Source organism: Paenibacillus sp. P13VS, from assembly GCF_015143645.1.
Taxonomy (GTDB): domain Bacteria; phylum Bacillota; class Bacilli; order Paenibacillales; family Paenibacillaceae; genus Paenibacillus; species Paenibacillus xylanilyticus_A.
In genome coordinates this window covers 1-57,671 of sequence record NZ_WYEV01000010.1, presented here as the reverse complement: position 1 = coordinate 57,671, position 57,671 = coordinate 1, and the positions used below count along the sequence as shown (strand labels likewise).

At 49.1% G+C, this 57,671-nt stretch carries 41 protein-coding genes, 1 rRNA gene and 1 riboswitch (1 of these 43 running past the window's edge); of the genes, 33 read left to right on the top strand and 9 right to left on the bottom strand.

Annotated elements, in window-relative coordinates; all coding sequences use genetic code 11:
- From GUA98_RS22495 to GUA98_RS22470, 6 genes are all read left to right on the top strand, one after another.
- Nucleotides 1-1,530, top strand: partial view of a glycoside hydrolase family 3 N-terminal domain-containing protein gene (locus GUA98_RS22495; protein ID WP_193724447.1) — the 3' portion only. It extends 783 nt beyond the left edge of the window; only the last 1,530 of its 2,313 coding nucleotides appear in the window; its start codon lies off the left edge, out of view; it ends in the stop codon at nt 1,528-1,530.
- Nucleotides 1,527-4,625: an alpha-mannosidase gene (locus GUA98_RS22490; RefSeq protein WP_193724446.1), complete on the top strand. Its 3,099-nt coding sequence runs from the start codon at nt 1,527-1,529 to the stop codon at nt 4,623-4,625. The genes GUA98_RS22495 and GUA98_RS22490 overlap by 4 nt, the downstream gene beginning before the upstream one ends.
- A gap of 227 nt (nt 4,626-4,852) precedes the next feature.
- The gene (locus tag GUA98_RS22485; protein ID WP_193724445.1) at nt 4,853-5,728 is read left to right on the top strand and encodes a sugar phosphate isomerase/epimerase family protein; all 876 of its coding nucleotides are present in this window, start codon (nt 4,853-4,855) and stop codon (nt 5,726-5,728) included.
- Nucleotides 5,729-5,740: 12 nt separating this feature from the next.
- On the top strand, nt 5,741-6,613 hold the full coding sequence (locus GUA98_RS22480; RefSeq protein WP_153976536.1) for a sugar phosphate isomerase/epimerase family protein: 873 nt from the start codon (nt 5,741-5,743) through the stop codon (nt 6,611-6,613).
- Nucleotides 6,614-6,837: 224 nt separating this feature from the next.
- Complete coding sequence (locus GUA98_RS22475; protein ID WP_095293111.1) at nt 6,838-7,074, top strand: DNA-binding protein; 237 nt, start codon at nt 6,838-6,840, stop codon at nt 7,072-7,074.
- A 234-nt stretch (nt 7,075-7,308) separates the two neighbouring features.
- Nucleotides 7,309-7,737 carry a VOC family protein gene (locus GUA98_RS22470; protein WP_193724444.1) on the top strand — a complete coding sequence of 143 codons (429 nt, stop codon included), beginning with the start codon at nt 7,309-7,311 and terminating at the stop codon, nt 7,735-7,737.
- 83 nt (nt 7,738-7,820) lie between these two features.
- Here the strand turns inward: GUA98_RS22470 and GUA98_RS22465 are convergent, their stop codons facing one another.
- Nucleotides 7,821-8,663 (bottom strand): hypothetical protein, encoded by an 843-nt coding sequence (locus GUA98_RS22465; RefSeq protein WP_415753052.1) that lies wholly within the window; start codon nt 8,661-8,663, stop codon nt 7,821-7,823.
- Between the two features lie 209 nt (nt 8,664-8,872).
- On the opposite strand from GUA98_RS22465, the gene ytxJ reads away from it, so the two are divergent.
- The 8 genes from ytxJ (at nt 8,873) to GUA98_RS22425 (ending at nt 19,319) form a co-directional block, all read left to right on the top strand.
- Nucleotides 8,873-9,412: a bacillithiol system redox-active protein YtxJ gene (ytxJ, locus tag GUA98_RS22460; protein ID WP_227779988.1), complete on the top strand. Its 540-nt coding sequence runs from the start codon at nt 8,873-8,875 to the stop codon at nt 9,410-9,412.
- A gap of 291 nt (nt 9,413-9,703) precedes the next feature.
- The gene (locus GUA98_RS30315) at nt 9,704-9,781 is read left to right on the top strand and encodes a potassium-transporting ATPase subunit F (protein WP_141236996.1); all 78 of its coding nucleotides are present in this window, start codon (nt 9,704-9,706) and stop codon (nt 9,779-9,781) included.
- Nucleotides 9,782-9,817: 36 nt separating this feature from the next.
- On the top strand, nt 9,818-11,497 hold the full coding sequence (kdpA, locus tag GUA98_RS22450) for a potassium-transporting ATPase subunit KdpA (RefSeq protein WP_193724442.1): 1,680 nt from the start codon (nt 9,818-9,820) through the stop codon (nt 11,495-11,497).
- 186 nt (nt 11,498-11,683) lie between these two features.
- Nucleotides 11,684-13,738 carry a potassium-transporting ATPase subunit KdpB gene (gene kdpB / locus GUA98_RS22445; RefSeq protein ID WP_193724503.1) on the top strand — a complete coding sequence of 685 codons (2,055 nt, stop codon included), beginning with the start codon at nt 11,684-11,686 and terminating at the stop codon, nt 13,736-13,738.
- Between the two features lie 260 nt (nt 13,739-13,998).
- Nucleotides 13,999-14,559 (top strand): potassium-transporting ATPase subunit KdpC, encoded by a 561-nt coding sequence (gene kdpC / locus GUA98_RS22440; RefSeq protein ID WP_193724441.1) that lies wholly within the window; start codon nt 13,999-14,001, stop codon nt 14,557-14,559.
- 131 nt (nt 14,560-14,690) lie between these two features.
- A complete protein-coding gene (locus tag GUA98_RS22435) occupies nt 14,691-17,030 on the top strand; it encodes a histidine kinase (protein ID WP_193724440.1) in 2,340 nt (779 codons plus the stop codon).
- 47 nt (nt 17,031-17,077) lie between these two features.
- Nucleotides 17,078-18,619 carry an ATP-binding protein gene (locus GUA98_RS22430; RefSeq protein WP_227779986.1) on the top strand — a complete coding sequence of 514 codons (1,542 nt, stop codon included), beginning with the start codon at nt 17,078-17,080 and terminating at the stop codon, nt 18,617-18,619.
- 1 nt (nt 18,620) lies between these two features.
- Nucleotides 18,621-19,319, top strand: coding sequence for a response regulator (locus GUA98_RS22425; RefSeq protein WP_193724439.1), 699 nt, complete (start codon nt 18,621-18,623; stop codon nt 19,317-19,319).
- Between the two features lie 109 nt (nt 19,320-19,428).
- On the opposite strand, the gene GUA98_RS22420 is transcribed toward GUA98_RS22425, so the two are convergent.
- Nucleotides 19,429-20,730: an alpha-glucosidase/alpha-galactosidase gene (locus tag GUA98_RS22420; RefSeq protein WP_127540513.1), complete on the bottom strand. Its 1,302-nt coding sequence runs from the start codon at nt 20,728-20,730 to the stop codon at nt 19,429-19,431.
- Nucleotides 20,731-20,925: 195 nt separating this feature from the next.
- On the opposite strand from GUA98_RS22420, the gene GUA98_RS22415 reads away from it, so the two are divergent.
- From GUA98_RS22415 to GUA98_RS22390, 6 genes are all read left to right on the top strand, one after another.
- Nucleotides 20,926-21,753, top strand: a complete 828-nt coding sequence (locus GUA98_RS22415) for an AraC family transcriptional regulator (protein ID WP_321573909.1) — start codon at nt 20,926-20,928, stop codon at nt 21,751-21,753.
- An 80-nt stretch (nt 21,754-21,833) separates the two neighbouring features.
- Nucleotides 21,834-22,024, top strand: a riboswitch (cobalamin riboswitch).
- A 164-nt stretch (nt 22,025-22,188) separates the two neighbouring features.
- Nucleotides 22,189-23,127 (top strand): nickel ABC transporter permease, encoded by a 939-nt coding sequence (gene nikB / locus GUA98_RS22410; protein ID WP_193724437.1) that lies wholly within the window; start codon nt 22,189-22,191, stop codon nt 23,125-23,127.
- Between the two features lies 1 nt (nt 23,128).
- Entirely contained in the window at nt 23,129-23,962 is an 834-nt protein-coding gene (gene nikC / locus GUA98_RS22405) for a nickel transporter permease (protein ID WP_153976543.1), read from the top strand.
- 14 nt (nt 23,963-23,976) lie between these two features.
- The gene (locus tag GUA98_RS22400) at nt 23,977-25,572 is read left to right on the top strand and encodes an ABC transporter substrate-binding protein (protein ID WP_193724436.1); all 1,596 of its coding nucleotides are present in this window, start codon (nt 23,977-23,979) and stop codon (nt 25,570-25,572) included.
- On the top strand, nt 25,572-26,369 hold the full coding sequence (locus tag GUA98_RS22395; RefSeq protein ID WP_193724435.1) for an ABC transporter ATP-binding protein: 798 nt from the start codon (nt 25,572-25,574) through the stop codon (nt 26,367-26,369). The genes GUA98_RS22400 and GUA98_RS22395 overlap by 1 nt, the downstream gene beginning before the upstream one ends.
- On the top strand, nt 26,359-27,189 hold the full coding sequence (locus tag GUA98_RS22390) for an ABC transporter ATP-binding protein (RefSeq protein ID WP_193724434.1): 831 nt from the start codon (nt 26,359-26,361) through the stop codon (nt 27,187-27,189). The genes GUA98_RS22395 and GUA98_RS22390 overlap by 11 nt, the downstream gene beginning before the upstream one ends.
- A gap of 241 nt (nt 27,190-27,430) precedes the next feature.
- Here the strand turns inward: GUA98_RS22390 and GUA98_RS22385 are convergent, their stop codons facing one another.
- From GUA98_RS22385 to GUA98_RS22370, 4 genes are all read right to left on the bottom strand, one after another.
- Nucleotides 27,431-30,334, bottom strand: a complete 2,904-nt coding sequence (locus GUA98_RS22385; protein ID WP_227779984.1) for a DUF5704 domain-containing protein — start codon at nt 30,332-30,334, stop codon at nt 27,431-27,433.
- 477 nt (nt 30,335-30,811) lie between these two features.
- Complete coding sequence (locus GUA98_RS22380; RefSeq protein WP_193724432.1) at nt 30,812-32,089, bottom strand: S-layer homology domain-containing protein; 1,278 nt, start codon at nt 32,087-32,089, stop codon at nt 30,812-30,814.
- Nucleotides 32,090-32,543: 454 nt separating this feature from the next.
- Nucleotides 32,544-33,176, bottom strand: a complete 633-nt coding sequence (gene udk / locus GUA98_RS22375) for a uridine kinase (RefSeq protein ID WP_095293127.1) — start codon at nt 33,174-33,176, stop codon at nt 32,544-32,546.
- A 192-nt stretch (nt 33,177-33,368) separates the two neighbouring features.
- Nucleotides 33,369-33,698 (bottom strand): VanZ family protein, encoded by a 330-nt coding sequence (locus tag GUA98_RS22370; RefSeq protein WP_265333654.1) that lies wholly within the window; start codon nt 33,696-33,698, stop codon nt 33,369-33,371.
- Between the two features lie 372 nt (nt 33,699-34,070).
- Between GUA98_RS22370 and GUA98_RS22365 the strand changes: the two genes are divergently transcribed.
- From GUA98_RS22365 to GUA98_RS22350, 4 genes are all read left to right on the top strand, one after another.
- Nucleotides 34,071-34,907 carry a PRD domain-containing protein gene (locus tag GUA98_RS22365; protein WP_321573908.1) on the top strand — a complete coding sequence of 279 codons (837 nt, stop codon included), beginning with the start codon at nt 34,071-34,073 and terminating at the stop codon, nt 34,905-34,907.
- 126 nt (nt 34,908-35,033) lie between these two features.
- Entirely contained in the window at nt 35,034-36,962 is a 1,929-nt protein-coding gene (locus GUA98_RS22360) for a beta-glucoside-specific PTS transporter subunit IIABC (RefSeq protein ID WP_193724429.1), read from the top strand.
- A 75-nt stretch (nt 36,963-37,037) separates the two neighbouring features.
- Nucleotides 37,038-38,495, top strand: coding sequence for a glycoside hydrolase family 1 protein (locus tag GUA98_RS22355; RefSeq protein WP_193724428.1), 1,458 nt, complete (start codon nt 37,038-37,040; stop codon nt 38,493-38,495).
- 4 nt (nt 38,496-38,499) lie between these two features.
- Nucleotides 38,500-39,450: a 2-keto-3-deoxygluconate permease gene (locus GUA98_RS22350; protein WP_193724427.1), complete on the top strand. Its 951-nt coding sequence runs from the start codon at nt 38,500-38,502 to the stop codon at nt 39,448-39,450.
- Between the two features lie 181 nt (nt 39,451-39,631).
- Here GUA98_RS22350 and GUA98_RS22345 read toward each other — a convergent pair whose 3' ends face one another.
- Together GUA98_RS22345 and GUA98_RS22340 are read right to left on the bottom strand one after the other, a co-directional pair.
- Entirely contained in the window at nt 39,632-42,658 is a 3,027-nt protein-coding gene (locus tag GUA98_RS22345; protein WP_227779982.1) for a DEAD/DEAH box helicase, read from the bottom strand.
- Nucleotides 42,655-44,418: an SWIM zinc finger family protein gene (locus GUA98_RS22340; protein WP_193724426.1), complete on the bottom strand. Its 1,764-nt coding sequence runs from the start codon at nt 44,416-44,418 to the stop codon at nt 42,655-42,657. Before GUA98_RS22340 ends, GUA98_RS22345 begins: the two co-directional genes overlap by 4 nt.
- 278 nt (nt 44,419-44,696) lie before the next feature.
- On the opposite strand from GUA98_RS22340, the gene GUA98_RS22335 reads away from it, so the two are divergent.
- Nucleotides 44,697-45,515: an endonuclease/exonuclease/phosphatase family protein gene (locus GUA98_RS22335; RefSeq protein WP_153976554.1), complete on the top strand. Its 819-nt coding sequence runs from the start codon at nt 44,697-44,699 to the stop codon at nt 45,513-45,515.
- A gap of 145 nt (nt 45,516-45,660) precedes the next feature.
- Here GUA98_RS22335 and GUA98_RS22330 read toward each other — a convergent pair whose 3' ends face one another.
- A complete protein-coding gene (locus GUA98_RS22330; protein WP_227779980.1) occupies nt 45,661-46,470 on the bottom strand; it encodes a methyl-accepting chemotaxis protein in 810 nt (269 codons plus the stop codon).
- A 393-nt stretch (nt 46,471-46,863) separates the two neighbouring features.
- On the opposite strand from GUA98_RS22330, the gene GUA98_RS22325 reads away from it, so the two are divergent.
- From GUA98_RS22325 to GUA98_RS22290, 8 genes are all read left to right on the top strand, one after another.
- Nucleotides 46,864-49,200, top strand: a complete 2,337-nt coding sequence (locus tag GUA98_RS22325; protein ID WP_193724424.1) for a glycoside hydrolase family 105 protein — start codon at nt 46,864-46,866, stop codon at nt 49,198-49,200.
- Between the two features lie 195 nt (nt 49,201-49,395).
- On the top strand, nt 49,396-50,730 hold the full coding sequence (locus tag GUA98_RS22320; RefSeq protein WP_193724423.1) for an ABC transporter substrate-binding protein: 1,335 nt from the start codon (nt 49,396-49,398) through the stop codon (nt 50,728-50,730).
- A gap of 87 nt (nt 50,731-50,817) precedes the next feature.
- A complete protein-coding gene (locus GUA98_RS22315; RefSeq protein ID WP_162010007.1) occupies nt 50,818-51,729 on the top strand; it encodes a carbohydrate ABC transporter permease in 912 nt (303 codons plus the stop codon).
- On the top strand, nt 51,726-52,574 hold the full coding sequence (locus tag GUA98_RS22310) for a carbohydrate ABC transporter permease (protein ID WP_153976559.1): 849 nt from the start codon (nt 51,726-51,728) through the stop codon (nt 52,572-52,574). Before GUA98_RS22315 ends, GUA98_RS22310 begins: the two co-directional genes overlap by 4 nt.
- 25 nt (nt 52,575-52,599) lie before the next feature.
- On the top strand, nt 52,600-54,483 hold the full coding sequence (locus GUA98_RS22305; RefSeq protein ID WP_193724422.1) for a sensor histidine kinase: 1,884 nt from the start codon (nt 52,600-52,602) through the stop codon (nt 54,481-54,483).
- Entirely contained in the window at nt 54,480-56,084 is a 1,605-nt protein-coding gene (locus GUA98_RS22300) for a response regulator (protein ID WP_193724421.1), read from the top strand. Before GUA98_RS22305 ends, GUA98_RS22300 begins: the two co-directional genes overlap by 4 nt.
- Before the next feature lie 21 nt (nt 56,085-56,105).
- Nucleotides 56,106-56,654 (top strand): GNAT family N-acetyltransferase, encoded by a 549-nt coding sequence (locus GUA98_RS22295; protein ID WP_193724420.1) that lies wholly within the window; start codon nt 56,106-56,108, stop codon nt 56,652-56,654.
- A 694-nt stretch (nt 56,655-57,348) separates the two neighbouring features.
- Nucleotides 57,349-57,671, top strand: a 16S ribosomal RNA gene (locus GUA98_RS22290); the annotation flags it as partial.

The following is a 57,671-nucleotide window of genomic DNA, read 5'->3' as shown; positions in this document are numbered from 1 at the left end:
TACAACGAGATTGATGGTGTACCGTGCACTTCCAGCACGTATCTGTTGAATGATCTCCTGCGCGAGCAGTGGGGCTTTGAGGGGTTTGTCATCACCGACTTTGGTGCCATTCAGATGCTGGTTAGCGGACACAACACAGCCGAGACCGGGGAGCAGGCTGTAGCTCAGTCCCTTCAAGCGGGTGTGGACATGGAGATGTCCGGATTCATGTATCGTAAACATCTGGCGAAGGCACTTGAGCAGGGATTGATTCGTCATCAGGATCTGGATACAGCGGTATGGCGGATTCTGGAGATGAAGTTTAGATTGGGGCTGTTCGAGCAGCCTTATGTCGACCCAGACTTTGCGGAGCGAGTGATTGGTTGCAAAGAGCATGTGGAGCTGGCAAGGAAGGCAGCCCAGGAAGGGATTGTTTTGCTCAAAAATGAGGGGAATCTCCTTCCGCTCACCAAGACGAATCCGAAGATCGCGGTACTGGGTCCGAACGCCAATCATACGTATAACCAGTTGGGAGACTACACCTCACCACAACCAAGTGGACAGATCGTTACGGTGCTGGAAGGCATACGCCGCAAGGTTGGTGCTGAGGCAGAACAAATCCTGTATGCACCCGGCTGCCGGATCAAAGGTGATTCCAGGGAGGGCTTTGCGCAAGCGCTCGCTTGTGCTGAACAGGCCGATGTCATTGTGATGGTTATGGGTGGATCAAGCGCTCGCGACTTCGGGGAAGGCACAATTGATCTGCGAACGGGTGCATCAGTTGTAACGGATAATCCATGGAATGATATGGAATGTGGTGAAGGTATCGACCGTTCATCGCTGAATCTGATGGGTGTGCAGCTGGAATTGGTGCAGGAGGTATATAAGTTGGGGAAACCCGTGGTTGTCGTATATATAAACGGGCGACCTATTGCAGAACCGTGGATCGACGAGCATGTGCATGCCATTTTGGAGGCCTGGTACCCGGGACAGGAAGGCGGTAATGCGGTGGCAGACATTCTGTTTGGAGATGTGAATCCGTCCGGGCGTCTGACGATCTCCATTCCGAAACATGTCGGACAGCTCCCTGTCGTTTACAATGCCAGACGTACGCGGGGGAAGAGATATTTGGAGATGGATCTGGAGCCGCAATATCCGTTTGGCTTCGGACTCAGCTATACCGAATTCGAGTATGACCATGTGAGAGTTGTGCCTGAAATGATCGAACCGAATGGTGAGGCTGAGGTTCAGGTGGAGGTCACGAATACAGGTAAGGTAGCTGGAGCCGAGGTTGTGCAATTCTATATAACGGACGAAGCTGCTTCCGTCACTCGGCCGGAAATGTCACTTAAGGGTTTTCGCAAGATCTATCTGGAGCCCGGACAGACCCAAACGGTTACTTTTACCGTGAATGCAGAGCACCTGGAGCTCATGGACTCCCGCTATCAGTGGGTGGTTGAGCCGGGCAAGTTCCGTCTGATGGTTGGCAGCAGCTCTAAGAAGTGGAAGGCATCCGATTTACAAGTGCGAAGTGAGGTGGGACCGGTATGATTCGGATAAGCCGATTTATAGAGGATATGTCACAGCAGCAATGGTTAGCGAAGGTGGAGCTGCCCGAATGGCAGATGGAGAAGGCCAAATATATACGGCCTGGGGAATACCAGATGGAGCAGGAAGAGGCCTCCGTCCAATCTGTAAACCCCCTTCATAGTACACATGGAACGACTTATTTTATGAGCAAGCTCATTGAAATCCCTGGCGATTGGGAGGATCATGCCATTGCTTTGACTTTTGAAGCGGGTGGTGAAGGATTGCTGAAGGTGAATGGCAAGCCGTATCACGGACTGGATCGCAATCATTGGCTGGTCCCGCTTCCCCGAAGCCGGGTTGGGGAATCACCCCTGCTGGAGATTGAGCTGTATGACCCCATTCCGGAGCCGCATGATCCACTGAATCGCCAGGCGGTCATACAGCCGCCGATTCGGGGAATACGTTCAGCCCTCGTACATATCAACCGTCCGCTGCAAAGCCTCATGTATAGCGTAACGGTGCTTGCAGAATCGCTAAAGGCGCTGCCTGAAAAAGATCTGAAGCGTATCCGGCTGGTTCGGGCCATTCACCAAGTCATGGATGAGATGTACAACGAGCCGAAGCGTTGGGAAGAGCCAGCGTGGGTGCAGGGCTTCGAACAATCACTTGCACAGTCCGTACAGGAGCAGGACCCGGAAGAAGAACGGGATGGATTCATGCATCTAGTGGGACAGTCACATATTGATATCGCCTGGCTCTGGCCAGTTCGGGAAACCGTGCGCAAGTCCAGCCGTACCTTCTCCACGATGTGTACCTTAATGGACGAACATCCGGGGTTCGTGTATTCACAGAGCCAGCCTCAGCTATACGCCTTCGTGAAGGAGCATTATCCGGATCTGTACGAACGGGTGAAGGCTCGCATTGCCGAGGGTCGATGGGAACTTGTCGGTGGCATGTGGGTAGAACCGGACTTGAATATCCCGAGCGGAGAGTCCCTGGTGCGACAGATCCTGTACGGACAGAACTTCTACCAGGAGGAGTTTGGCAAGCGCTCAAGCATCGAATGGCTGCCGGACACTTTTGGCTACTGTGCGTCCCTGCCGCAAATACTTCAGCTTGCGAATGTTTCCTATTTTATGACCACCAAGCTCAACTGGAATGACACCAATGCGTTTCCTTACGACCTGTTCGACTGGGTAGGCATAGATGGTACCTCAGTGCTGGCGTATCTCAATCACGGGGTGAATGAGCATACGCGTCCCAAGGATGTGGATGAACACTGGCAATCCTATAAACAGAAGGATCTGCATCCGGAGCAGATGCTGCTCTATGGACATGGAGACGGTGGGGGCGGGGTTACACATGAGATGGTTGAGTTCGCGGAGCGTGCCCAGTTCATGGTGGGTCAGCCAATCAGCACATTCAGCACGGCTCAGGCCTTTTTTGAAGAGATTTCAGCCAGCAATCCAGCATTACCGAAATGGCATGGCGACCTGTATCTGGAACTGCATCGCGGAACATATACGACGCATGCGCGAAATAAACGCAGCAATCGCAAGGCTGAGGTGCTGTATCGGGATGCAGAAATCTGGGGGCAGTTTGCAGGGACTGAAGCAGAGCAGATCAAGAGCAACCTGGACGACGGATGGAAACTGATGATGCTGAATCAGTTCCATGATATTATCCCTGGCACATCCATTCCGGAAGCTTACGTTACGTCTGCAGAAGAGTACACGAGGGTGTTTGAGCTGGGCACGTCAGCTCTGAATAATTCACTCGGCAGCCTTGCAGAGCGCATTGTAACGGATGGATGGGAAGGCATACCGTATGTCATATTTAACAGTTTGGGCTGGGAGCGAGGAGAAGTGGTGACCCTTAGCGGGGGTGCTGAACTCAGCGACATGGCAGCCTTTGACCAGAACGGTAATCAGATGGATTGTGATCTGGTGGAAAAGGAAGACGTACGAACCTTGTCTGTCGTTATCCCATCCATCCCTGCGTTTGGTTATACGACGATATGGCTTCGCCCAGACAAGCATTCTGCTCCGGCTGCATGGATGGAGGACTCTTTCCCTTCCAGTTGGGAGACCCCATTTTATATGGTTGAATTCAACGAGATCGGCGAGATTACCAGATGGTACGACAAATCTGTGGGTCGGGAGTGGTTGAAGCCAGGCGACAAAGCTAATGAGCTGCAATTTTTCCACGACAAGCCAACTTACTGGGATGCATGGGACATTGATCCGAGGTTCGAATCTCAGCCTGCAGGCAAGGTTCAGCTAATTTCGAAGGAGATTGTACAGCGGGGCGCAGCCAAGGATGTACTACGGTTTCGCTGGAAGTTGAATGAATCAGACATCAGCCAGGATATCGTATTTTATCGTCATCAGCGCCGGGTGGATTTCCAGACAAAGGTCAGCTGGAATGAGAGTCATAAGCTGCTCAAGGTAGCCTTTCCAGTGGATCTGGTGGCTGCGAAAGCAACGTATGAAATCCCGTTTGGTGCGCTGGAACGGCCGACACATAACAACACCAGCTGGGAACAGGCACAGTTTGAGGTCTGCGGGCATCGCTGGGCGGATATCTCTGAGGGCAATAGCGGAGTAAGTCTGCTGAATGACTGCAAATATGGATACGACATCAAGGATCGGACCATTCGCCTGTCTCTGCTGCGTGCTCCGAAGTGGCCGGATGAACATGCCGATCAGGGCGAACATGAATTTACGTATTCAGTATTGCCCCACCAGGGCGATTGGCGGGAAGCTGGGGTCGTACGTCAAGCGATGGAGCTGAATCATCCGGTTCAGGCCGTTGCCGCAGGCAGACATGCGGGCGTCCTACCTGCGGAGCACGCCTGGATTGATTACCAGAGCAAGCATGTCATCCTGGATACGGTGAAGGCCTCGGAAGATGGTACGGGAACGATACTTCGTTTCTATGAATCGTCAGGGGGCCGGGAGAGGGTACAGGCCCAGTGGAAAGAACAGAATGTAGAGGTGTCAATTGTTAACCTGTTGGAGGATGAAATACATCCGCTTGCTTCTCAGAAAGGCGCATTCGAGCTAACATTTAGACCTTATGAGATCAAATCGGTGAAACTTAGTCCTGTTGATTAAGGATTAGCCAGGCATTGCCTAGACAGACCGCTTGGAACCTACTCGGTAAATGACGTAAAAGGATATAAAAAGGTGCTGGATTGATATGTGACGGCGACTCATACTTTAGTTATGATGAGGAAGAGTCGATGAAGAGTCACTTCTCTATCTTGGACGTCCAAAGTCATCTGAATATCGGCTCGGACAGTATCCTGTTTTGAAAATACCAATTCACGGGAGGGCATGACATGACATTAACGAACAAGATCGGTGTAATCGTGGATAGCTTCGGCGTAGGAGTGCGTGAAGGGTTGAAAAAGGCCAAGGATGTGGGTGCTGAAGGGGTGCAAATCTATGCAGTCAAGGGAGAGATGGATCCGGAAAATCTGTCTCCCGCAGCACGCAAGGAGCTAAAAAGCTACATTGATTCCCTCGGTCTTGAAATTTCAGCTCTGGTCGGCGACCTGGGCGGTCACGGATTTCAGGTGAAGGAAGATAACCTATGGAAAGTCGAGAAGTCCAAGCGCATCGTGGACCTGGCTCTTGATCTGGGTACCAATATTGTGACAACCCACATTGGCATTGTCCCGCATGACCCTGCCTCAGAGGTATACGCTACGCTGCACGCAGCATGTGAAGAGCTTGGTCAGTATGCCAAAAGTGCAGGAGCGTACTTTGCAATTGAGACAGGACCGGAGACGGCAGCTGATTTGAAAGGATTCCTGGATACCCTCTCAACGAACGGGGTTTCGGTCAATTTTGACCCGGCCAACATGGTGATGGTGACGGGGGATGACCCGGCTCAGGGTGTGCGTCTGCTGAAGGACTACATCGTACATACCCATGTGAAGGATGGCGTACGCCTGAAGGAAGTCGACCCAAGGGATGTATACGGTGCAGTGGGGTATGCGCCAATGGATCATGAGAAAATTGCCGAAATGGTATCCTCAGGTACCTTTTTCCGCGAGGTGCCGCTCGGAGAGGGTGGAGTAGATTTTGACAGCTATTTCGCTGCTCTTCAGGAGATTGGTTATACAGGGTACCTGACGATTGAGCGCGAAGTCGGCGATCAGCCTGAACAGGATATCCGCAAGGCGGTCGGATTTATCAAACAATACCGGTAGGGAGCTGAGAAGATGAAGGTGGGCCTGAGTACGTATAGCTTGTTGAACGATTTGAAGTCGGGCGAGATGACAGTTCTGGACGTGATCGACTGGATTGCGGCAAATGGCGGCGAGCATATGGAAATGGTCCCGTACGGCTACACGGTGGAAGATAACCCGGAGCTGGCTGATGCGATTCGGGAGCGTGCCGCTTCTGCAGGCATAGAGCTGTCCAATTATTCGATGCCAGCCAATTTTGTGCAGGAGACGGAAGAGGCTTTTGAGGAAGAAATGGCCCGGGTCAAAAGGCATGTCGATGTCGTGCACCGAATGGGTGTCAAACATATGCGTCATGACGTGACGGCCTTTACCTTGCCGAAAGAAAACATGACCATTGCCTGGTTTGAGCAGCATCTGCCGCTCATGGTTCGGGGAAGCCAGATTATCGCAGACTATGCCGCACAGTTCGGCATTACAACGACGATTGAGAACCACGGCTTCAGTGTGCAGGCGAGTGATCGTGTGCAGCGAGTGCTGCAGGCTGTGGACCGCCCTAATTTTAAAACGACGTTGGATATCGGCAACTTCATGTGTGTGGATGAGAATCCGATAATTGGTGTGATGAAGAATTTGCCTTACGCCTCCCTGGTTCATTTCAAGGACTTTTATTTCCGTCCATTTGATGAACATCCGGGTGGCGGTGATTGGTTCACCACAACTCATGGCAATTTTCTGCGCGGAGCCATTGTGGGGCATGGAGATATCCCGATCCGGAAAATTGTGAAACTGATCAAGGATTTTGGTTACGATGGCAACATTACGGTGGAATTCGAAGGCATGGAAGAGTGTAAGTCCGCCTCCCGGATTGCGATGGACAACCTGCGCCGATTTTGGGAAGAAGCATAAGGCAATCATTCGGTTATATATTTCGGGCCACTTTACTTTAAAGTGGCTTTTTTGGCTGTTTCATACGATTGTATTTGTGCCGACTGATCTGCGAGTGTACTCTCGGTAAAGCTAACATATATTGGTTTTGTGCAAGGATCAAGTGACGAAGATCACAAGTGTGGTATACTGAATCTATTCAGCCTGGAAATATACTGGCTATGGATAGGAGAGATCACTGATCTATGCAGGTATTTGAGGACTGGAATCAGAAAGTGAAGAAGACATTTAACGCCACCAACCCCGAGGTTGTATTGACCGTTTCTGAAGCAGGCACGCTGCTTGGTTTATCAAAAGACCAAATGAAACTGTATGTGGATAAAAACAAGTTAACCAAGGTGCCCATTATGCGAAGCGTGCATCGGTATTTGTTGCTGGAGAGCGAAATTGCCGACATCGTCAAGAAGAACAAATCCATATAGTCCTTATATCAGCCATCTTACCGACACGAGTTCGGTAGGTGGTTGTTTTTTATTTCAATAAATGGAGTATATGCCCCTTATCTCAGGAGAGTCCGGGGATAAGATCGGACCGGTTAGGGTATTGCTTTAAAAGAAGGAAATACCTGCTTGTCAAAGGACAACCTGTCCTATATACTCATGTCGCAAGCGGCAGGAATGGTTGTCAAAACATGAGCTTAAGGAGATGAAGAACGCATGGCGATTAGTTTGAATGTGTATCTTGTCACGGATGGAAACGGGAAGGAAGCAGTCGCTTTCTACAAAGAGGTTTTTAACGCAGAAGTGTTGGCAATTCAGACATTTGGTGAAGGTCCGTCAAGTCCGGATCATCCGATTCCGCCAGAAGCCAAGGATCGCATCATGCATGCTTCTCTACAGATCGGGGGCTCTTTGCTCATGCTGTCGGATACGTTCCCGGGCATGCCTCATGTCATTGGTAACAACATCAGTGTTACCGTGAATACGGATACTGCAGATGAAGCCAAGCACATTTTTAACAAGCTCGAAGAAGGCGGAGAGGTGAAAATGCCAATCCAGGAGACATTCTGGAGCCCGGCATACGGCATGGTTACCGACAAGTACGGCGTTCAGTTCCAAATTAGCTGTACACCCAGCCAAGCATAACCATTTGTCTTCGCTCTATTCATAAAAAAAGCAAAGACCTCCACTGCCTGATTTTCATCACGCGAGCTGGAGGTCTTTTTGGCTTAGACTTGCTTTTGAATCTTGGAAGGATTGTTGATCTTATAGGGCACCGGATTTCGAGTGAGCTTCTTCTTAATGATCTTTGCTTCAAAAGTAAGGACATCCCCGACTTCAAGCTCCTGCTTCTTCATCGTGGCACTATGGCTGGACCAGGCTTCACCAAGTTCCACGTGGTCAGGCTCGGTGATGGCCACGCCTTCATAAACGATGACTTCATCATCATTGTCGGAGAAATGGTTCGGAACCGTTGTAAATTCCTTCACGACTGCCGTCATTTTCACTTTGCCTTCAGGCAGGTCAATCTTGACCGATTTCGCCTTGCTTGCCGCCTTCGCCTTCGGTTTCGCTTCACTGCTTGTCCCACCTTGTGGGCCAACATATTCCTCTACGAGTCCGTCCGGGTCACCTTTCAGTCCGGAATGGCTTTCCCCGGCATCGATGTCCATGTCATTCAGATCCGATGGAATGCCGTCTGAATCGGATATGGGATCCACGGCGACTGAAGCAGTAACAGCATATGCTGTGTCCTCTGTCCGGGAATCGTTCAATGGCTCACTCGCCTTATCTGTTTCTGCTGCCGTCACGGGTCTTACATTGTAGCTCGACGCTTGCATCTCTTTCAGATAAGAGGGATGAATGCAGTGTTTCTGTTCATTATCCAGTTGGATGACGGCTGCCATATGATCCACATAACCAATGATGGTACAGGGGGTGTTCAGTCCGTTTCCTTTATAGTAGAACGTTTTGAGCTTGGTTGCTTTACCGGAAAGCAGGCCCCACTCCTGGCACTTTTCAATGAGTTCCTCATCGTTGTCCAGGGGGATATAATGCTGAGGCTCTATCATAAAAGCATATGTCATCTCGTGATTCCGCCTTTCCATTGTTTCTCCATTCATCGTTTCCAATTTACAATCAGTGTATCACAAGTATATACCCGGAGATGCATTTTATAAAAGTCGATCCAAGGCATGCCTATGGTATAATTTGAGGAGAATACAGGACAGAAAATTGTTATAGAACCTTATTATACATATCCTCTGAAAGGATGGTCACCATGGAGAAAAAAGTGAATCCCCAGGCTCTATGGCTTGGGTTAGGCCTAGCACTCGGAGTGAGTATTGGTACGGCAACGGATCAGCTCGCGCTCGGCATTGCTTTTGGCGTGGCCCTTGGCGTTGTGATTGGATCAGTGGTAAGCAAACGGGTGATTGCCGGTACGGAAGATATGTTGCAGGAGCATGTCCGTGAACTCCGCAGACAGGAAGACTGGGAAGCGGCACTTCAATCTTCGGAGGATCATCCCGTACTCATCCTGAAGCACAGCACCACCTGCCCGATCAGCGCGAGAGCGTACCGCGAGTTTATGGCCTTTGTGGGCTCCAACGCGTCCGATCCCAAACAGAAGATGGACTATCATATCGTCAAAGTCATCGAGAATCGCCCGCTCTCCCGCCGGATTGCGGAGGAAACAGAGGTACATCATGAATCGCCACAGGTGCTGCTCCTGGATCAAGGAAAGGTCATCAAGCACACATCCCACGGCAAAATCACGAAGAAGAGACTGCTGCAATGGGCACAGAATCCGTTTGGATAAAGATCAAATTACCGATAGACCCGTTTTCTTTCAGCCCAATGGCGAAGAAACGGGTCTATTTTTACGTTTTTTTTACACCCTGGCTGGGATTTCTTTACCCCCTTTTTACAGCGTTCAGGTATAAGATTTTACACGTAGCAGGATGAAAGAACGGTAGAGAGAGGGAGGAAGGGCATATGGTGAGTGATGCTGCAATGATCGGATTGGTTGTGCTGCTGTTCGTAGTGTTCTGGGGTTTCATTAAGTTCTGCGAGAGAGCCTAGGGCTATAGCCAGAGAGGGGAAGGTGCATATGACCGTTATAGGAATAATTGTGCTGGCACTGATGGTCTATCTGGGCTATGTGCTCGTGAAGCCGGAGAAGTTCTGAATCATTTGGATCGCAGATTAGGGAGGAACTAAGGATATGGGTAGCGGTTTATTACAAGTGGCGGTCACGCTGCTGATCATCATCCTGCTGGTGAAACCGGTGGGTAGTTATCTGGTCAAGGTATTCGATGGCAAGCGGACAGGACTGGACCGGATCTTCGGTGGACCTGAACGACTGCTCTATCAATTAATGGGGGTTCAGGAGAATGAGTCGATGGGCTGGAAAAAATACCTTTCAGCCGTGCTCATTTCCAACTTCGTCATGTTGATTTTGATGTTTCTGGTGCTGCGGCTGCAGCAGTTTCTGCCGCTCAACCCGGATGGCATCAGCAACATGCCTGCAGCGCAGGCGTTTAATACAGCAGCATCCTTCATGACCAACACCAACTGGCAGTCGTATACGGGCGAGAATGCCCTGTCATATCTGTCACAGATGCTGGCTGTGACGTTCCCGATGTTTACATCGGCGGCAACAGGCTTCGCTGTAGCGATTGCATTCATCCGCGGACTGGTTGGCCGGAAGGATGAACTGGGGAACTTCTATGTCGACCTGGTGCGGTCGATTACACGGATCTTTTTGCCGCTGAGCTTCATTGTGGCCGTATTCCTGGTCTTTCAGGGTGTGCCGCAGACGCTTGCAGGGGCGGTGAACGCGACTACGCTGGAAGGCGGAGAGCAGACAATCACCCGCGGATTGGTTGCTTCATTGGAGTCGATCAAACATATTGGTACGAATGGTGGCGGCTGGTTTGGAACCAATGCAGCTCATCCATTCGAGAATCCTACGGCGCTGGCGAATCTGGTCCACATTGTCTGTATGATGCTGCTGCCCACTGCACTGGTGTATGCATTCGGACTGATGGTAAACAACCGGAAGCAAGGCTGGGCATTGTTTGCAGCGATGAGCTTTCTGTTTCTTGTGATGCTCACGACTGTTTTTGTATCAGAGTACCGCGGTATACCTGCACTGGATGCCGCCGGCATTCAAGGCAATATGGAGGGGAAAGAGGTCAGGTTTGGGATAGCCGAATCGGCGTTATTCACCGCAGTGACTACAGCTGCAACAACGGGATCCGTCAACAATATGCATGAGTCGCTCACGCCGCTCGGCGGAATGGTGGCACTTGCTGAAATGATGCTCAATAACGTTTTTGGCGGTAAAGGGGTAGGCCTGCTTAACGGACTGCTGTACGTCATTCTGGCCGTGTTTATCTCCGGATTGATGGTAGGACGGACACCTGAATTTCTGGGCAAGAAAATTGAAGGGAAAGAAGTAAAGCTTGCATCGATTGCGCTGCTGATCCATCCCTTGATTATTTTGGCTCCAACTGCGCTGGCGCTTATGCGACCCGAAGCGGTAGCCTCGATCTCGAATTCTGGCATGCATGGCCTGACCGAAGTGCTTTATGCTTTTGCATCGGGTGCTGCCAATAATGGGTCGGCTTTTGCCGGACTGAATGCCAATACGGACTTTTACAATATCGCCATTGGTGTGGTGATGCTTCTGGGAAGGTATATCTCCATGATTGCCATGCTCGCGATTGCAGGATCCCTGGCAATGAAACGAGTAGTTCCGGTAACAACGGGTACACTTCGTACACATACCCCTTTATTTGCAGGGATTCTGGTGATGATGATTGTGGTGGTCGGAGCGCTCACCTTCTTCCCATCCCTGGCGCTTGGGCCGATCGCTGAGCATTTGGCGATGCTCCGGTAACGGAAGGACAGTCTATGGGATGGAACAAGGGAAGTACAGCAAGGACGTTAAGCATGGAGGTGCACGAAATTAATGGGTGCTATAGAGCGAAAGAAGGAACACATGGTGGAAGGAACAAGTAACCAAGCAATTGCAGAAACAGACCAAGAAACATACAGACCAAGCGGAAAGGGTGAGGGGAGGGAGATGAATCCCCACCACCAAGGTCCAAGCAAAAAGAGATTAAGCGGGGACATCGTACGACAAGCCTCTCTGGACGCCTTCAAGAAACTGAATCCGATGGTTATGATCAAAAATCCCGTCATGTTTATCGTGGAAGTGGGTACGTTCATCACGCTGCTCTTATGTATCGATCCGAATCTTTTTGCTGTATCGGAAGCGGGACGGGGGTACAACATGGCGGTGTTCCTCATCCTGTTGTTCACGCTGCTGTTTGCCAATTTTGCTGAAGCACTCGCCGAAGGCCGGGGCAAAGCCCAGGCAGATACCCTTCGCAAGACGAAATCGGATACGACCGCCAAATTGATGCAAAAGGATGGGACAATTCGGCAAGTATCATCGACTCAGTTGAAAAAGGGAGATATTGTCCGCGTGGAAGCAGGAGAACTGATCCCCACGGACGGCGAGATTATCGAGGGATTGGCCTCCATAGACGAATCAGCCATCACGGGTGAATCGGCACCGGTCATCAAGGAAGCAGGCGGAGATTTTTCCTCTGTAACGGGAGGCACACGGGTCACTTCCGACTATATCGTCATGCGGGTACAGACCGATCCGGGAGAATCCTTCCTTGACCGAATGATCTCTCTGGTTGAAGGTGCGCAGCGTCAGAAAACGCCTAATGAAATCGCGCTGACCACGCTGCTGGCCGTATTGACCCTGATTTTCCTGATCGTCATTCTGACGATGGTTCCGATGGCGAGTTACCTAGGCATTCGTCTTGATTTGGCGACACTGATCGCTTTGCTGGTTTGCCTTATTCCTACAACAATAGGCGGCCTGTTGTCCGCAATCGGGATTGCCGGAATGGACCGGGTCACACAGTTCAACGTGCTCGCCATGTCAGGGAAAGCGGTGGAAGCGGCGGGGGATATTGATACGCTGATTCTGGATAAAACCGGAACGATAACGTACGGAAATCGCATGGCCTCCGAGTTCATTCCCGTTCAGGGTGTGACTGTGCAGGAGATGACCCGGGCAGCGCTGCAGGCCTCGGTTCGTGATGAGACGCCGGAAGGACGCTCCGTGGTGGAGCTTGCAGGCAAGCAGGGAGAGCGCTGGCCGGAGCAGGAATATGCAGATACGGAAAGTGTGGAGTTTACCGCCGAGACCCGTATGTCGGGTCTCAATCTTGGCAGCGGAATGCAGGTTCGCAAAGGCGCAGTAGATGCCATCAAGCATCATATTGCCTCCCGGGGTGCACGAATACCTGCCGATCTGGATGACATCGCCAATCGCATTGCTAAGGCCGGAGGCACTCCCCTTGCCGTTGCGATCGATGACCGGATTTACGGTGTAATCTACTTGAAGGATACAGTGAAGCCCGGTCTGAAGGAGAAGTTTGCCGAGATGCGGTCCATGGGCATCAAAACGATCATGTGTACAGGCGACAACCCTCTTACGGCAGCTACGATTGCACTGGAAGCAGGCGTGGATGACTTTATTGCCGAAGCGAAGCCGGAAGACAAGATTGCTGCGATCAAAAAAGAGCAGCAGGCAGGCAAGCTCGTTGCCATGACTGGCGACGGCACCAATGATGCGCCTGCCCTGGCGCAGGCCGATGTGGGTCTGGCGATGAATTCGGGTACCATGGCGGCCAAGGAAGCCGCCAACATGATTGACCTGGATTCTGACCCGACCAAGCTGCTGTCGGTGGTCTCCATTGGGAAACAGCTGCTGATCACACGCGGCGCACTGACCACCTTTTCCATATCGAATGATATTGCGAAGTACTTTGCCATTATCCCGGCGATGTTTATTATCGCCATGCCGCAGCTTCAATCGCTGAATATTATGAATCTGGCTTCACCACAATCGGCTATTCTATCGGCATTGATCTTTAACGCAATCATCATCCCGCTGCTCATTCCGATTGCAATGAAGGGTGTGAAGTACCGGGCCATGTCTGCCGAGCGGCTGCTCGGACGCAATGTATTGATCTATGGCGTGGGTGGCGTGATTGTGCCCTTTATTGGGATTAAGCTGATTGACCTGATCCTTTCGGGGCTTCATCTGGTGTGACACTAACTCATATAAATTGAATTCCCCTTTATACGCTAACAGAGAGTACAGAACCAATCTGGAGAAACGAAGTGTTCGCCTAAAAGCTTTCTGCAGAAAATCTACATCGGAAGCCTAAGCTATCTAAGGATTTTCTCCATTAGGAGAATAGATCAAAAAATCATTGGATAACAGCGATCGGAAGATGGGGCTGTAATCGAAGTGATACAGTGTAACGCTCAATTTTGTTTTAAAATAAAAGATTTCAGGATGTGACTGATATGAAGACCATACTGCCTGCCATCCGCTTGTCTGTTGTACTCATGCTGATCTGCGGTATCGTTTATCCGATGGTGACGACTGCTGCGGCACAGCTGCTGTTTCCAGCAGAAGCGAATGGGAGCCTGATAACCCAAAACGGGAAAGTGATCGGTTCATCCCTGCTGGCACAGGAAATAAAATCCCCGGCCATGTTCCAACCCCGTGCATCCAACGCGAGTTATGACCCGACCGCGTCGGCTGGCTCCAATCGGGCTGTAGCTTCGGCGGAGTATATTGGTGAGATGAAAGATAAGATTGCTCAGCTTAGACAGGAAAATCTGGCACTGCAGCAGATTCCTGCTGATCTGGTGACTGGTTCGGGCTCAGGTCTGGATCCTGACCTTTCGCCAGAAGCAGCAAAAGCACAGATTCCGCGAATTAGTCAGGCAACGGGTCTGAGTGAACAGCAGCTCGTAGAACTTGTGGAAGCGCATGTTCAAGGGCGTCAGCTCGGCATATTCGGAGAGCCTCGTGTCAATGTGACTGCACTGAATCTTGCGCTGACAGCAGAGCTCAATTAGCCTGCAGAAATATATCTGAGCTCAAGTCAAAAGCGGCATGGATCGCCTTATCTATCATTGGCCTTCTTCCGGATTTCGGAAGGGGCTTTCTCCATTTTGATAAATGGGGAGTGGAAAGGAGACATCAACGAATGCATGAAAGCTTCAAGCGCAGATCAGCCGAGGACCTCCTGAAGATGATTACGAAGCTGCAGCAGGGCACGCTTACCATCTATATCGGTCCGGTCAGCGGTTCTGGCAAAACCTATCATATGTTAAGAGAAGGAAATACGTTGCGCCAGCAAGGCATTGATGTGGTGATCTGCGCGGTATCGACCATGCAAAGACCCGAAACCGTGGAACAGCTCGGCGAGCTTGAACGGATTCCGAGTATTCACTGGTACCGTCAGAGAGATGGCATGGAGATGAAGGATCTCAATATAGATGCTCTGCTGGAGCGCAATCCGGAAGTGGTGCTCGTTGACGGACTGGCGCATAGAAACCGCGAGGGCGCTCTGCATGCTACGAGGCTGGAGGATATTCAGTATCTGCTGAAACACAACATCAGTGTGATCACAACGGTAAACGTCTACGAGCTGGAAGGGTATACCGAACTGGCCCGTAAACTTACAGGTATTGCGGCAGATTATACCGTTCCTGCGGGGACACTTGAATTGGCTGACGAAGTGAAACTGATCGATGTGACACCGGAAACGGTTTTGACCCGGCTTGCCGAAGGACATTTGAAGGGGTATGAGGGAGAGGCTTTGTTAAGGCAAGGCAACCTGGGCATTTTACGGGAACTGGCGCTGAAGCTCGTTGCCGAAGGAGTCAATGAATCCCTGCGTGAACACCGGGAAGAGATGGGCATTACCATGACAACAGGCATCATGGAACGGGTGCTGGTGTCGACCCAATATCATTGGAATGGATCCATTTATATTCGGAGAGGGCAGCAGATTGCGAAGAGACTGAATGGTGATTTATGCGTGGTCACGTTCCGCGATATGAAGAAGGCATTAACCAAGGAAGCCACGGTATTTCGCCGAAACATGATCAAGCTGGTGGAGAAATTCGGAGGAGCATTCGAGGAATTACCCATGACGCATCGCCGCAGGATTCCATCCACCTTGGCACGTTATGCTGCCAGGCAGCAGATTACGCGAATTGTGATGGGTCACTCACGTCATACCCGCTGGCAGGAGTTATGGCAAGGTTCTGTCATCAACTCGCTCCTGCACAAGCTGCAGGGGGTAGACCTGTTCCTGCTTGCAGATCGAACCGAGCTGGATGGAGAACGAGTACTTCCCGCAAAATTGCCGGATACCCGCAGCACAACCTATCGCAGATTAAGCGATCAAGAAGTGAAAAAACAGATCGGCCAGATTCAGCGAGGCAAATTCAAAGTATACATCGGTGCAGCCCCGGGTGTAGGTAAAACCTATATGATGCTGCGGGAAGGCAACGATCTGCTCCGCAAAGGCATTGATGTTCGAATCGGCCTGCTGGAGACGCACAACCGGGCCGAGACCATGGAACAGATCGGACAGCTGCTTGTCATTCCACGGGATCGTCGGACATATCAGGGAGTAGCATTGGAGGAGATGGATACGGAGGCTATTCTTCGCCTTTGTCCGGAAGTAGTGTTGGTGGACGAACTGGCCCATACCAATGTACCCGGAAGCGTAAGGAAAAAACGTTACGAAGATGTGCTTCATCTGCTGGATGCAGGGATCTCGGTCATTACGACCGTAAACGTGCAGCATCTGGAAAGCCTGAACGATGCCGTAGAGCACATTACGGGAATTCGGGTCCGGGAGACGGTACCGGATCAGATTCTGCAAATGGCAGATGAAGTGCAGTTAATCGATGTTGCACCTCAGGCCTTGCGGCAGCGCATGCGGGAAGGTAAAATCTATGCAGCAGCCAAGGTGGAGCAGGCACTAGCGAATTTTTTCCGCATCGGTAATCTGATTGCATTGCGGGAACTTGCCCTGCGTGAACTGGCCGATGATGTGGATGAACGGCTGGAAGCGAAGGAGCAGAAAAGTGCGCTTCGGGGCCCTTGGCGAAGACAGGAAGCGGTCTTTGTCTGTGTAAGCAGTGATAAACATGCGGAGCGGTTAATTCGCCGTGGTTTTCGCACGGCCTATCGGTTGAAGGCTGTATGGCATGTACATCATGTACATGTAGGCAGGGCAATGAGTGACGAAGTTAAGGATCAGCTGGAGGCCCTGGAACAGCTCACCGTCAGGCTTGGTGGGGAATTTCATATTCATTACAGTGAGAAACTGAGGAAAGTATCAAGTATTTTGGCAAGCAAGGCAGCGGAGGAAAAAGCAACGCAGCTGGTGGTTGGCCAAGCGAAGAGGCTTTGGTGGCTAAATGGCTATCGTGGTGCCGGATCGGTGGTCAATCGGCTGGTACGGCTGTCCAGACATATGGATGTATTAATAGTTGCAGATTACGATTATGATCCAAGCGGGATGTGAACAGTACTGTGCCTGAACGAAACACAGAAGAGAAGGGGATTCCTCGGTTGCACCGAGTTCCCCAATATGTATGGGTAACCATTGGTATTACCTTGTTAACCCCACTGCTGCATGTCATCGGCATGAGTAGTGATCTGGTTAACGTCTCACTCATTTACCTGTTTCCCATTTTGGTGAGTGCCGTTTACTGGGGATTGGGCCCTGCAATCTACGCAGCGAGTCTTAGCGTAATCATGTTTGACTTCTTTTTTGTACCTCCGAATCTCAGTTTTACCGTTGCGGATCTGCGATATATTTTTTCCTTTATTGTGTATTTGGCCGTAGCGGTGTTAACAGCCACCCTTTCCAGTCGCTTGCGTCAGCAGCTGGATATGGTTAGGAAGCGTGAAGCCACTACCAATTCATTGTATGCACTCAGCCGCCAGATGACGGCTGTTACGGATCTGGATACACTGCTCCATCATATTGCGAAGCAAGTATCACATACACTGGGTACCCAGGCTGCCGTATATTTGCCTGATGCTCATGATGAGCTGAACGTAACGGCATCTGCCGATGACCTGGGAACTGCAGTCTGGGGTGGAGAGGAATCAGAGATCGCGATTGCCAAGTGGGTGTACAGGAATGGTGAAACTGCGGGGAGAGGTTCTACCAGCCTGCGGGAATCCTCTGGTTTATACGTTCCCTTGCGTACGGAAGATCAGATACACGGCGTGCTTGCCGTCCGTATGGAGGCCCGTGATATTCAGGAGCAGCGGGAACATCTGCAATTGCTGGAGGCCTGTGGAGGGCTTGCTGCCAGTGCAATTGCTCGCGTCAAACTGGCAGAGGAAGCAAGGGTTGCACAGATGACTGCCGAATCAGAGCGCATTCGCACGGCTTTGCTGGACTCTGTATCTCACGAACTGCGCACACCCTTAACCACGATCATTGGATCGGCTACAGGATTGATTGAGAATGATGCCATATTTACCCCGGAAGACCGGAAGGAGCTGACGGGCAACATTCGGGATGGTGCCATGCGCATGAACCGATTGGTGACCAATTTGCTGGGCATGGTGAAGCTGGAGAGCGGCATGCTGCAGCTGCGCAGGAAATGGTGTGACGTTGGGGACATGATCAGCGTGGTGTTAACCCAAGTAAGGGAATTCAGCCAGCATCGGAGTATTCGTGTGGATTTGCCGGATCAACCGTTATTTATATGTGGAGATGAAGTGCTGCTGGAACAGGTGCTGATCAATGTGGTCAGCAATGCGATTAAATATTCCCCTGACTATAGCGAGATTGTCCTCACAGTTACGAGGGATGAGAGAAATGCCAGGCTGACCATTGTGGTAGCGGACAATGGCGTGGGTATTCCCGATGCGGACAAGGAGCGGATTTTCGAAAAGTTTTACCGATCAGAATCTTCTCGTCATGTGACGGGCACAGGACTGGGACTGGCTATATGCAAAGGGATCGTTGAGGTTCACGGAGGGACGATTAGAGCAGATTCCAATCCGGGAGGCGGAACAAGAATGAACATCAGTTTGCCCATGGAAGCGCCGGAAGCATTATTTCCCTATAGAGGACAAGGAGAGGTTGAGTAACATGACGGCATCGCAAGGGGCACGCATATTGGTTGTAGATGATGAACCACAGATTCGCAAACTGCTGAAGGTGACCCTGCAGGCTCATCAATTCGAGATTCATGAATGCGCTGATGGCGACGAGGCTGTCATTCAGGCGAGTATCGTTCATCCGGACCTGATCATCCTCGATCTGGGTCTGCCGGGCATGTCCGGGATGGATGTGCTGCATCGGGTCCGCGAATGGTCTCAGGTGCCCATTATTGTGCTGACGGCGAAGGAGCGCGAGGAAGACAAGATTGCTGCGCTTGACGGTGGAGCCGATGACTATGTAACGAAGCCGTTTGGCATGGGTGAACTGGTTGCCCGGATTCGGGTTGCACTTCGCCATGTGGCGAAGACAACCGATGAACCTGTACTGCGTTTTGGAGCCCTCACTGTAGATCTGGCACAAAGGCAGGTGGAGCTGGACGGTTTGCCGATCAAATTAACACCCACAGAGTACGATATGCTCAAGGTTCTGGCCTCCAACGCCGGAAAGATCATTACCCAGCGCCAGCTGCTGCAGCAGGTATGGGGCGGGCATCATCATGAATCCGACAGTCACTACCTGAGGGTTTACGTGGGTCATCTGCGCAGAAAGTTAAAAGAAGACCCTACGCAGCCACGATTCATTCAGACCGAGCCCGGAATTGGTTATCGCTTTTTGCTTCAGGATTAATATGAAATTGTAACAAGAATCCCTTATTAGAAAAGCGCCGGAGACTCCTGGATTTGCAGAGGTCTTCGGCGCTTTTTTATCAACAATGAAATAAAAATGATCTTTTGCTTTAGGATGTATATTTCGGCAGCCAATCCCCATGAGCCTCGATCAGTTCATCGCACATGGCCACGATGTCATCAATGGACAGCTCGGCAGCAGTGTGTGGATCCAGCATGGCGGCATGATAGATATGTTCCTTTTTGCCCGTCATGGCCGCTTCAATTGTCAACAGCTGCGTGTTGATGTTGGTGCGGTTCAGTGCCGCCAGCTGTGGAGGCAGGTCGCCAATGTATGTTGGGCTGATTCCGGACCCGTCCACCAGACATGGCACCTCGACACAGGCTTCACGAGGCAGGTTGGTAATCAGGCCGGTATTCATTACATTACCGCCAATTTTGTATGGACGGTCCGTTTCCATAGCTTCCATGATGTGCGAAGCATATTCACGGCTGCGCGTATGTTCAATATGTTCACTGGCAAACAGCTTCTCGCGCATTTCCTTCCATCCTTCAATCTGATTCACGCAGCGGCGCGGATACTCATCCAGCGGGATGTTGAAGCGTTCGATCAATTCCGGATAATTCCGTTTGATAAAGTATGGATGATACTCGGCATTGTGCTCGGAGGACTCCGTTACGTAATATCCAAAACGATTCATCAGCTCGAAACGCACCATATCATGATGCTGCTCCTTCTGTTTCTCCCTCGCCAGACGTTTAATCTCCGGATACAGATCCTGGCCATCTCTCGTTACTTCCAGCAGCCAGGCCATATGGTTGATTCCTGCCACTTTTGCAACTACGCCTGTCTGATCCATTCCCAGTGCTTCAAACAGGTGAGGCACACATACCTGCACGCTGTGGCACAGACCTACCGTTTTGATCCCTCCATGCACGTTCATGACATTCGTCAGGACAGCCATCGGGTTGGTGTAGTTCAGGAACCAGGCGTCAGGACACACTTCCTGCATGTCCCGGGCAAAGTCGAGCATGACCGGAATGGTACGCAAATTACGGAAGATACCGCCAATGCCGAGGGTGTCAGCAATAGTCTGACGAAGTCCGTATTTCTTCGGTATTTCGAAGTCCGTAATTGTACATGGATCATATCCGCCCACTTGAATGGCGTTAATCACATATTTGGCACCGCGCAGCGCTTCTTTGCGGTCAGTATATTTTTTTACGGAACAACGGCTTCCAAGAGAACGGCCCATACTGGTCAGCAGTCGCTCCGAATCATTCAGCCGTTCGGCATCGATATCAAACAAGGCCAATTCAAAATCCTGCAGTGCTTCGGTCATCATGACGTCACCTAATACATTTTTGACAAAAACGGTGCTGCCTGCACCGAGAAACGTAATTTTGTTCATCTCAAGTCCAGCCTCCCTGAATAATGGTGTACCCCAACTATAGGCCGATCCGGCTTATATAACTATGGCTCAACCTCACCCATATATGGCATAATCCCATTTTTGGTCCCGCTTTCAGCTGATATTTAACCAATATACCTGTTATAATCTAAAGTAAGATACATGTTGATGCGGAAGACAGGAAGGGGTGAGAAGGTGAGTCCAATCGAGATGAACGTGGTGCCCATGGACTGGACACAGATGGAGCTGGTGCTGCTATTTTTCGGCTGGGAGGATTGTGATCCGTCTCATTATTGGGGTCCGGGGGTACGAGATTCCTATGTGGTTCATTACATTCATGAGGGACGGGGAACCGTTCGTATGGAAGACAGGGAGTACCATTTGACGCAGGGTCAGGGCTTTGCCATTCTGCCGGGTACGATCATTCATTATGAGGCCGATGCGAATGATCCTTGGACATACTCCTGGTTCGGATTTAAGGGCGTACATGCCAAGACATTCATGCAGCGGGCAAACCTGAGTCCAGCATCCCCTGTATTTAAAGCTAGCGATCCAGAGGTAATGGATGGTTTATATGAAAACATGGTTCAGGCCACATCGCGCAATGGTGGAGATGTATTCAGCCAGAGCCTGCTGTACCGATTAATGGCTGAACTGATCTCCTCCTCCCCTGATGAGGACAAGCCGCAGAGGCCTCTTTCCACCAAGGATGAATACATCAGGCAAGCCGTTCAGTTTATGGAGAACAGGTACAGCCAGAAGACGTCCATCCTTGATATTGCGCAGTCGGTGCGTCTGGATCGTACGTATCTGTCCGGTCTGTTTAAGGAGAAGTACGGGAAGTCGCTGCAAGCCTTTTTTCTTGAATACCGGATGAATCGCGCAGCAGAGCTGCTGCAGAGTTCAACGCTTTCGGTCAGTGAGGTTGCCCACTCCGTGGGGTATACGGATCCGTTGTTATTTTCCAAGATGTTCAAACGTGTGACAGGAGTCTCCCCGAAAGGTTCGAGAGAGCGGGAATAGGCTGATGAGCTGTTTCAAATTTGAATAAATGCTTTGATCATTATCTGTGAGCCAGCTATACTGGTACAGAATGCATTTCAATTGAATATGTGGAACTGGGTGCTTTACCTTCGGGTAGAAGCTTAATAGGGAAGACCGGTGTGATGCCGGCGCGGTCCCGCCACTGTAACAGAGGAGTCATGCAGCGTTATGCCACTGGTTTAGGCCGGGAAGGTGCTGCAATGACGAGGATTCTGGAGCCAGGAGACCTGCCTAGTTTAACAACACAGTAGTACCTACGGGAGATAGGAAGGTGTTTAGAGAGCATGATTTTTTCTGAAAATCTGTTTATTTAAGACGTCCTTATCCGGTACTAGCGGAGAGAGAGACGTCTTTTTTGATACGCATGGACAAGTCATGTACGGGGTTGGAGATTGGGGAGAGGATGTCAGACATGTGAGTAGATATATTGTAAAAAGATTCATTCAGCTGGCAGCCGTGTTATTCGGCATTTCGTTTCTGACCTTTCTGCTGACCTATCTGTCTCCGGGGGACCCCGCAAGGCTTATGCTCATGTCTACAGGGGTCACACCGTCGGACGAATTGGTACAGCAGGTGCGTGTCCAGCTGGGACTGGATCAGCCGTTTTGGATACGCTACGGAACCTGGCTGGGACAGGTGCTTACCGGAGACTTCGGAACGTCCTATAAATACGACAGGCCTGTGCTCGACATTCTGCTGTCCAGGCTTCCAGCCACGCTTCGGCTAACAGGAAGTGCCCTGCTGCTGGTCATTCTGATTGCGTTTCCACTGGGTATTTTGTCGGCCGTCTACAGAAACAACGTGCTGGATTACGTCATACGCCTGTTTTCGTTTGCCGGGTTGTCCATGCCGAGCTTCTGGCTCGGGATGCTGCTCATGCTGGTGTTTGGCGTACAACTCAAGCAGCTTCCCGTCATGGGGAGTTCGGGCTGGAACAGCCTGATATTGCCTGCATGCACACTGGCGTTACCTCTGATCGCGCAATATATCAGGCAGATCCGTACGGTGATTCTGGAAGAGATGTCCCAGAACTATGTCACGGGGGCCAGAGCCAGAGGCGTGAGGGAGAGAGTCATTATGATGCAGCATATTTTACCCAATATATTATTACCCATCGTTACGCTCATGGGCATGTCTACAGGCGCGCTGCTCGGCGGGGCAGCCATTGTGGAAAGTTTGTTCGTATGGCCGGGTGTAGGGCAGATGGCGGTGGATGCCATCTTTACAAGGGACTATCCCCTGATTCAGGGCTATGTCATCTGGATGGCAACCATCTATGTATTGCTGAATCTGATGGTTGATCTCTGGACACATCTGCATGACCCGCGGATTCGACTGGACGTGGATGTCTAAAATGAGAGAATTTAAGCTTATTCTGACACAGCATCGCTGGTTCACGTTTCTATGTTCACTGACCCTTCTCTGGGTCATTCTCGCCATGATTGCGCCGCTGCTCGCACCGCATGATCCACTGGCAACGAATTTTGCCAAGGTGCTGCAGCCAGCCAGCTCGGAATATCCGCTTGGAACCGATCAGCTTGGACGCTGCGTGTTATCCCGTATCCTTTATGGGGCCAGGACGTCGCTTCTGCTTACATTTATGATGATCGGAATTGTGTTTGTGCTTGGTGTAGCCATTGGTGTTATCGCGGGTTTTGCCCGTGGTCTGACGGATACAGTGCTGATGCGGTTATCCGATACGCTGATGGCCTTTCCAGGATTAATCTTCGCCATCGCAGTAGTGGGGATGCTGGGGCCAGGCCTATTTAATACGGTAATTGCCCTGGCGGTTGTTTGGTGGGCGAAGTATGCACGACTGGCAAGAAGTCTGGTGATCTCGCTACAGCAAAAGGAGTATGTCGCGGCGGCCGCCTTCAGCGGCGCGCGGAAGATTCAGATCATCACCAGAACCATCCTGCCCAACATGCTGTCTCCTCTCATCGTCATGGCAATGATGGATGTGGGCGGCATGATGTTATCCATATCAGGCCTGTCCTTTCTCGGGCTGGGTGCTCAGCCTCCTGAACCGGAGTGGGGGGCGATGCTGAATGAAGGCAGACGATATTTGCAGACAGCTCCGTGGCTGTTGATTTATCCGGGACTTGCGATTTTTTGCACGGTGATCATTTTTAATTTGCTGGGCGACAGTCTAAGGGATGTGCTGGATCCTAAGAAAAAGGCAGCTTAACAGGAGGAACGGGAATGAATTCGAGATATGGAAAAACGCTAACGCTTACCGTACTGTCATTATTGGTTTTATGTATTATCGCGGCATGTGGCCAAACCACAACAAGTACCTCCACCTCATCATCATCTGGTGAAAAGGCGGCTGAGGCTGATAAAGGCAGTGCAGGTACACCGACGCATCTGAATGTAGCGCTATTCTGGCTTGGAAGTAATCTGGATCCGGCAGAGGAGTGGAACGGCTGGACCCTTACACGGGCAGCGATAGGAGAGACCCTGATTCAGTTTGACGAAAATATGAAATTGGTACCGAAAATTGCGGATAGCTGGGATCGTATTGATGATACGACATGGCATTTTCATATCCGGGACGGCGTAACGTTTCATAACGGAAATAAGGTCACAGCAGATGCGGTGAAGAAGTCCATTGAACGTTCCATGCAGCTGAATGAGAGAGGGCCATCGACCTTACCGGTAGCTTCCATGACTGCAGAAGGCCAGGATCTCACCATCAAAACAACGGAGCCTTACGCCTCCCTGCTCGGCAATATTGCTGAACCCTTGTTTGTGATTGTGGATACGAGTGCAGATACATCCCAATTCAAGAGTGAACCTATCGCCACAGGTCCATTTATGGTCACTGGATATACCCCGGATCAGGAGATTCAGGTGAAAAAGTATGACGGATACTGGGACGGGGCAGCCGATGTGGATACCATTACATTCAAATATATCAAGGATGACAGCACGCGTGCCCTTGCACTGCAATCGGGTGAGATTGATGTAGCCAGCAACGTGGGACGAAGCAGCTTGGCATTATTCCAGGATCAGAGTCAATATACGATTGACGAAATCCCGAGCCTGCGTACGCAGTTTGTATGGTTTAATACGCAAAATCCGCTGCTGAGTGAGCCGGACGTAAGACGTGCAATCTCATATGGCATAGACCGCGAGATGTATGCAAACACACTGGTGGGCGGCCAGGCGGCCAAAGGACCGTTTACCTCGGCTCTTCCTTTTGGCTACGAACAGGTGAAGGGGTATGACTATGAACCGGAGACTGCCAAGAAGCTGTTGGATGAGGCTGGCTACAAGGATGCGGATGGGGACGGTATTCGGGAAAAAGACGGACAAAAGCTAACGCTTCAATTGATCCTCAATTCAGCTTACGAATCGGACTCCATTGTGGCTGCTGCAATGCAGTCCCAGCTCAAGGAAATTGGAGTTAATTTGGAACTGACCTCTTACGAGGATCTAACTGATCACCAAAAAAGCGGGAACTACGATTTGGCGCTGACCAGCATTAATACAGGGATTACCGGAGATCCCCAGTATATTCTCGACTTTTATTTCAAAACGGGAGCGGAGTGGAACATCGGTGGATACAGCAATCCGAAGCTGGATGCGGTGATTCAGCAGCTTCATTCGGAATTCGATGTGGGGAAAAGATATGAACTGGCTGCAGAAGCCCAGCAGATGATTCTGGATGATGCGGCATACATGTTTATTACCTACACTCCAATTAACATTGTCAGCAAGAGCACCGTACAGGGTGCAACGATGTATCCGATTGACTTTTATCTCCTGGATCGCAATATCCAGGTTGGGCAATAATGAGCGTTTTACTGGAAGTAGATCGGCTTTCTGTAGTGTATAAGAGCGGTTCACCTGCACTGCAGAATGTTTCGTTCGCAATGAATGCCGGGGAGATTATCGGAATCGTGGGCGAGAGCGGAAGTGGTAAATCGACGTTGCTTCGAGCTTTGCTGGGCATGCTTCCAGACGGCGGGCAGTATGCCGGGGGAGACATTGTTTTTCAGGGGAAATCGATATTTAGTCTTTCGCAGAAGGAATGGGGCAGCATACGCGGCAAGCGGATGGCTATGGTTTTTCAGGATAGCGGGTCTTATCTGAATCCCATCCGTACAATAGGAAGTCAGTACATCGAGGCGATCCGTACACACGTTGAACTATCGAAGAAAGGTGCCTATGCCATGGCGGTGGACATGCTCTCACAGATGGGACTGGGTGATCCCGAGCGGATGATGAGTATGTACCCCGCCCAGCTTAGCGGAGGCATGAAGCAGCGAACGGCAATTGCCATGGCGATAACGATGGAGCCTGAACTGCTGCTTGCCGATGAACCGACCAGTGCGCTGGATGTAACCACTCAGGTTGAAGTGATCAAACGATTGACCAACCTTCGGGCAAGTCAGGGAACAGGGATGATCATTGTGACGCACAATATTGCCGTTGCAGCCCATATGGCAGACTACATCGGTGTGATGCTGAATGGGTTACTGGTTGAGTTTGGACAAACTTCAAGCATTATTACAAGTCCACGTCATGCTTATACCCGCGGATTGCTAGCTGCAGTACCTGAATTGGAGGGGAATACGGATGATAGATGAGAGGATACCCGTTCTGGAAATGAGGAATTTAAGTAAAACCTACGAATCCAGGGGCCAGGGAGCACATGCAGCATTGCAATCGATCAATCTGAAGCTCTTTCCGGGTGAATGTCTGGGAATTGTAGGGGAGAGCGGAAGTGGCAAGAGCACCTTGGCCAAATGCGTGACCCATCTGGAAAAGGCAACCTCCGGGCAGATCATCTATCGTCAGCAGGATATTACTTGGATAAGGGGAGAGGCCTTGCGGCAGCAGCGCAAGCAGATTCAGATGGTTTTTCAGGAACCTTCCGCGATTTTCAATCCCCGCATGAGGGTTGGATCGTTTATTCTTGAGCCTTTATTGAACTATAAACTGATCAAGCGCAGGCAGGGGGAAAAGGAAATTCATCGTTTGCTGGAGCTGGTGGGATTGCCTACTGCCATTGCTGACAAGTATCCACACGAAATCAGTGGTGGGGAGCAGCAGCGAGTGGTTATCGCCCGGGCGATCGGAGTGCAGCCGGATGTGATTATATTTGATGAGGCTACCTCGGCTCTCGATGTTTCCATTCAGCAGCAAATTTTGAATCTGTTGGTCCGATTGCGTGAGGAGACAGGGATTTCATGTATCTTTATATCGCATGACCTGGCTGTCGTGCAGCAGGTTAGCGATCGCACTGCGGTTATGTACAAGGGTGAAGTCGTTGAGGTGTTAGAAAGTGCACAGCTAACGCGTGCATCCAGTCATCCCTATACACGAAACCTAATGGCTTCGGTGTTGTCGGTGAAGGAGATCAAGGATAAGATGCGAGAGTATGCTCTTCATGGCATTACGGGCTAAGTTGGTACAGAGTATTGTGGTTTTTATAATTAAGGAAGAAAAAGGATTATTCCGGGTCATGGTGATGACGGGCGGAGTAATCCTTTTACTGTATAAATATGAAATGGTGAACTGTTGTTGAAAAATACCCAATGTGCGCAGAACGGTGATCAAACCGATCTATGCAAACTGATCTATGCGATCCAATATGCGTAAGCCTGCTGGCGCAGCCGAGTATTAAGCATCGCCGGATGTCTTTATTTTAATGTGGTACTTGGGATTGGAAGTCGTTTCGGCTCGACCGATTGGCATGGTAGAAGACAACATCCCCGTCTTGGATGGGCCAAGTATTGCCTTCAGTATGGACCGGATTGTTCTGAAAACCCTCCATCTGCCACTGATTCATCAGAGGTGCATAGATGTACTGGAGATGAGGCGCGTCCGTATCGCCATTTCGTAGACTTTCAATATTGAAGTTGACTACGATATACCCATTTCTCAGGAACACAGCGGACTTTTCATCCAACTGATTTTGTCTCGCAACTGGCTCCAAATTCGTACCTTTCGGCACGGCATATACATCAGCTGGCAGGCTGTATTCTCCGTACCAGTGCTGGATGGCTGCATTTGCCCGATCCAAGTTAACGCCTTGCGGGATGTCCGTTTTGGGCCCGATCAATGTACGAATGGATGAGGGCAGGACCATCCAATCATAACGTCCCACCCACGTTTTCTGGTGCGAGATCTGATCGACGAAACGAACCATGTACTCAGCCAGTGTGCCTTGGCTCTGCTCCTCTTTGGTCAGTTCATAGGTGTATCGATAACGAGCGGTATCGCCCATTTCGGTACCAGGAACATTCCGCAAACGGGCATTCAGAACCACAAAGCGTTTCTCCAAATCCTGTGCAGATCCGATACGGATAAATCTTTCCTGCCCTCTGTGGTAATACAGATCCACCTCCTGCCGGGAGGTGCCATCCTCGTTCACGAAATGAAAAGTTGGCGTAATCCGTACCCCATCCTGCTGACCAAACATATTACCTTTCGTTTTGAGGTCAAACTTGATATGGTACCCGGTTTTTACAGCCACATTTTTGAATCCCTGTAATGGATGGCTGCCTGGACGAATAGGCAGTACGAAAGGTGCCAGATTGCCACGAGGGTCACCATCTATACGATTCAAGCCTGTCCAATAGCTGACTCCCGTTGGCTCGGGGCTGCCTGGCTGTTTGCGAAATACATTTTCCCAGTTGTAGTCCGAAATGTCGGTGACGTGAAAATCGTACAGCCTACCGATGACTTCGACAGGAACCGTATCGGCAGCTACGTGATGGGTCAGGTTGGTATTGGCATCCTGCTGTTCGGTGAAGTTGGAAGGTGCGTTCTCCGCAATGTTGCGGAATTCAATTTCATAGTTGCCCTCGTCTACCCATACCGGGAGGTAAAAGCTGGTGTCCAGCTGGTTTACCGGGATATCTACCCAGGTTTTAGCCGGGATGAATTGGCTTCTATCCGCGTTGTAGACATCGAACGGGAATTTCACCTGTTTCATTCGAAAATATTTGGCATAGTCCCGATTGCCATAACCAGGGTAACTTGCTGCATCCAAATGCTGACCCGTCGTTGGAATACGGACAATAAATGGACGTTCCAGAATCAGTGCTGACCGGGTTAGATCCGGAGTCGTCTTCTGATTATGAGCCTGATCATCTGATACCAAGGCGTAGTTTACGACAGGGGTGTGCACGGTAACGGTGTTAATGCCGTTAATCGGGAAATCCTTGTTGGCGCCGCCATTTATATTCCCGGGCAGCAGATCGTAATAAATGGTACCGGAACTTGGTGTGTTTTCTTTGTTGACCAGCGTGTTACTAATCATGTTATTTTGCTTATAGAGGACATCCTGGCCAATCGTTGTAGGGTTAGGAATATTGGATGGCGTAGGTCCATCCTTGGTCGCCTCTGTGTCGTCCATAATCTTGGTATTATTAAATATGACCGAGTCATTATTTACTTTTGCCTGAGGGGTGTTGGACTCCGCCATGCCTTTCAATCTCGGCGTATCGTCGGGTACATCTGGAGGTGCATTCAGCCCGCCTGTTAATTTGGGTGGGGTATAGGAGATAGACGTTGTTTGCCCTGGTCTGACATGGCTCTCCACGTTGTCATCATTTTTGGATACCAAAGTTGGCGGTGTATATCCGGATGGAGTCATGGTGACCAGTTCACCCGGCAGGGCATAATTCTTCATGGTCGCTTTTGCGATCTTGTACACTTCAAGATTGTTGATTTTCCAGTACGAGTAGTCCCGTGTAATCTGGAAATTGTATGGTTTGGTTACGGTGTCATTGGCTGGAACAGGAGGGCCATCCGTACAGCCATCCTCGGTACAGATATCAGGGCCCGGTACAGTCCATTCCCTGTCATAGGACAGCGTGACACTGCAATCATACGTAACTTTGCCCGACATTTTCGCCCAGGCCTGCTTGAAGAGATAGTTGTCAGCAAATGCATTGGTATACAGTGACTCAGAAGTAGGGATTCCTCTCAGTACATTGAATGTCTCATTCCCTCTGTTATCTGACTTTATTACACCGTTTGCATTTGGATCAAGGTCACTCATGCTCATAATGGTCCCTGTAGATGGTGGCCCGATTGTCGGTGAACATCCAACACCACCTCCGCCCCCATTGCCTCCACCACCCCCGTTCCCGGGATCTTCTTCTACGCCAATCGTTGTGGTTGTCTTTAATTGGAAGTCGTCTTTTTCCCACAGTACGGTGATAGTGGTAGTACCCCTGCTTACGGCTTGCACAAGCCCTGAATTACTAACGGTTGCCACAGCAGGGTTAGAGGAAGTCCATGTCGTGCGCCCATTACCGCTATTAACATTGGTTTCAGCACCAAAGCTTCCATCACCGGTTTTGGTCTTTACGGTTGCATTTAATTGCTTGGATTGGTTAATGCGGAGTTGGCCGCCATTGGTAAGATTGATTTCTTTGGTAATCTCGGCTAAAGCCTTCCAGTAGAGATCTGTATTGAATTGATAAGCTGCATTCCATTTGGGAGGATTATATTCTTCTGTTTTGATAGGAGCAATAGCCCCCCCGATTTGAGTGGTGAATTTTGTGTTACGCCCAGTAAACGATTCTACAGAAACCAAGATAGGCTCTCCTGGGTAATAATGCGCTGTATTATCCATATAGTGAGGCATGTTAGACCTATCAGTTATTTCTGAATTGGAGCGCTTTTCTCCCGCTTTATCATAGTAGTCGGTCGGAATGTAAACGTCTTTATTCAAGTCAAGGTCGACACAGACTGTTGAGGAAACTGGAAGGTTCTTGCTAGGGTCGTTTTCTAGTTCGATGTTGTTGCACTGACCATCAACTTTCCATCTAAGACTATCAACCTGGTAAATATATACACCGATGTTGGTCTTTTTTGTCCCCTCAACAGGAATGACCTTTTTTTGCGCTTTTGCAGGGGTAGGAGGCTCCATATGAAATGACTCCAATACAGGTTTGACACCTGGCCCCCCACCTGCATGGACTTGGTTTACTGAAGACAACAATAGAATCAATGACAGAACGATCAGTACAGCTTTTTTAAAAAATACTTTTTGCCCCAAAATTTATCCCCTCTAATCTGTGGCTATTACGCTGTAAGTAGGACCTTCTTTGGCAACGAGACTGACATCGGAAATCAACTCCTTATCGAAATGCAAAAGTCCTACGCTCCAGTAAACTGGGTTATTAATTACGAATACACCTTTACTTTTAGTAGTAGCATTAATACTGGGCACAGCATATGCAGCAAATGCATCTGATTTTGGAGAATTCATAGGGTTAATTGTTGCTGAATTTAGCAAACTTCCAGCTTGTAGTGCATTCATAGTAGGCCTTTTTACGTTTAATTCAAGTTCTGCAAAAGAAAAGTATGCTCCCCGTAAGAGAGTGAATCCTTCGTCTACAAAAACAGGGTAATAGATACTTCTTGCAGATCCTTTTGCAAAGGTATTAACAATAATCCAATTCTTTATCTTGAGGTCAGCATAACTAGTGTCAGTAATAATATTTTTGTTTCGAACTTTCGAGAAGTCATCTGTGACTTCGCTGTAATCAACGTTTGGTGAAACCTTCTTTTCTGGTGTTTTCTGATATTTAGGTGCAATAATGCTCAAATTCGTCCCCGTTAAACCAACTGCACGCAACTCATTCAAGCCCTGAAAATCAGCAGGCTTCGTTTTCGCCACACTTGCATAACGAGCGATCAGCACAGCAACTTCGGCCCTTGTCGTGGTGCGATCGGTTCCAAAATTTTTATCATTAGAAACACTCATCAACCCTGTACCCAGAGCAACAGCAACAGCATTTTTTTGGTTGCTTGCCAATTTGCCTGTGAAGTATTCCTTCGCAGGTATCACCGTATTGGTTACATCAGACAGAGCTTGTTTGTAATCCGAATCAACCACGGTCAGCCCCTGTGCGAGCCAGGTCGCCATTTCACCCCGTGTTAGAGATGCCTTGGCATCGAGTTTTCCATTGTAGTTGGCAGGGCTGATGAAGCCTTTGGCAATCGCAGCGGATACGCCACTTTTTGCCCATTCAGGCACGTCTGTAAAGTTATTGGTTTCTTGTATGGCTGCATTAGGCTGATCGGTTAATCGTCCGAGAATACTAGCCATTTCGGCCTTGGTCACAGGTGAGCTTGGTTTGAATGTCCCATCGGCATATCCTTGGAAGATTCCCTGTTCAACTGCGGAGTTGATCGCTGCAGCCGCCCAGTGTGTCGAAGGAACATCTTTGAATTTTAGCGTAGCTTGAGCGGCTTCTACTGAACTCCCGATACTTCCTGAACCTATTACGCCTCCTGCAAGCAAAGCCAATGCTGTGACCCCGGTTAGAATCATTTTCTTCATGAATACTGCTCCTTTCTAATTTCAATTCCTCGTTGTGGTTATGTACTTGATACTGCTAGATACTAAATTTGTAATAATCATCAATATTCTACCATGTATAACTGGGTATTTGGTATTATTTCTCAATATTGGTGTTCCGAATTTTGGTTTAAAACCCCTCCTCTAGACCCATTCAACCTCCCAAAACACAAAAAAAGGCCACGAATCCGTAGATTCATAGCCTTATGCTTTAAGGTAGAAGATCAAAATATGTAGTTGCCAAGCTCATATATTTCAAGGATAACCCATTTTCACCCATTTGAAAAGAGAGAAACAGAATAATACCAAAAATCCAGACTGCACCAACGCAGCCTGGATTCCAGATGAATTTTACATTGAACGTAGTAGCTGATCCGTGCCTACTTCTCTTAAACCAGAAGAGGCAGACGGCTAACAATTCTGCATTAGATATCTTCTATGCGCCGTTCCATTTCTCTCCGGTGAGGTACTTCTCGGTCAAAATCGACAACATCTGAATGCCGACTTCGTTATGTCCACCTTCGGGGATAATAATGTCCGCGTACTTTTTGGAAGGCTCGATAAAGGCATCGTGCATGGGTTTGACGGTTTCGAGATACTGCTTGTAAACGGATTGAATCGTACGTCCACGTTCCTCCATATCCCGCAGCACTCTCCGTAAAATACGAACGTCGGAATCAGTATCGACAAATACCTTGATGTCCAGCAGGGCACGTAGATGTTCGTCGATGAGCACATGAAGGCCTTCTACAATAACGATATGGTTCGGTGCGAGTTCAACCGTCTCATTGGCAGCACGGTTATCTATGGTGAAGTCATATACGGGAGCATATGCCGTTTGTCCTTGCTTCAGCAGGGTAAGATGCTCAATCAACAGATCATTGTCAAATGCAAACGGATGATCGTAATTGGTGAGTCGACGCTGCTCTGGCGTGAGCTGTGATTGATCTTTGTAATAATTGTCCTGGGATATAAACGTCACTTTGCCTGATCCAAGACGGTCGATGACGGAGCGAGCTACCGTCGTTTTACCGGAGCCGGTCCCTCCGGCGATACCAATAATGAGCATGGTTGTTCCATAAACCTCCCTAGATTGGCAGCATGATCAGTAGATGGAGAGCATCATAAATGAGCTCTATCTGCATGTCTGTCTGCGAATACACAATTCCTTCATTGTATCACAGCTTGCTAACTTTTTCATCTTAAGGAACAGACCATGTTTTGCCTTTCGGGAGGCATACTCATTTTCAGATTTACGATTCTAACGCATAGTAGAGCGCTTGTGCCCTCGCATGGTCCAGGGAAGAATCAGGTTCTGGCCAATCAGGCGAATGAGCAGACCAAGAATAACAAAACCAAGCACACTTCCTGCCGTATTCGCAATCAGATCATTAATATCAGTCGAGCGGCCATTCCCCAGAGTAATCCGGATCACAAGCTGCAATATTTCAATAGTGAAACTGAACATTAGGCCCGCTGATGCGGCTTTGCGTATCGAGTCAACCGATGGTTTCAAAAGAGGAAGCAGGAACCCCAGCGGCATAAACAGTACAATGTTCAGAAGGAAACTTGGCGCATCCGCAGTAAGCAGCGGAACCCATTGAAGGTTCTTGTACCAGGGTGATCGGTCGGGTCCATGGATAAAAGCCCCTTTCTTCGGTTACGGGAAAATAGCACCTGCTTGGTTTTCACATGAATTAGACTTTCAGTGGGCTTATATGGTCACAATTATTTTTTAATAAAAGAAAAAAAGGTTTGCTATATATAGACGAGTTGAATTGTGCCTTCCCCTACAGTACAAACAGGATAATATTTTCCTGATATTGGCCAATTGACTTTTTGAACAACAGGCCTATAATAATACATATATACTTAACACGGACTGTTACTGGGAGAGCCAGGCATGACCGAATTCGATTGCTTAACTGTAATCGCTTTCGGTCTTTTTTATTTTTGTCGGGGGGTGAGGATATTGAAGGTTATCAAGAAAGTAAATAATAATGTGGCGATTGCCATCAATGATAACAATGAGGAAGTCTTTGTGGTTGGAAAAGGTGTAGGGTTTCTGAAAACGCCATACGAATTGACCGAAACGGATCTGGTAGAGAAAATCTTTGTGGCTCCCAAAAATATTCGCATGTATGATCTGTTGAATAGTATACCAATTGAAGATATCTATCTGGCAGAAGAAGTGATCAAGCTTGGCAGTCAGATCCTGAACAAACAATTTAACCCGAACCTGCTTCTCACCTTATCCGATCATATAAGTTTTGCACTGACTCGAACCAGAGAAGGCATCAACATTAAAAATCCGCTGGAATGGGAAGTCCGAACGTTATATCCTGATGAGACGCGGGTGGGTGAGGCTGCAATTCACAAAATTCAGGAGGAGACAGGCATTGCCCTGCCACCGGCGGAGATTACCTTGATTGCTCTGCATTTCGTGAATGCACAGTTGGGTTCGGGTGAGATGACGGATACCACCAAAGTGACTACCGTGACGGGGGAAATTTTATCCATCATTAAGTACGCACTAAAAATTGACTTCCAGGAAGACTCAATTCATTTCATGAGGTTTGCCACACATATCAGGTACTTCATCATGCGGCAGATGAGCGGCAAGTCGTTGAAGGATGAGAATGAATCCCTGTTCTTGATGGTGAAGGAGAAATTTCCGAAGGAACTTGCCTGTGTTGAGAAAATTAATGACTTCTTGATAAACAACTATGGATGGACTTGTTCCGACGATGAAAAATTGTACCTGGTTCTTCATATACAACGATTAATCTCCAATGAATAGCTGAATATCTAAATCTGGACTGTTACTGATTCGATCAGGCATGACCAAGCGTAGGGAATGACGATTCCCCGGCTTGGTCATTTTTTATATAAAAATTGTTATCTTTTCATGTAGAGGAGAAGGGTCATGAACAACAAAGACTTGGCCAAAAACGTGCTTGAACTTGTTGGCGGCGAACAAAATATTGCGGGTTTGACACATTGTGCAACTCGATTGAGGTTTGTATTAAAGGATGATGCCAGGGCCGACCTGAAGGGATTGGATCAACTGGAAGGCGTACTCAAGGCACAAAACTCGGGTGGACAGACTCAGGTTGTCATAGGTGCCAAAGTAGATGCTGTATACCATGAGTTGAAAAGCATCACATCGGACCGTATAAATGGTTCAGAGGATGGTACTGGAAGCGACGAGCCTCGAAAAAAACGAAATCCGGTTAACGTCGTGCTGGAGACCATTGCGGGTATATTTACCCCTGTTCTGCCTGCTTTGGTTGGCTGCGGGATGATCAAATGTCTGGCTACAGTGATTGCAGCCATGGGATGGCTGGAAAACTCCGGATTCCTGACAATAATCAACATGATCGGGGACTGTATCTTTTACTTCATGCCATTTTTCCTTGCAGTCAGTGCTGCACAACGATTCAAGACTAATCCGTACCTGGCAGTAGCTCTTGCAGCAGGGCTCATGCATCCAACCATTTTGAATGCTGCATCCCAGATTGCGGAAACCGGAGTGAACAGCATTGATTTCCTCGGCTTGCCGATACTGCTTATGAAGTATTCATCTTCTGTGATTCCCATTATTTTGGCTGTTTGGATTATGAGTTATCTGTACCCTGTCGTGAATCGGGTTATCCCCAAGTTTCTGCAGGTATTGCTTACGCCGATGATTGTCCTATTCATCATGGTTCCACTGGAATTGATCGTACTTGGACCAATCGGCTCCTATATTGGTGATTGGCTGACGAATGGAATTAACTCGTTATTTTCGACAGCAGGTATACTTGCTGGAGCCATCCTAGGATTCTTCAAACCGATCATGGTCATGTTTGGTATGCATTATGCCATCATGCCAATTCAGGTTCAGCAAGTTGCTACGCTAGGTTCGACCGTGCTGTTGCCTACAGCGCTGGCTGCCAATTTGGCACAGGCAGGGGCTGCCTTTGGTGTATTTGTACTGACGAAAAATAAAACCATGAAGTCCGCTGCCGGTTCAAGTGGATTTACGGCTCTGTTTGGCATTACCGAGCCTGCCATTTACGGGGTTACGCTGAGATACAAACGCCCCTTCTTTGCAGGGTGCCTAGCAGGCGGATTAGTAGGTGGCTTTTACAGCCTTGTGCATACCACAGCCAATGCAATCTCGCTGCCTGGTGTGCTTGCGTTAGGAACGTATACCTCCGACCGTTACATTTATGTTGTTATTGGCTGCATTGCGGCAGTGGTGCTCGGCTTTGTATTTACACTTATGGCGGGTATCAAGGAGGATACAGATGGGACGAAGGCCAAACAGCAAGAGGCCAATGCCGCGGAACACACAAAATTCTCGCCAGCGACAGAGAAGGTTGCAGGCGATGATAATGCTGCGGCAGTATCATCGGATATGCTCATCGTTAGCCCGATGACCGGAGAGATCAAACCGATCACCGAAGTGGAAGATCAGGCCTTCGCGCAAGAGTTAATGGGCAAAGGTATCGCAATCATACCCTCAGAAGGCAAGGTGTATGCTCCTTTCGACGGGATCGTCGAAGCCTTATACCGGACCAAACACGCCATTGGACTCAAGGCTTCGAATGGGGTGGAAATATTAATTCATATCGGTGTGGACACAGTCAGTCTGAAAGGTAAGTATTTTACTGCCCATATAGAACAGGGCCAGACGATCAAGGCGGGGGACTTGTTGGTTGAATTTGATCCGGAGGGTATAACCTCAGCAGGATATAACACCATTACTTCCATTGTAGTTACCAATATGCAGGAATTCGGAGACGTACTAACTACGGCTACCAGCGGCCCGGTTCGGGAAAGCGAAGCTTTGCTCAAACTGATCCCATAATCTACTGAGAGCCATGTAATAGATCAGAGATATTATGATGAACAATCATATAACAACAAACAGGAGGAAACTAATATGACTCAATCCAACTTTCCAGAGAACTTTTTATGGGGCGGAGCACTTTCCGCCTGTCAGGCAGAAGGTGCCTACGATGTCGATGGCAAAACTCTCACCATACCAGAAGTAATGAAGTTTAACGAGAAGAATGATCGAAAGGTGACCAAGCAGCTTCGAATTAATCGTGAGATGATTGAAGAAGCAAAGAGTGATCCTGATCCAACCAACTACCCTAAACGCCGTGGAATTGACTTTTACCATACGTTTAGAGAAGATATTGAACTCTTCGCCGAGATGGGCTTCAAGGTATTCCGTTATTCCATCTCATGGGCCAGAGTATTCCCGAATGGGGATGATGCGGCTCCGAACGAGAAGGCACTTCAATTTTACGACCAAGTCATTGAGGAATGTCTGAAACATGGTATGGAACCTCTGATTACGATCAGTCACTTTGATATGCCAATTGTGCTGATCGACAAGTTCGGAGGTTGGTATAACCGCAAGTTAATCGATCTATACGTAAATTATTGTGATGTGTTGTTTAACCGGTATAAAGGAAAAGTTAAGTACTGGGTTACATTCAATGAGATCAATATGAGCGTGAAAGCAGGGGCCAAGACGCTGGGTATTATCGAATATGACAAGCCGAATTATGAAGAAATGTTATTCCAGGGGCTGCACCATCAATTTGTGGCAGCATCCAGAGTAACCAAGATGGCGCACAAGATCGATTCTGAAAATATGATTGGTAGCATGGTAGCGTATTTTACAACCTATCCTTATACTTGCAAGCCGGAGGATGCACTCCAGATGCAACAGGATGACCAGATGAAGAATCAGTTTTTCCTGGATGTGCTTAATAAAGGAGAGTATCCGTACTACGCGAAAACGTATTTCAAAAGGAAGGGAATCCAGTTGAACATCGAGGAAGGTGATTTAGAAAGTATTCGGGCTTACACTGCCGACTTTGTCGGTATGTCGTACTACAATTCCATGATCTCCAGCAGTGATACCGAACAGCTTGAATTAACGGCCGGCAATGTTCATAGTGTTTATAAAAATCCGCATCTACCTGCCAACGAGTGGGGCTGGCAGATTGACCCGGTCGGACTGAGATACACACTTAATCTTGTCTATGACCGTTACCAAAAGCCAGTGTTCATTCTTGAAAACAGCTCGGGTTTTTACGATAAACTGAACGAGGACGGGACAGTGAATGATCCTTACAGAATTGACTTCCTAAGCAAGCATATTGAGCAGATGGGGCTCGCAATTGCGGACGGCGTAAAGGTGTTGGGATACACCATGTGGGGTCCGATTGACATGATCAGTTCCGGAACCTCCGAGATGAGCAAGCGCTATGGATTCATTTACGTGGATCAGGATGATTACGGGAATGGAACGATGAAACGATATCGTAAGGATTCATTTTACTGGTATCAAAATGTGATAAAGACGAATGGAGAGCAGCTCTAATTCCATGAATATTCTTGGTCGAGTCAAGAAAATACCCGGAGGCTTGTTAATCGTTCCCATGCTGATCGCCGCCGTAATTAACACCGCATTTCCATCGCTGTTTCAGATCGGGGACCCAACAACGGCACTATTCACTTCCAAAGGCACTATGGTTCTCATCGGCATGATTCTGCTTGTCTCTGGAACCCAGCTGAATTTGTCCCAGCTTGTAACCACTTTGAAGAGGGCGGGCGTCCTATGTGTATCACGGATAATGATCAGCGTGTTGATCGGTTGGGCGTTTGTGCACTTTTTTGGGATTGGCGGCGTTGGCGGGGTCTCGGCAGTGGCATTTATAGCAGTACTCACAAGCAGCAATCCGGGTCTGTATCTGGCTCTAATGAACTCCTATGGTGATGAAGTGGATCGGGCCGCATTCGGTATTCTGAATCTGATTGCTGTACCGATTATTCCGGTGATGATTCTCAATTCGGCTAGCGGTATAGGCATTGACTATGCAAGCGTAATTGCAACGTTGTTGCCCTTTCTGATCGGTATGTTGCTGGGTAACCTGGATAGCAGCATTCAGAAAATGTTTGCTCCAGGTACGCTCATTCTGCTGCCGTTCCTTGGAACCAGCTTCGGATCCAACATCGATCTACGTGTGGCCTTTCAGTCCAGTCTGTCGGGGCTGCTCGTCACAGTCCTGTTTCTACTCCTGTGCATGCTGCCCCTCATTGGTATAGATCGTGTGGTGTTGAGACGTCCGGGTTATGCAGCTGCAGCGACCTGTTCAGTTGCTGGATTGTCCATGGTAGTTCCCTCCATGGCAGCTGGGTTTGACCCCGCCTATGAACCTTATGTGAAAACGGCAGTTGCGCAAATTGCTTTTGCGGTCATTCTGACTTCAATTGTCGTACCTTACATTGCGAGAAGGCTGGCTAAGACAGGATTATCTTCAATAGAGAGGGATTAAAATGCAGGATTCCAGATCATCCATCATCGGCAACATGCGTTAATTTACACTTTTTATCTGATCCATTGTGGTCAATGGAAGGTCATGAGGTATAACAAAAAAGCGAAGTTCTCGACGCAGCGTCGGTAACTTCGCTTTTTCTGCTTTCTTAGCCATTAGCTTATATAGCAACGTCCAACCTTTAACCCGACCAGTCGCGGCGGCGAGTGAAGAGATCTTTCAGTTCGTCCGTTGACAACTCAGTAATCCAGTTCTCGGAGCTGGTGATAATATTGTCGCTAAGCTGCTGCTTGCTCTCCAGCATCTCGTCTATACGCTCTTCCAACGTGCCGAGGGAAATAAACTTGTGCACCTGGACATCCTTTGTCTGTCCCATGCGGTATGCCCGGTCGGTGGCCTGGTTTTCCACGGCGGGATTCCACCAGCGGTCGAAGTGAAATACATGATTCGCTGCGGTCAGGTTCAGACCCACGCCACCTGCCTTGATAGACAGAATGAAGACGGATGGCTGTTCATGCGCAGGCAGTGTACGGGACTGGAACTGGTCAATCATGCGATCCCGTGCCGTCTTGGATGTGCCACCATGCAGATACAATACAGGCTCCTGCAGTTCCTGCTGGAGAACCTGCTGCAGCATCTGACCCATACCAATGTACTGGGTGAAAATAAGGCATCGCTCGCCCTCTTCACGAAGCTCACGCACAAGCTCCATCAGCCGTTCCAGCTTCGCGGAGCGGCTGATCAGCATCGCCATGTCCTGTGGACTATACAGGTCATATTCCGTATTGGAGCCGTCCGAAGACAACGTCTCCGGCAGAGCTTCCTTCGTCAGGAGCAGCGGATGGTCACACAGCTGCTTGAGCTGGGTTAACGCAGATAGAATCGCACCTTTGCGCTTAATGCCTTCCAGCTCTTTCATTTTATCCATCAGCGCCTGAACAGATTGATCGTAGAGGGCACTCTGCTCGCCGGTAAGATGAATGTAGGTTTTCATCTCGTTTTTGTCTGGCAGGTCGAGCTGGATATTCGGATCCTTTTTCTTGCGGCGAAGCATAAATGGTTTGACCAGCTGCTGCAGATCCAGCATGCGCTGCTCATCCTTGTCTTTCTCAATCGCGCTGATAAACCGGGTTTGGAAAGCGCGTGCGCTGCCAAGGTATCCCGGATTAATGAAGTCGTAGATGGACCATAGCTCGGCCAGCCGATTTTCAATCGGTGTACCTGTCAAAGCGATACGGTGTTTAGCTGGGAAACTGCGTACCGCCAGGGATTGCTTGGTTTGTGCATTTTTAATGTTCTGAGCCTCGTCCAGACAGATGGAAGCCCAGGTGTATGACTGTAACATTTCTTGGTCCAGCGTGGCCGTGGCATAAGACGTAATGATGATATCGACCTGTTCGGTCTGTTCCCTGAAGGCTTCTCCGCTAAGCCTGCGTGCACCGTAGTGCAGACTGACGTTAATCGAAGGTGCAAAACGGCTGATTTCCTTCTGCCAGTTGCCCAGTACCGAAGTGGGGCAGACGAGAAGGGCGGGAGCATCCCCGGGTAACCGCTGCTGATTCTCCTTGAGATGCAGCAAATACGTAATAAACTGAATCGTTTTGCCAAGCCCCATATCGTCCGCAAGGCAGGCGCCAAGGCCGAATTTGCGCAAGAATCCAAGCCATGCAAAGCCTTCCTTTTGATAGGAGCGAAGTTCTGCATGCAGTCCAGTTGGAACGGGAAGGGAGGGAGCCCCGCCTTGTCCACCGCCAAGCTGTGCAATAATCCGGTTCAGGTGTTCATTCAGCTCGACTTCCAGACGAATATTCTCATTAGTCTGCGGCTGCTGCTCCTCCTCGGTTTGCTGTCCTTCCTTCCATTTCTGATGACGATATTCACGCTGCTCATTTTGCAGCAGATGCAGGTGCAGAATGTCTTGAAACGACAGCCCCTGTTCCCGGTCGACACCACCCATGGCCCGCTTAATCTGCTCCAGCAGGGCAGGGTCGAGTGGTACCCACTCTCCGCGGAATCGTACCAGCCGCTCGTTACGGGCAACGAGGTCGGCGAATTCCTCTTCACTGAGATCGGTGTCTCCAATTGCAATGCGCCAGTCAAAATGAATGATGGAGTCCAGTCCGAAGAAGGACTGTCCGCGTTCACTGCCTTCCTCCGGCTTCACCTTGGCACGAAGTTTAGGTTTCTTTTTGCGGGCTGCTTCCCACCATCCCGGAAGCAGTACCTGCCAGCCTGATTCCAGCAGTCTGCCGCTGTCTATGGTAAGGAACTGCCATGCTTCCTGATCACTGAGCGGATCGCTGAGCACATCACGGCTCCCGCTGATGGAGCGGCTGATTCGCGGCAAATGTGCACGCAGCTGCTCCAGCCAACCGGCAGAACGGTCAAGGATAAATGCTGTCCATACCTCCGGCCATTCACCTTCAAGTCTTCCGCGAGAATCAAGCCGAACGGGAACCAATGAAGCAGCATCCAGCTTATCCTGCAAAACGACACGCAGCCGCCATGCGGGTTCATCGTCATCCGGCTCCAGCAATTGCAGAAGCGGGCGGAACGGGGCAGCATCTGCTTTCCATCCGATGGAGACAAGCCAGGCCTGGGCATCCATTCCTGCTGTCCTTGGTGGTGTCCCTCCTTGAGGGAACAGCTGAGGGAACTCGCGCCGCAGATCGGTTGCAGCTTCCTCGGTGTTATACCACCGCTGGAATACAGTAGCTGAATAGGCCGCGTTGAGTCCTTCGGCGTAGCTCTCGTCTGTCTCTTCAAGGGCTTTGCTCAGCGCAGATCGATCCTGTGGCTTCATGCTATCCGGATCCCAGCTCCATTGCAGCTGACCTGTACGATAAGCAGCGAAGCTGGGGACATATTTTCGGTTTTCAATGGTTGCAGCAAGGGTAGGGGCAAGCCTGATCAGATGAGCTGCCTGCTCGTCCCATTTCCATTCAATGTGCAGCAGCGTGTGCATCTCTGCGAAGAACGGGATGACCTCTTCCGCAGGCAGTACCACCAGATCAATATCTTCAATCTGTCTCGTCTCCAGCTCGGTTCCGTAGAAGGAAGGAGCATGCCAGGCAAATAGTCGCTGCTTAAGCGACTGCCCGGATACAAAATGATGAGTATTAAGGGCTCCATAAAATAAGGCATCACCGTATCCGGTTAATGCAACGTGGACTTCAATCGTTTCGGTATAGGGATGTATAAGGCTCATGAGATCAACTTACCTTTCCGAAGTTCTTCCTGCAGCGCACGCAGTCTGCTATTCCGCACAGCCAGTGCGGTGATGAAATCTTCCCAGCGTTCCTCTTGCTTCAGTTTTTTGTAGATTTTGGACAGCCGCTTCAGCAGCTTGACCGCTGCCTTGTAACCGTCTCTGTTCTTGTGACCAATGTATCGTTCCACAGCCTGATGGTAGAACGGGAGCAGGAGCTCCGGTGCATCTTTTTCAATCGGCTGCAGTACTGCCACGCGAAATTCAAGCGGTTCTGTCTCCGTACTCAACTGAAAATCAATCCAGCGCCGCCACTGTCCGCGGCTATGCATGGCTTCTTCGTAAGCCGGACGGGAGTGTGGGAGCATGCTGACCAGGGTATCCCACATGTGATTTTCCATCTCGGGAAGATGCTTAATGGTCATGTCCCACAGCTGCATATAATCCTGCAGAGGTTCATTCCGGCGATTGGCCAGCAGTGGTCCAAGCTGTGCAAGCCATGCACCGAGCCGTTTCCAATCCGATTCATCCGCGAGCACATGCAGAAAATGCAGCAGATGTTCTGCCGGGATGCCGTACGCCGTACTCCCACTCGTCAACCGCTGCCAGGCTTGCTCGTCCTGATGCAAGTGGAAGTATATCCAGCTTTGTGCGAGCACAAGTGGCAAGGGCGCCGATTTTCCAGGCTTACCGGACTGGCTGCTGCCTGTCAGATTGGCTACACCTAGCACACGACCTCCGTTATTGCTTGGTGTGTTCACGGTAGCTTCTTTCAACTGATCTTCGATGTCCTGTAAAATGTTCAGCTCCGATACCAGCAAATGATCCTTTTGTAAGTGAGGAACGATCCAATTTAGCCAAACCTGCCGATAGATCGGCGTGAACAGCATCAATGTGGACGTCTCGGACATCATCTGTGTGCGGAGGTACGTTATGGTTTCTTCAAGCCGCTTCCACAACTGCGTAAGCTTATTGTCCGGAAGCTCCGCAAATTGAAGGGGGCGGCTTAGCACCTGATCCATGCCTTTCTGAAGTGCATCTACGGCAAGCTGAGCAGGGTAACTCAAATAGATAGGCGTATTACTGATTGGATGGCGAGAAGGGATGCAGTATCGCATAAGGTACAGATGTACATGGAACTCAAATAGCTGATCCATCCCGGCGGATAATTTGGGCTTAATCGCATACAGTTCATCGGCAGCTTCCTGCACATATGCTGTACTTGGCGTGCCTGTACCTAATCGGGCCAAGCATTGTTCGAACAGTTCATGCCACTCCGTAATTACCAGGCCTGCGAGCTCTAATGCCCGCTCCCTGATCTGACTGTACTGTTGATGAGGGATATCCGTATCCTGCTCGGATACCGCATCGGAGCGAAATGCAGACATGGAAGCTGCGGGCTTGGGTGCCTGTTTCAAAGCCGTGCTGGAATGAGCATTAACGATGGCATGCACGGGCCTTTCCAGCAGCTCGGCATAACTCATCATAACGGCAATGATATGTTTACAGCGCGAACCCACCGGGCAGGTGCAGTAGCTGGTGGGCAGAGACTGGACGCTCAAGGTGACGTTATACTCTTCAGAGCCCTGCACGTCGGCAGTGATTCCGTGATGTTCCGTTAAGGTTAATGATCCAACACGTTTCTGTTTATAATATTGGAATCCGCGCATAATCGTCAGATTATTAAAGTGCTCGGCAACATCTCGAATCAATTGCTGCCACTGCGCATCATCCAGATTCATGTCAATCGGTATGTTCATCATTCCATCTCCTGGGCAATCATAGGTTTAACGATCCATACGTCTTGACGTATGGTGTGGATTTTCTGTATCCATCATATCAGTTATGGGTGTCCACGTGCATGGATTGAGAGAACTTGTAATAGACTTTTTGATCATTATAAATGGAATCAGCAGGGGTGGATTTACCCACCGGCATGCGTTATTGCTCCATATTGTGTATGCTTAGCGTATGTATTCCTTTCAGGAACGATACAGACCTTGAAGCGGTCAATTTTAATCAACAGGAGAGAGCATATATGAAAATACTTACGTTAAATACACACGCCTGGGCGGAAGAAGATCAGTTGAACAAGATCAGCCAGCTGGCTGATTTTATTAATACACATCAGTTTGATGTAATCTCCATGCAGGAAGTCAATCAATCCATAGAAGAGTCGGCATTGTCTGCAGAACACTTGCAGCATTTTATCTCAACCGATCCTGATGCCGTGATCAAAAAAGACAATTACGCTCATGTCTTGCTGACGCAGCTGACCGATACCTATTACTGGACATGGGTTCCTACGCATATCGGATTCAGCAAATACGATGAGGGTCTGGCGATCCTGAGCCGTACGCCCATTACGGCTTCTTTTGAAGAATATGTCTCTCACATGCGCGATTATAGCAACTACCGGACACGCAAAATTGTGGGAATACAGACATCCGTTGAAGGTGAGGCCGCGTGGTTTGTGAACGGACACTATAACTGGTGGGATGATGCACAGGAACCATTCAAGGGACAGTGGGAATTAACGGAGAGCAAACTTGCTCCATATCTGAATCAGCCGCTGTTTATTATGGGAGATTTTAATAATGTTGCGGAAGTGCGCGGGGAAGGCTACGATCACATCGTCAGCCAAGGCTGGAATGACCTGTACACCACTGCCGAACAAAAAGATGATGGAGCAACGGTAGTCAAAGCCATTGCCGGATGGGCTGACAACAAACGCGATCTTCGGATTGATTACATCTTCTCCAAACATCCGGTGCAGGCGAAGTCTTCTACTGTTGTGCTTAACGGCAAGAACGGCCCGGTTGTATCTGATCACTACGGGGTGGCTGTGGAAATTTAGCGAATGATTCTGGTTGTCCTGTAGCAAAAATAAAAAGCCTCCGCTGGCTTCCTACATAAGGAAATCAGTCGGGGGCTTCTTTTATTGAATGCATATGTACATATATTATGTTTGTCTATTTGTCCGTTCTATTATCTTGCTATTCCTACTCTAAGGCCAGCATCTCGGTCACAAATTTCTTCAGATTCACACTGGTTTCGCTGAGCTGCTCGATACTTTGCATAAACTCACTGACCAACTGCGCCTGATCCACGGTTGCGGATGTAATCTGCCCAATCTCCAACTCCATATGCTTCATTGATTCTTGGACGCTGCCTAGCGAAGTTTCGATATCTGAGGCTGCTTGTTTGGTGTGATCCGATAGCTTGCGAACTTCACTGGCAACGACACCGAACCCACTTCCCAGATCACCGACGCGAGCGGCTTCAATCATGGCGTTCAGGCCAAGCAAATTGGTTTGTTCAGATACTTCGCGGATTACATTGGTTACCTTGGTCACACTGACTGAATTCTCTGCAGCTTGTTTGGAGTTGCGCAGGATCTCTTCCGAGGTCGCGGATAGTTCCTCCGAATGAGCTGCAATCTGCTGAATGCCACCAAGCAGGGCGTTTATGGTTGCTTCATTTTCACTGATTAGTTTCTCAAGGATGATATGGTTATCCAGCGCGTAATTTACGCCCAATATGCCAACAACCTGATCGTTCTCTTTAATCGGAATGAGTATGGCGTCAAACGGTCTGCCTTGCAGATCGCCTGGCATTCTTGCCACGGTACGGGAATCCCGGTTCGTCAGCATTTTGAAATCCTTATAGTCCTCGTGCAGCTCGTCCCCTACTTTGACACCAATCTCCAGCCCGTTGGCCTCGGAAAAATACAACACTTTCTCATGATCATTAATGGATATGGAAACATCGTCACGAAACATCTGTCTTACAAAAGGCATAGCATTTACCAAAGATTCAAGGATACTCAAGGCTCATCTTTCCTTTCCCATACAAAAAGTGGAATTTCCAATCTAATACCTTTATCGGCAGGCCATTCCCATTTTTAAACTAATTCTCCGATTTTGTTCTTACCGTATCCAATAATTGAAGAGAAGTAGGGGGACTCATTTCTATAACGTGAAAGCGCAAACAAATTTCTATAGCCAACCAACAAACCTGTCAGTTATACTGGGGATATTATTCGGCTGCTTTGCAATAAGCTTGGAGTCATAAGCTTACGCTTCAATTGCCTTGGTACAAGGGATTTTCTCATCAAGGTTAAGCGCTATACTCAAATTGTATGCTTGGACAATTACGTTTGAAGAAATAGTGTTCATTCCACCCGGAGAGGACTGTGGCAATCCATGACAACTTATTTTGATGAACCGCAGAGTATGTACTACCGTTTTGGAGAGGATCAGGATCAGATATTGAAAGTGCTGGCTGAGAGGTATATCGGTGCCAATGCGCAAGCTGATTTTGTATATCGGGTGTTCCAGAAGTCGGGTATACTGCAGAACGAGAAGGGGTTGTATGATTTCAATCTGAGTGAACGGTTCACGGATACCCATAAAGGACAAGTAGCCTATGCCGCAGCCTTGGTATGGGGAGATGAGGATCGAAACCTGGATGTGCTCATTCGCTGCTATGGGCCAGTTCGATTCTATTTTAATGATCAGCTGGTGTACCGCTCAACGGTAATGGACGAGAATAATCCGGACGCCACGGTAAAAATGGGGATCGACATCAAGCCCGGCTGGAATACGTTATTGCTTGAGATGAAATATACCCCTGCCGGTTTTGGATGCCAGTTTGGTTCGGATGAAGGAAAGGTGCGCATTTTGAACGTGCTTGCGCCTTTTCAGGAACGTCAGGGACAAGCCGGATGGATCTACACGAAGCCTATGGATCAGGAAGAAGCTGCCCGCGCATTCAGTACTTCATCCACATCCGGAAGCATTCAACCTAATTGGAACCTGTTTGGACGAGAACAGGATGATATATTTGAGTGGTTTCCAAGTAAGGAGTGGTCCCTCGAACAGCAGGCCAGACCGACATTGGAGCGATTATATGGACATGTTCCCGGACAGCGGGCCTACGCCTGGACACGAATAAACAATAGGGACTCGGCGGGAAGCCTTATACGTTTATCCGGCCATTCTTCCGGACCGCTAACGATATGGGTAAATGGGAAGCTAGCTGTACAGTTACAGGAAGCAGGAGCATTCGAGTCTGAAATACAGGCATCTTATGGTCAGAACGATCTCTTGGTATGCAGCGAATGCAGCGCGACCACTGAGCCATGGAGGTTCACTTTGAACGCAGCCGTGAACGGGAAGCTGCTTGAATTGGAGCTGCCCAAACATGTGCACGGAGCTTCAGGACAGAAGTGGATGTATGTTGGTCCTTTCCAATCTGGAATGGAGCCGGAAGTGCAAGATTTATTGCGGACAGACCGTGTGTACAGGATAAATGCTTCGCCGGGCAGCGATGAAGTCAATAACCCAAACAAACATGCGGAGCATACGTATTGGCAGCTGGATCTGCCAGATGCATGGATTCGCCCGTATTATGAAAATGCAATGCTTAGCAATAAGTGGACGGTGGGCAGTGTGACCAATTACGGCCGCTGGGATTATCCGCTGGGTGTAACGGTTTATGGACTACTGCAAGCGGGACGCTATTTGGATCGCCCCGATATCATTCGTTATGCAGCAGAACATGTGCAGGCATGCACCCGAATGTATGATTACTCGCTATGGGACCTTGAACAGTACGGGTTCCCGGCGGTTAACCAGCAGCTGGTCATGATGAAAATGCTGGATAACTGCGGCTCTTTTGGTTCAGCCATGCTTGAGGCGTACTCGGAATGTAATGAACCGACGTTTCTACCGATTGCTGAGCGTATTGCTGATTTCATGCTCTTCCGATTGGAGCGGCAGGAAGACGGCGCATTTTACCGCGAGTGCATTGGGGAATTTGCCGAGAATACCATGTGGGCAGATGACCTCTACATGAGTACCCCGTTTCTGGTTCGATATGCTCGTCTGATAGGGAAGCAATCGGCGCTGGACGAGGCAGCCAGACAATTTTTACTTTATCGCAAATATCTGTTTATGCCTGAAGCCAAAATCATGTCTCATGTATATGATTTCAAATATGAACAAGCGACTCATATTCCGTGGGGACGTGGGAACGGATGGACACTGTTTTCCCTGACTGAAGTTTTGGAGGCTTTGCCAGCAGAGCACCCTGATCGCCCGGCATTAATCCGGTTCTTCAACGAATTGTGTGATGGTTATGCAGCTTTGCAGGGAGAGGGAGGATTATGGCATCAGGTGCTGAATGATGCAAACACGTACCAGGAAGCTTCCTGTACAGCCATGTTCGCTTATGGGTTTGCGCGGGGCGTTCGCTTCGGCTGGTTGGAGCAGCCAGAGCGTTATATTGAAGCTTCAGAGCGGGCCTGGAGTGGATTGACCCGGATAGCTATCGACCGCCAAGGCAATGTACACGGGGTATGCAGTGGGTCCAGATATGCTTTCACGGCGGAATATTACGATAAGGATCTGCTGACTGTAACAAATGACAACCATGGTATTGGCATTATGATGCTGGCAGGTACCGAAGTGGCGAAAATGAAAGAGCACTTGGCCAGGAAGACCACAACACCTTCTACAGTGACGCAACCCTCCATATGAGTAAAGATGAGGTCACTATGAAGATGATGTATTCTTGACTTGATAAACCGCCGGAGAATATACTCCGGTGGTTTTTACTCCCTAATCCCTTACTTTTTTGACAGGAAAGCTTACTTTTGTTTATGTCATGAGCGGTAATACGCCGTTACAATAGTTTTGTAAGCGATTCCATAATAAAAGGGGAGAAATTCATTCATGTTGATCACTAAAAAATGGGTAACTCTGTTCTGCATGTCCCTGTTGTTATTGGCTACAGCCTGTTCCGGAGCATCTTCCGGGTCTACTGCTTCATCTGGTGAGGGAAGTGAGGAAGCTGCCTCGGGCAGCATTCAGCTGCGCATGACCTGGTGGGGATCACAGACTCGCCATGATCTGACGACCAAAGTGATCAAACTGTTCGAAGAAAAACACCCCGGTATTACGATCAAACCGGAATACTCCGGATGGGACGGATATTTTGACAAGCTGACCACGCAGGTAGCTGGTTCGAATGCACCGGATATTGTACAGATGGATTACGCTTTTCTTACCGACTTTGCCCGGCGTGGTGCACTTCTTGACCTGACCCCATACAGCGAGAGCAAAGAGCTCCGTACAGATGACCATGACGCGAGCATGCTCAAAGCCGGATCGATTGATGATAAATTATACGCAATTACGTTAGGCGTAAATGCACCCGGAGTCATTTATGATGCGACCCTGTTTAAGGAACTTGGGATCGAAGAGCCTCAGGAGAGCTGGACGTGGAAGGACTTTAGCGATATTGCAGCCAGGATTGCTGCAGAAAAGGGTGAAGGTTTCTACGGATCAGCGGATGTATCGGGAACGACCAACATGTTTGAGGTGTTTATTCGTCAAACAGGCAAGGGACTATTTGAAGGTGGGACGATGGCGGCAACCCCTGAGGAGCTTCAGCAGTGGTTTGACATGTGGGGAGCCCTTCGCGAGAACGGGGGCGTTACCCCTGCCGAGGTGACAGCGTCCACAACCAACGCATTGGAGACACGCCCGATCTCGCTGGGTACGGCCGCCATGGATTTTGCGTGGTCCAACCAATTATTGACGTTCCAGCAGGTGAACAAAAACCAGGATCACAAGCTTGGCATACAAGTGCTCCCGCATGGCGAGAACGAAAAGCAAATCGGTGAATACCTGAAAGCAGGTCAGTTCCTGTCGGGTTACGCCAAAACCAAACATCCGAAGGAAGTGGCCATGTTTATTGACTTCATGGTGAACGATCCGGAGGCAACCGCCATTCTCGGCTCCGAGCGGGGAGTGCCCGTCAACTCCAGCATTCGTGAGCAAATGCAACCTACGCTGCCTGAAGCGGAGCAAGCCATCTTCCAGTTTATCGACGTCGTATCCAAAAACTCCAGTGAAATTGATCCGCCTTACCCGCAGGGATTTTCCGAAGTGGATACCAGCTTCAAGAGTGCTAGTGAGCAGATCGCCTTCGGTCAAGGCAGCACATCGGATGTGATTGCCCAATTCATTGAAGGTGCCAAGGCGACACTAGCATCGAGTCAATAGAAGCCTTGAACAGATCCAGACTTCAAAATCCGCGGGGAGGTTGCGAAGATGAGTACAACACAGATCGGTCAAGCCCGAACCGAGCGTATGACAGCCCGGCGGGTGAAACGGAGGTATGCTCATAGTGGAGCAGCACTTCTGTTTCTGGCCCCATGGCTGGTTGGGTTATTGTTTCTGACCCTGGGCCCAATGCTGGTTTCATTATACATTTCGTTTACAGACTACAGTATCCTGGCCGCCCCTTCCTGGGTCGGTCTGGGTAACTACACGACCATGTTTACATCGGATAAGCTGTTTATTCAGTCACTGAAGGTGACCTTTACGTATGTTGCTGTGTCCGTTCCGGTTAAATTAATCTTTGCCTTGCTTGTCGCGATGCTGCTTAACAAGGGGATTCGCGGGCTGGGTATTTACCGGACTGTATATTACATCCCCACCTTGCTTGGAGGCAGTGTGGCCATCGCCATGTTGTGGCGCAAAATGCTGGGTGGTGACGGCCTGCTCAATGGCGTGCTTGCCATGGTGGGTATCAAGGCACCGGATTGGGTGGCTAATCCGAAATATGCGCTGTACTCCATCGTGCTGTTATCCGTATGGCAGTTCGGATCATCCATGATTATTTTCCTGGCAGGCCTGAAACAAATTCCACCTGAATATGACGAAGCTTCTGCGGTAGATGGTGCTGGTCCGCTCCGGCGTTTCTTCAATATAACGCTGCCGATATTATCGCCGGTAATCTTTTTTAATCTGGTCATGCAATTAATTACGTCTTTTCAATCGTTCACGCAAGCCTTCGTCATCAGCAATGGTAGCGGGGGTCCTGTAAATTCAACATTGATGTATTCCCTGTATCTCTATAAGAAGGGATTCTCCTTCTTTCAAATGGGTTATGCCTCGGCGATGGCCTGGGTGCTGGTAATCCTGATCGGCGTGTTTACTTTGCTGGTATTCCGCAGCAGCAAGCTGTGGGTCCATTATGAGGATGGTGGGAAATCATGATTGGACAACGGAATTCTGCTGTTTGGGTCATGGCGAAACATATTTTGATTTCAGGAATTGCCCTCGTCATGCTGTATCCGGTGCTCTGGATGCTGGGCAGTTCGTTCAAGCCGGGACATATGATCTTCACGGAGACGTGGTTCTGGCCGCGGGAATGGAACTTTCAAAATTACATGAACGGCTGGACCGGGATCCAGGGTAACCCATTCTCCCGTTTCCTGACCAATTCCATTGTCCTGTCACTGGGTGCGGTCCTGGGTAATGTGGTCTCTTGTTCAATGGCTGCGTATGCCTTTGCTAGACTTGATTTTCGTTTCAAGGCAATCTGCTTCGGCCTGATGTTAATGACGATCATGCTGCCGCATCATGTGACGCTGATTCCGCAGTATATCCTGTTCAACCATTTGGAATGGGTGAATACGTACCTGCCTCTGGTGGTGCCCAAATGGCTCGCCACGGATGCTTTCTTTATTTTCTTGATGGTTCAATTCTTCCGCGGTCTGCCCAAAGAGCTGGATGAGGCGGCAACCATTGATGGCTGTGGACCCGTACGCATATACACAAAGGTCATTATCCCGCTGGCCTTTCCGGCGCTGGTGACCACGATGATCTTTACCTTTTTGTGGACGTGGGATGACTTCTTCAGCCAACTGATCTATTTAAGCGATGTTAGCAAGTACACGGTGCCGCTGGGGCTGCGCTTGTTCCTGGATTCCAGTTCCCAATCGGATTGGGGCCCGATGTTTGCCATGTCCGTGTTATCGCTCGTGCCTTGTTTCATCGTATTTATGGTCTGCCAAAAGTACTTCGTGGAAGGGATCGCGACCTCCGGGCTCAAAGGGTAATTTCCAAACGAAATGAGTTGGTTTCATGTGGAAACGAAGATTATCCCTGTTTATCAATCACAAACTGCAGCAAAGCAAGCTCACCACGCTGATGGTGACTTGCTTTATTGCGTTTAACCTGCTGCTTGTATCTGGCATCGTCTGGCTGGCATATCAGTCGTTCTCTACCGTAACCTTTACCGAGATTAGCAAAGCACGGCTGGCACTCCTTAACGAGAGCACCCGGCGCGGTTTTGATTTTATTACTGGAGTGACAGGAACCGCCTATTCGCTGGCGAGCAACAGAGAGCTCTCAAGTTTGCTGGAGACAGCAGGAACAGGGAGGCTGACACAGATTCACCAAAGACGGGAGTTAGCCAAAATACTGGACCATACGCTTGTGGTTAGTGAAGGCATTACCTCCGTGGAGTTGTATACGGATGCGTTCAATGGGGTTAACGTCACGATGGCTGACCGGATCTATCCAGTAGATACGATTGCAGGGGACGCATGGTTCACAGCTCTGGAACATGCTGATGCAGCCTGGGTACCTCTGCGGGAAAATGAATCAGGACATTCCCTGGTTGGTTATGCCCAGCGGATCTTCGACAGTCGTGGCAGTACGGCTGCCTATGTCCTAATCCGATTGAGTCGTGCCGATATTGTTCGCCGATTTGCGGACATGCCCATGGTATTGGATGGACAGGTGCTGCTCGTGGACACGGCCGGGAACGTCATTATGCAGATGGGTGAGGCAGATCCGATAAGGGCTTACGACCAACGTTTCAGTGGTCATGAAGATGCAGTTGTCGCTGATTCGCTTCTGCGAGTGGATACAGCCGCTCGGGGAACGCTACCGGTCGTGGATAGTGAATGGATTCAAGAGCATGCCCAGCAGAATGAAGATGGATTCGAGGTAGTATCTGGCGATGGTGGCGGTGCGCAGCTCGTGCTGTATTCCAAGCCCGCGACACTTCAGTGGCGTTTGGTACAGACGATACCTGTACATACACTGCTATCTCCGGTCAGGTATGCGGGATGGCAGGTGCTCGGTATTGCTGTGGTCGGATTGGTATGTTCAGCCGTATTCGCGTATTTGTTCGTCCGGCGCATTATCCGGCCCCTTCGTCAGTTGATTAAGCGAATGAGACAGCTTGAGAAGGGTGACTTCGAAACCAGGGTACAGCTCTCTTTTACCCAGGAATATGCTCATCTGGCTTATGGCTTCAATCATATGGCTTCCAGACTGACGGAATTGATGAACCAGGTGAAGGAGGAGAGCCGCGCCAAACGAGAGGCCCAGACAAGTCTGCTGGAGGCACAGATCAAACCTCACTTTCTCTACAATACACTGGATATGATCCACTGGCGTGCGCTTGATTATGAAGCCAAAGACATTAGCCGCATGATTGTACAGCTCAGCAAACTTTTACGCATTGGCCTTAGTGGAGGTAAAATGTTCATTAAAATTCGTGATGAGGTGGAGCATGCCCGTTGTTATGTCAGCATCCAGGCCGAAAGATTGCCTTTCTCCATTCATTATGAAGAACAGATCGATCCGCGTGTCCGGAGCTGTTACATCCCCAAAATTATTTTGCAGCCCTTTATTGAAAATGCCGTCATACATGCAAATCCCAAAGATGAGACACTTCAAATACGTGTGGAAATAGGGGAAGAGACGGAGGATCCATCCAGGGTCGTTGTTCAGATTATGGATAATGGTCAAGGTTTACCAGAAGAGTGGGGACTGGAAAGTTCATCAGGTATCGGTGTGAGAAATGTACATCAGCGCATTCAGTTATATTGTGGCAAGGGATATGGCGTTCATTTACGTACAGGTAGCTGGGGTGGTGTGCAGGTAACGATCTCACTACCGCGTATTGAGACGGAAGAGCAGTTAAATCTCTGGCTGGACGGTGAAAACATATGAAAACCATCATGCTTGTAGATGACGATCCACATATGATTAAGGCTTTAACCGAACATATTGAGTGGCCTTCTCTGGGTTTGAGAATTGCAGGCACAGCTTCCAACGGCATAGATGCGCTTGAACAATTCGACCGGCTGCGCCCTGATCTGGTCATGACCGATGTTTACATGCCAGGGATGACAGGGTTGGAGGTAACACAGGCACTTCGCCGCAATTATCCTCATCTGCCGATTATCATTTTAAGTGGATACGACGAATTCGAGAATGCTCGGGCTGCCATGCGGTGGGGAGTGAATCATTTTCTGCTGAAACCGGCAGAGGTGGAAGAGATCGAATCCGTGCTGCGTGAAGTTCTGTTGGAACAGGAGGTGCGAGAGCGGCATGAGCGGCTGGAGCGAACATACAAGCAGGAGATCGGAAAGGTAGTTCCCTATTTGCGCAAACAGTTTCTGCACGAACTCCTGACCACACGTTATCAGGTCAATGAGCTGCCAAGTGAACGTATGGATTACGTGGGTATTCCCTTGTCTGCGCAGGTAAGCGTGATTAGTCTACAGCTGAATCGCCCCGGATTTCTGACAAAGATGAAAGAGCGTGACTGGCAGCTGCTCCGCTACGGGGCGGCTGATATTATTCAGGAAACGATCAAGGAACAAACGGTGCGTTTACCGAACAGTCAGGTTGAGATCGTGGATTATTCAGATCAGGTTTTTGTGCTGCTTCTTTTTGGCGGAGAAGAGCTGCTTGATGAGTTGTACTCCCTTGTGGAAAGGATGATTGACCAGGTATTTACGTATCTCAAAATGGAGATGAGCGCTGGGATTGGAACACCCAAAAATCATCTGTGCGAGGTAATGGACTCTTATTTGGAGAGCAGAGAAGCACTTGAGATGGCGGAATTTCAGGGAGGAAGCCGAATCTATTCATATAACTCCATCCAAAGAGTGGAAACGAGTGTCCTTGATTATTCTATGCTGCTGCAGCAATGGAACGAGTCTTGGGCAGACATGAAGATTGATTTGGCAGAAGAGGCATGGCTTTTAATCCACCAGATGTTTAAGGTTGGCAAATGCACTGGCCTTCAGGATGTACAGGTGGTAGCCGTAAGTCTTTTTAATACCTTAATTCAGAGTTGGAATAGACAATATCCCCTGTTACAGCCGCCAATGGCCATGAGCGAGTTTCTTAGGGACATTCAAACTAAATATTCATTGCAGGATCTGCTATGCTGGATGGATGCATTTATTGGAGAATGGATCGAGCAGACACGGAAAGAGATGACAGAGAAAAAGAGCAATAAACTTGTCGATAAGGTGAAACAGTATGTGGAGCAGCATTATGCTGAAGAAATCAGTTTTGAGGCCATTGCGAAGGGGCTTTTTGTACATCCCAAATATCTGAGCCAGCTATTCAAGAGGGTAACTGGGGAAAATTTCGTGGGTTATCTAAACGGATATCGAATTCAAAAGGCGATAGAGCTGCTGCAATCTGGTCAATATATGGTCTACGAGGTTAGTGAGATGACGGGGTTCCGAAACGCGACGTATTTTAGTCAGGTATTCAAAATGCTTACGGGCAAAAGTCCATCCGAATTCGGATAGGAAATAGAGGGAAGGGTAGGTATGAAGATTCATAGACAGGAGTTTATCATAAAAGGAATGGCTTATTCGATTAGATCGGCAGAAGAACGGGATGCAGAGTCGTTATCTTCGCTTCGTGTACAGATCGATGGAGAAACGGAGAACATGGACCGGGAGCAGGGCGAAGCTTATATCGATGCAGCGGGGTTCAGGAACATTATCCGATTGGACACAGAGAAAGATCGTAACTTGTTTCTTGTGGCTGCTGTGCAGGAAGAGATTGTTGGGTACGCCAGATGTGAGGGGTCTGACCTGAAGCGGTTTTCCCATAGAGTTGAGTTTGGGGTGTGTGTTGCCCGAAATTACTGGGGTTATGGCATCGGGAATAAGCTGCTGGAGTCGTCACTCCAATGGGCAGACAGGAGTGGTGTTGAGAAAGTGACACTGACTGTATTAGTAACGAATGATAAAGCAATAGAGCTATATCGAAGAATGGGTTTTGAAATTGAAGGTGTGTTGAAAAAGGACCGCAGACATGCGAACGGGGAGTACTACGATACGATTGTGATGGGTAGATTCGGAAACAAGTAGGAAAGACCGGTAGTGGTTTGGCCATCGTAATCAGATATCTAACTATCAGCTTCTACTATTAATAGAAGATAGATAACGTAGTAGGTGATCCGTAGTAGACCATATAAGTTGTATCAGAGGATTCAGAATGCTTTCAACAGTGAATCCAGAAATGCTTTCGAAAAAGAAACTAATGAGTCTCACCTCTACTGTACAATACATGTCTACCTGAATGACTGGGTTGGAATAGATGTTGACCTCTGTCTGATAAGTTTTAGATATAGTCTGCACACTGATGACTGCAGAATAATGGTCAAAGTATCTGTGTAAATCTATTCTTTCTTCGATATTAGCATTTGGGATATTTTACATGTAGTAATTACTCTTGCAGCATGGTATATTCTAATTCCGGCCAAGAAAACACGAGATACACGGTGCGGTAAGCTGACTTAACAAGCTTCGAAAGAAACTTCAAAAAAAGTGCTTGCCAAATTGGTTCGGACATGATAAGATATAAAAGTTGCTGAAGAGAACAACACTCGGATGCAAATAACGTTTGATCTTTGAAAACTGAACAACGAGTGAGTAACGATCTTACTTTGTAAGATCGATGCTGAGAAATGGGTACAAGTCATCTGACTGTATGATTTCGAAGCGAAAATGAGATTTTTAATCTCGTCAGATTCAAAATGAGCTAATCGCTCTTTTCAATACTTTATTGGAGAGTTTGATCCTGGCTCAGGACGAACGCTGGCGGCATGCCTAATACATGCAAGTCGAGCGGAGTTGATAGGAAGCTTGCTTCCTTGATGCTTAGCGGCGGACGGGTGAGTAACACGTAGGCAACCTGCCCTCAAGCTTGGGACAACTACCGGAAACGGTAGCTAATACCGAATACTTGCTTTCTTCGCCTGAAGGAAGCTGGAAAGACGGAGCAATCTGTCACTTGAGGATGGGCCTGCGGCGCATTAGCTAGTTGGTGAGGTAACGGCTCACCAAGGCGACGATGCGTAGCCGACCTGAGAGGGTGATCGGCCA

Bases quoted from the DNA above. Each gene is read 5' to 3' on its own strand.
- GUA98_RS22295 (WP_193724420.1), top strand. From the start codon at position 56,106: ATGAAGATTCATAGACAGGAGTTTATCATAAAAGGAATGGCTTATTCG.
- GUA98_RS22345 (WP_227779982.1), bottom strand. From the start codon at position 42,658: ATGAGCCTTATACATCCCTATACCGAAACGATTGAAGTCCACGTTGCA.
- GUA98_RS22300 (WP_193724421.1), top strand. From the start codon at position 54,480: ATGAAAACCATCATGCTTGTAGATGACGATCCACATATGATTAAGGCT.
- GUA98_RS22480 (WP_153976536.1), top strand. From the start codon at position 5,741: ATGAAGGTGGGCCTGAGTACGTATAGCTTGTTGAACGATTTGAAGTCG.
- GUA98_RS22420 (WP_127540513.1), bottom strand. From the start codon at position 20,730: ATGAACAAAATTACGTTTCTCGGTGCAGGCAGCACCGTTTTTGTCAAA.
- GUA98_RS22475 (WP_095293111.1), top strand. From the start codon at position 6,838: ATGCAGGTATTTGAGGACTGGAATCAGAAAGTGAAGAAGACATTTAAC.
- GUA98_RS22305 (WP_193724422.1), top strand. From the start codon at position 52,600: ATGTGGAAACGAAGATTATCCCTGTTTATCAATCACAAACTGCAGCAA.
- GUA98_RS22470 (WP_193724444.1), top strand. From the start codon at position 7,309: ATGGCGATTAGTTTGAATGTGTATCTTGTCACGGATGGAAACGGGAAG.
- kdpB (WP_193724503.1), top strand. From the start codon at position 11,684: ATGAATCCCCACCACCAAGGTCCAAGCAAAAAGAGATTAAGCGGGGAC.
- GUA98_RS22380 (WP_193724432.1), bottom strand. From the start codon at position 32,089: ATGAAGAAAATGATTCTAACCGGGGTCACAGCATTGGCTTTGCTTGCA.
- ytxJ (WP_227779988.1), top strand. From the start codon at position 8,873: ATGGAGAAAAAAGTGAATCCCCAGGCTCTATGGCTTGGGTTAGGCCTA.
- GUA98_RS22485 (WP_193724445.1), top strand. From the start codon at position 4,853: ATGACATTAACGAACAAGATCGGTGTAATCGTGGATAGCTTCGGCGTA.
- kdpA (WP_193724442.1), top strand. From the start codon at position 9,818: ATGGGTAGCGGTTTATTACAAGTGGCGGTCACGCTGCTGATCATCATC.
- GUA98_RS22350 (WP_193724427.1), top strand. From the start codon at position 38,500: ATGAATATTCTTGGTCGAGTCAAGAAAATACCCGGAGGCTTGTTAATC.
- GUA98_RS22315 (WP_162010007.1), top strand. From the start codon at position 50,818: ATGACAGCCCGGCGGGTGAAACGGAGGTATGCTCATAGTGGAGCAGCA.
- GUA98_RS22360 (WP_193724429.1), top strand. From the start codon at position 35,034: ATGAACAACAAAGACTTGGCCAAAAACGTGCTTGAACTTGTTGGCGGC.
- GUA98_RS22355 (WP_193724428.1), top strand. From the start codon at position 37,038: ATGACTCAATCCAACTTTCCAGAGAACTTTTTATGGGGCGGAGCACTT.
- GUA98_RS30315 (WP_141236996.1), top strand. From the start codon at position 9,704: ATGACCGTTATAGGAATAATTGTGCTGGCACTGATGGTCTATCTGGGC.
- GUA98_RS22310 (WP_153976559.1), top strand. From the start codon at position 51,726: ATGATTGGACAACGGAATTCTGCTGTTTGGGTCATGGCGAAACATATT.
- GUA98_RS22425 (WP_193724439.1), top strand. From the start codon at position 18,621: ATGACGGCATCGCAAGGGGCACGCATATTGGTTGTAGATGATGAACCA.
- GUA98_RS22395 (WP_193724435.1), top strand. From the start codon at position 25,572: ATGAGCGTTTTACTGGAAGTAGATCGGCTTTCTGTAGTGTATAAGAGC.
- nikC (WP_153976543.1), top strand. From the start codon at position 23,129: ATGAGAGAATTTAAGCTTATTCTGACACAGCATCGCTGGTTCACGTTT.
- GUA98_RS22335 (WP_153976554.1), top strand. From the start codon at position 44,697: ATGAAAATACTTACGTTAAATACACACGCCTGGGCGGAAGAAGATCAG.
- kdpC (WP_193724441.1), top strand. From the start codon at position 13,999: ATGAAGACCATACTGCCTGCCATCCGCTTGTCTGTTGTACTCATGCTG.
- GUA98_RS22325 (WP_193724424.1), top strand. From the start codon at position 46,864: ATGACAACTTATTTTGATGAACCGCAGAGTATGTACTACCGTTTTGGA.
- udk (WP_095293127.1), bottom strand. From the start codon at position 33,176: ATGCTCATTATTGGTATCGCCGGAGGGACCGGCTCCGGTAAAACGACG.
- GUA98_RS22320 (WP_193724423.1), top strand. From the start codon at position 49,396: ATGTTGATCACTAAAAAATGGGTAACTCTGTTCTGCATGTCCCTGTTG.
- GUA98_RS22390 (WP_193724434.1), top strand. From the start codon at position 26,359: ATGATAGATGAGAGGATACCCGTTCTGGAAATGAGGAATTTAAGTAAA.
- GUA98_RS22400 (WP_193724436.1), top strand. From the start codon at position 23,977: ATGAATTCGAGATATGGAAAAACGCTAACGCTTACCGTACTGTCATTA.
- GUA98_RS22465 (WP_415753052.1), bottom strand. From the start codon at position 8,663: ATGATAGAGCCTCAGCATTATATCCCCCTGGACAACGATGAGGAACTC.
- GUA98_RS22340 (WP_193724426.1), bottom strand. From the start codon at position 44,418: ATGAACATACCGATTGACATGAATCTGGATGATGCGCAGTGGCAGCAA.
- GUA98_RS22490 (WP_193724446.1), top strand. From the start codon at position 1,527: ATGATTCGGATAAGCCGATTTATAGAGGATATGTCACAGCAGCAATGG.
- GUA98_RS22435 (WP_193724440.1), top strand. From the start codon at position 14,691: ATGCATGAAAGCTTCAAGCGCAGATCAGCCGAGGACCTCCTGAAGATG.